The 57,671-nt window shown below is 54.6% G+C and carries 49 protein-coding genes, 1 pseudogene and 1 riboswitch (2 of these 51 cut by a window edge); of the genes and pseudogenes, 23 read left to right on the forward strand and 27 right to left on the reverse strand.

Features of this window, described 5'->3' with window-relative positions:
- Window positions 1-252, reverse strand: partial view of an L-lactate permease gene (locus B9L21_RS13770; protein WP_063166791.1) — the start only. The gene continues 1,425 nt to the left of window position 1, outside the view; only the first 252 of its 1,677 coding nucleotides appear in the window; its start codon is at window positions 250-252; its stop codon lies off the left edge, out of view.
- A 312-nt stretch (window positions 253-564) separates the two neighbouring features.
- Here B9L21_RS13770 and B9L21_RS13775 point away from each other — a divergent pair, with 312 nt between their 5' ends.
- The 4 genes and pseudogenes from B9L21_RS13775 to B9L21_RS13790 all read left to right on the forward strand — a co-directional run bounded on the left by B9L21_RS13775 (window position 565) and on the right by B9L21_RS13790 (window position 4,284).
- Window positions 565-1,290: a FadR/GntR family transcriptional regulator gene (locus B9L21_RS13775; RefSeq protein ID WP_063166792.1), complete on the forward strand. Its 726-nt coding sequence runs from the start codon at window positions 565-567 to the stop codon at window positions 1,288-1,290.
- Between the two features lie 108 nt (window positions 1,291-1,398).
- Window positions 1,399-2,112, forward strand: a pseudogene (locus tag B9L21_RS13780) ((Fe-S)-binding protein); the annotation flags it as partial.
- A gap of 22 nt (window positions 2,113-2,134) precedes the next feature.
- Window positions 2,135-3,565, forward strand: a complete 1,431-nt coding sequence (locus B9L21_RS13785) for a LutB/LldF family L-lactate oxidation iron-sulfur protein (protein ID WP_063166793.1) — start codon at window positions 2,135-2,137, stop codon at window positions 3,563-3,565.
- Window positions 3,562-4,284 carry a LutC/YkgG family protein gene (locus B9L21_RS13790; protein WP_063166794.1) on the forward strand — a complete coding sequence of 241 codons (723 nt, stop codon included), beginning with the start codon at window positions 3,562-3,564 and terminating at the stop codon, window positions 4,282-4,284. The genes B9L21_RS13785 and B9L21_RS13790 overlap by 4 nt, the downstream gene beginning before the upstream one ends.
- A 47-nt stretch (window positions 4,285-4,331) precedes the next feature.
- Here B9L21_RS13790 and B9L21_RS13795 read toward each other — a convergent pair whose 3' ends face one another.
- The 5 genes from B9L21_RS13795 to hutP all read right to left on the reverse strand — a co-directional run bounded on the left by B9L21_RS13795 (window position 4,332) and on the right by hutP (window position 9,713).
- Window positions 4,332-5,264 carry a D-2-hydroxyacid dehydrogenase gene (locus tag B9L21_RS13795; protein WP_063166795.1) on the reverse strand — a complete coding sequence of 311 codons (933 nt, stop codon included), beginning with the start codon at window positions 5,262-5,264 and terminating at the stop codon, window positions 4,332-4,334.
- A 23-nt stretch (window positions 5,265-5,287) separates the two neighbouring features.
- A complete protein-coding gene (locus B9L21_RS13800; RefSeq protein ID WP_172796438.1) occupies window positions 5,288-6,010 on the reverse strand; it encodes a TerC family protein in 723 nt (240 codons plus the stop codon).
- A gap of 251 nt (window positions 6,011-6,261) precedes the next feature.
- Window positions 6,262-7,524: a LysM peptidoglycan-binding domain-containing protein gene (locus tag B9L21_RS13805; RefSeq protein ID WP_063166796.1), complete on the reverse strand. Its 1,263-nt coding sequence runs from the start codon at window positions 7,522-7,524 to the stop codon at window positions 6,262-6,264.
- A gap of 95 nt (window positions 7,525-7,619) precedes the next feature.
- On the reverse strand, window positions 7,620-9,134 hold the full coding sequence (gene hutH / locus B9L21_RS13810) for a histidine ammonia-lyase (protein WP_063166797.1): 1,515 nt from the start codon (window positions 9,132-9,134) through the stop codon (window positions 7,620-7,622).
- A 129-nt stretch (window positions 9,135-9,263) separates the two neighbouring features.
- Window positions 9,264-9,713, reverse strand: a complete 450-nt coding sequence (hutP, locus tag B9L21_RS13815) for a hut operon transcriptional regulator HutP (protein ID WP_044743056.1) — start codon at window positions 9,711-9,713, stop codon at window positions 9,264-9,266.
- 297 nt (window positions 9,714-10,010) lie between these two features.
- Here hutP and B9L21_RS13820 point away from each other — a divergent pair, with 297 nt between their 5' ends.
- From B9L21_RS13820 to B9L21_RS13855, 8 genes are all read left to right on the forward strand, one after another.
- Window positions 10,011-10,856, forward strand: coding sequence for an SPFH domain-containing protein (locus tag B9L21_RS13820; RefSeq protein ID WP_044743057.1), 846 nt, complete (start codon window positions 10,011-10,013; stop codon window positions 10,854-10,856).
- Window positions 10,857-10,871: 15 nt separating this feature from the next.
- Entirely contained in the window at window positions 10,872-11,048 is a 177-nt protein-coding gene (locus B9L21_RS13825) for a hypothetical protein (RefSeq protein WP_033018480.1), read from the forward strand.
- 92 nt (window positions 11,049-11,140) lie between these two features.
- Complete coding sequence (locus B9L21_RS13830; protein ID WP_044743058.1) at window positions 11,141-11,365, forward strand: hypothetical protein; 225 nt, start codon at window positions 11,141-11,143, stop codon at window positions 11,363-11,365.
- Window positions 11,366-11,454: 89 nt separating this feature from the next.
- Window positions 11,455-12,483: an XdhC family protein gene (locus tag B9L21_RS13835; RefSeq protein ID WP_063166798.1), complete on the forward strand. Its 1,029-nt coding sequence runs from the start codon at window positions 11,455-11,457 to the stop codon at window positions 12,481-12,483.
- Window positions 12,480-13,118 (forward strand): NTP transferase domain-containing protein, encoded by a 639-nt coding sequence (locus tag B9L21_RS13840; protein ID WP_063166799.1) that lies wholly within the window; start codon window positions 12,480-12,482, stop codon window positions 13,116-13,118. Before B9L21_RS13835 ends, B9L21_RS13840 begins: the two co-directional genes overlap by 4 nt.
- Window positions 13,105-15,432: a xanthine dehydrogenase family protein molybdopterin-binding subunit gene (locus tag B9L21_RS13845; RefSeq protein ID WP_063166800.1), complete on the forward strand. Its 2,328-nt coding sequence runs from the start codon at window positions 13,105-13,107 to the stop codon at window positions 15,430-15,432. The genes B9L21_RS13840 and B9L21_RS13845 overlap by 14 nt, the downstream gene beginning before the upstream one ends.
- Complete coding sequence (locus B9L21_RS13850; protein WP_063166801.1) at window positions 15,419-16,255, forward strand: FAD binding domain-containing protein; 837 nt, start codon at window positions 15,419-15,421, stop codon at window positions 16,253-16,255. Before B9L21_RS13845 ends, B9L21_RS13850 begins: the two co-directional genes overlap by 14 nt.
- Window positions 16,256-16,276: 21 nt before the next feature.
- Entirely contained in the window at window positions 16,277-16,753 is a 477-nt protein-coding gene (locus B9L21_RS13855) for a (2Fe-2S)-binding protein (protein WP_063166802.1), read from the forward strand.
- Window positions 16,754-16,948: 195 nt separating this feature from the next.
- On the opposite strand, the gene B9L21_RS13860 is transcribed toward B9L21_RS13855, so the two are convergent.
- The 6 genes from B9L21_RS13860 to B9L21_RS13885 all read right to left on the reverse strand — a co-directional run bounded on the left by B9L21_RS13860 (window position 16,949) and on the right by B9L21_RS13885 (window position 26,326).
- A complete protein-coding gene (locus B9L21_RS13860) occupies window positions 16,949-18,103 on the reverse strand; it encodes a saccharopine dehydrogenase C-terminal domain-containing protein (protein ID WP_063166803.1) in 1,155 nt (384 codons plus the stop codon).
- A 136-nt stretch (window positions 18,104-18,239) separates the two neighbouring features.
- Window positions 18,240-19,721, reverse strand: a complete 1,482-nt coding sequence (locus tag B9L21_RS13865; protein WP_063166804.1) for an aldehyde dehydrogenase family protein — start codon at window positions 19,719-19,721, stop codon at window positions 18,240-18,242.
- 116 nt (window positions 19,722-19,837) lie between these two features.
- On the reverse strand, window positions 19,838-21,478 hold the full coding sequence (locus B9L21_RS13870) for a thiamine pyrophosphate-dependent enzyme (RefSeq protein WP_063166805.1): 1,641 nt from the start codon (window positions 21,476-21,478) through the stop codon (window positions 19,838-19,840).
- Window positions 21,475-22,650 (reverse strand): aminotransferase class I/II-fold pyridoxal phosphate-dependent enzyme, encoded by a 1,176-nt coding sequence (locus tag B9L21_RS13875; RefSeq protein ID WP_063166806.1) that lies wholly within the window; start codon window positions 22,648-22,650, stop codon window positions 21,475-21,477. The genes B9L21_RS13870 and B9L21_RS13875 overlap by 4 nt, the downstream gene beginning before the upstream one ends.
- A 358-nt stretch (window positions 22,651-23,008) precedes the next feature.
- On the reverse strand, window positions 23,009-24,700 hold the full coding sequence (gene thiC, locus B9L21_RS13880; RefSeq protein WP_063166807.1) for a phosphomethylpyrimidine synthase ThiC: 1,692 nt from the start codon (window positions 24,698-24,700) through the stop codon (window positions 23,009-23,011).
- 154 nt (window positions 24,701-24,854) lie between these two features.
- Window positions 24,855-24,968: riboswitch (TPP riboswitch) on the reverse strand.
- A 104-nt stretch (window positions 24,969-25,072) separates the two neighbouring features.
- Window positions 25,073-26,326, reverse strand: coding sequence for a methyl-accepting chemotaxis protein (locus tag B9L21_RS13885; RefSeq protein WP_063166808.1), 1,254 nt, complete (start codon window positions 26,324-26,326; stop codon window positions 25,073-25,075).
- 208 nt (window positions 26,327-26,534) lie between these two features.
- On the opposite strand from B9L21_RS13885, the gene B9L21_RS13890 reads away from it, so the two are divergent.
- From B9L21_RS13890 to B9L21_RS13910, 5 genes are all read left to right on the forward strand, one after another.
- The gene (locus B9L21_RS13890) at window positions 26,535-28,919 is read left to right on the forward strand and encodes a M14 family zinc carboxypeptidase (protein ID WP_063166809.1); all 2,385 of its coding nucleotides are present in this window, start codon (window positions 26,535-26,537) and stop codon (window positions 28,917-28,919) included.
- Between the two features lie 231 nt (window positions 28,920-29,150).
- Window positions 29,151-31,070: an IucA/IucC family protein gene (locus B9L21_RS13895; RefSeq protein ID WP_063166810.1), complete on the forward strand. Its 1,920-nt coding sequence runs from the start codon at window positions 29,151-29,153 to the stop codon at window positions 31,068-31,070.
- A 5-nt stretch (window positions 31,071-31,075) separates the two neighbouring features.
- On the forward strand, window positions 31,076-33,082 hold the full coding sequence (locus tag B9L21_RS13900) for an IucA/IucC family protein (RefSeq protein WP_168157892.1): 2,007 nt from the start codon (window positions 31,076-31,078) through the stop codon (window positions 33,080-33,082).
- 12 nt (window positions 33,083-33,094) lie between these two features.
- Window positions 33,095-34,333 (forward strand): MFS transporter, encoded by a 1,239-nt coding sequence (locus tag B9L21_RS13905; protein ID WP_063166812.1) that lies wholly within the window; start codon window positions 33,095-33,097, stop codon window positions 34,331-34,333.
- The gene (locus B9L21_RS13910) at window positions 34,321-35,526 is read left to right on the forward strand and encodes a type III PLP-dependent enzyme (protein ID WP_063166813.1); all 1,206 of its coding nucleotides are present in this window, start codon (window positions 34,321-34,323) and stop codon (window positions 35,524-35,526) included. Before B9L21_RS13905 ends, B9L21_RS13910 begins: the two co-directional genes overlap by 13 nt.
- Window positions 35,527-35,566: 40 nt before the next feature.
- Here B9L21_RS13910 and B9L21_RS13915 read toward each other — a convergent pair whose 3' ends face one another.
- Window positions 35,567-35,980, reverse strand: a complete 414-nt coding sequence (locus B9L21_RS13915) for an RDD family protein (RefSeq protein ID WP_063166814.1) — start codon at window positions 35,978-35,980, stop codon at window positions 35,567-35,569.
- Between the two features lie 286 nt (window positions 35,981-36,266).
- On the opposite strand from B9L21_RS13915, the gene B9L21_RS13920 reads away from it, so the two are divergent.
- On the forward strand, window positions 36,267-36,998 hold the full coding sequence (locus tag B9L21_RS13920) for a sulfite exporter TauE/SafE family protein (RefSeq protein WP_063166815.1): 732 nt from the start codon (window positions 36,267-36,269) through the stop codon (window positions 36,996-36,998).
- A 113-nt stretch (window positions 36,999-37,111) separates the two neighbouring features.
- Here B9L21_RS13920 and B9L21_RS13925 read toward each other — a convergent pair whose 3' ends face one another.
- From B9L21_RS13925 to B9L21_RS13960, 8 genes are all read right to left on the reverse strand, one after another.
- On the reverse strand, window positions 37,112-38,638 hold the full coding sequence (locus B9L21_RS13925) for a SpoIIE family protein phosphatase (protein ID WP_063166816.1): 1,527 nt from the start codon (window positions 38,636-38,638) through the stop codon (window positions 37,112-37,114).
- Window positions 38,639-38,644: 6 nt separating this feature from the next.
- Entirely contained in the window at window positions 38,645-38,977 is a 333-nt protein-coding gene (locus B9L21_RS13930) for an STAS domain-containing protein (RefSeq protein ID WP_063166817.1), read from the reverse strand.
- 17 nt (window positions 38,978-38,994) lie between these two features.
- The gene (locus B9L21_RS13935; RefSeq protein WP_063166818.1) at window positions 38,995-39,399 is read right to left on the reverse strand and encodes an ATP-binding protein; all 405 of its coding nucleotides are present in this window, start codon (window positions 39,397-39,399) and stop codon (window positions 38,995-38,997) included.
- Between the two features lie 299 nt (window positions 39,400-39,698).
- The gene (locus B9L21_RS18210; RefSeq protein WP_063166819.1) at window positions 39,699-41,351 is read right to left on the reverse strand and encodes a helix-turn-helix transcriptional regulator; all 1,653 of its coding nucleotides are present in this window, start codon (window positions 41,349-41,351) and stop codon (window positions 39,699-39,701) included.
- A gap of 208 nt (window positions 41,352-41,559) precedes the next feature.
- Window positions 41,560-42,969: a phosphomannomutase/phosphoglucomutase gene (locus B9L21_RS13945; RefSeq protein ID WP_063166820.1), complete on the reverse strand. Its 1,410-nt coding sequence runs from the start codon at window positions 42,967-42,969 to the stop codon at window positions 41,560-41,562.
- Complete coding sequence (locus B9L21_RS13950; protein ID WP_063166821.1) at window positions 42,920-44,035, reverse strand: hypothetical protein; 1,116 nt, start codon at window positions 44,033-44,035, stop codon at window positions 42,920-42,922. The genes B9L21_RS13945 and B9L21_RS13950 overlap by 50 nt, the downstream gene beginning before the upstream one ends.
- Window positions 44,016-45,206, reverse strand: a complete 1,191-nt coding sequence (locus tag B9L21_RS13955) for a glycosyltransferase family 4 protein (protein WP_063166822.1) — start codon at window positions 45,204-45,206, stop codon at window positions 44,016-44,018. The genes B9L21_RS13950 and B9L21_RS13955 overlap by 20 nt, the downstream gene beginning before the upstream one ends.
- Complete coding sequence (locus B9L21_RS13960; protein ID WP_063166823.1) at window positions 45,203-46,246, reverse strand: sugar phosphate nucleotidyltransferase; 1,044 nt, start codon at window positions 46,244-46,246, stop codon at window positions 45,203-45,205. Before B9L21_RS13960 ends, B9L21_RS13955 begins: the two co-directional genes overlap by 4 nt.
- 293 nt (window positions 46,247-46,539) lie before the next feature.
- On the opposite strand from B9L21_RS13960, the gene B9L21_RS13965 reads away from it, so the two are divergent.
- Window positions 46,540-47,709 (forward strand): Gfo/Idh/MocA family oxidoreductase, encoded by a 1,170-nt coding sequence (locus tag B9L21_RS13965; protein WP_063166824.1) that lies wholly within the window; start codon window positions 46,540-46,542, stop codon window positions 47,707-47,709.
- A gap of 314 nt (window positions 47,710-48,023) precedes the next feature.
- The gene (locus tag B9L21_RS13970) at window positions 48,024-48,611 is read left to right on the forward strand and encodes a methyl-accepting chemotaxis protein (protein WP_063166825.1); all 588 of its coding nucleotides are present in this window, start codon (window positions 48,024-48,026) and stop codon (window positions 48,609-48,611) included.
- A gap of 97 nt (window positions 48,612-48,708) precedes the next feature.
- Here the strand turns inward: B9L21_RS13970 and B9L21_RS13975 are convergent, their stop codons facing one another.
- Window positions 48,709-49,110, reverse strand: coding sequence for a (deoxy)nucleoside triphosphate pyrophosphohydrolase (locus B9L21_RS13975; RefSeq protein WP_063167419.1), 402 nt, complete (start codon window positions 49,108-49,110; stop codon window positions 48,709-48,711).
- A gap of 297 nt (window positions 49,111-49,407) precedes the next feature.
- Here B9L21_RS13975 and B9L21_RS13980 point away from each other — a divergent pair, with 297 nt between their 5' ends.
- Window positions 49,408-50,169, forward strand: coding sequence for a sporulation protein (locus tag B9L21_RS13980; RefSeq protein WP_063166826.1), 762 nt, complete (start codon window positions 49,408-49,410; stop codon window positions 50,167-50,169).
- Between the two features lie 378 nt (window positions 50,170-50,547).
- On the opposite strand, the gene B9L21_RS13985 is transcribed toward B9L21_RS13980, so the two are convergent.
- The 4 genes from B9L21_RS13985 to rlmD form a co-directional block, all read right to left on the reverse strand.
- The gene (locus B9L21_RS13985; RefSeq protein ID WP_063166827.1) at window positions 50,548-52,164 is read right to left on the reverse strand and encodes a carbon starvation protein A; all 1,617 of its coding nucleotides are present in this window, start codon (window positions 52,162-52,164) and stop codon (window positions 50,548-50,550) included.
- Entirely contained in the window at window positions 52,161-52,694 is a 534-nt protein-coding gene (locus tag B9L21_RS13990; protein ID WP_063166828.1) for a hypothetical protein, read from the reverse strand. The genes B9L21_RS13985 and B9L21_RS13990 overlap by 4 nt, the downstream gene beginning before the upstream one ends.
- 15 nt (window positions 52,695-52,709) lie before the next feature.
- Complete coding sequence (locus B9L21_RS13995; RefSeq protein ID WP_063166829.1) at window positions 52,710-53,000, reverse strand: CC/Se motif family (seleno)protein; 291 nt, start codon at window positions 52,998-53,000, stop codon at window positions 52,710-52,712.
- A 237-nt stretch (window positions 53,001-53,237) separates the two neighbouring features.
- Entirely contained in the window at window positions 53,238-54,626 is a 1,389-nt protein-coding gene (rlmD, locus tag B9L21_RS14000) for a 23S rRNA (uracil(1939)-C(5))-methyltransferase RlmD (protein ID WP_063166830.1), read from the reverse strand.
- Between the two features lie 235 nt (window positions 54,627-54,861).
- On the opposite strand from rlmD, the gene B9L21_RS14005 reads away from it, so the two are divergent.
- Both B9L21_RS14005 and B9L21_RS14010 read left to right on the forward strand, forming a co-directional pair.
- Window positions 54,862-55,278: an Rrf2 family transcriptional regulator gene (locus B9L21_RS14005; RefSeq protein ID WP_033011350.1), complete on the forward strand. Its 417-nt coding sequence runs from the start codon at window positions 54,862-54,864 to the stop codon at window positions 55,276-55,278.
- 83 nt (window positions 55,279-55,361) lie between these two features.
- The gene (locus B9L21_RS14010; RefSeq protein WP_033011346.1) at window positions 55,362-56,237 is read left to right on the forward strand and encodes an SDR family oxidoreductase; all 876 of its coding nucleotides are present in this window, start codon (window positions 55,362-55,364) and stop codon (window positions 56,235-56,237) included.
- Window positions 56,238-56,491: 254 nt separating this feature from the next.
- Here the strand turns inward: B9L21_RS14010 and B9L21_RS14015 are convergent, their stop codons facing one another.
- Window positions 56,492-57,671: the 3' portion of an alanine/glycine:cation symporter family protein gene (locus B9L21_RS14015; RefSeq protein WP_063166831.1), read on the reverse strand. 290 nt of this gene lie beyond the right edge of the window; only the last 1,180 of its 1,470 coding nucleotides appear in the window; its start codon lies beyond the right edge, outside the window; it ends in the stop codon at window positions 56,492-56,494.

The following is a 57,671-nucleotide window of genomic DNA, read 5'->3' on the forward strand; positions in this document are numbered from 1 at the left end:
GATGATCCAGCCGATCGGCAACAGCCCGTACACCGCGCCTTGCGTCACCGACATGACCGCCTTTCCGGCCGGCATTCTGTAAGCGATTACAGCCAGCACAACAGCAAGCAGCAACGTCGTCAGCCCCGCAACATGCCCTTTCATCCGTTTGACGGCCAACGCCCAAAAGAAATACAAAATCGGAATGAGTGCGACAATGGCCGATAACCACAACTGATCGGCAATTGGCGTAAAATCTTGCTTCCACTGCATGCGGTTTTCTCCTCCCCTTTATGCCCGACTTGGCGGCGTTTGCAACTGATCGCCCACTTATCTTTCTGTTTCACTCTTCCAGTCATCAGATGACCGGATAAGAAACGCCGTCTGTCTCAAATTATAAAAGCGTTTTCAGCAAAAGACAATAGGTGTTTTTTTATTTTTTTGAACTTTCCATTCACTGCATCCTCTCCCCAGCCACAAAAAGCGCTTGTCTCGGCCCATGATGCTGTATCATAATAGATAGTGCAGGAGATTTCCTTCCTCACAATCGGAAATCTACTTTAAATCGTATTTGAGGTGGATCCATTGGCGTTTAAACGGATTAAAACAAAAAAAATTTATGAAGAAGTGGCCGAAGCCATTTTTGATATGATTAAAAACGGGGAGCTAAAACCCGGTGATAAACTCGATTCCGTCCAACAGCTGGCCGAGCAGTTTCAAGTCGGACGGGCCGCCATTCGCGAGGCGCTCACTGCGTTGAAAGCGATGGGACTGATCGAGCTCAAACAAGGGGAAGGAACGTACGTGCGCGAGTTTGATCCGACGATGATGACATTTCCGCTGTCCATTGCTGTCTTAATGAACAAGGAAGATATTTGGCATTTGCTTGAAGTGCGCAAGCTGCTTGAGGCAGGTGCCGCCTCGCTCGCCGCCGCCAAGCGGACAGACCGCGACCTCGATGCGATGGCAGAAGCGCTTTGGCAAATGAAAGAAGGGATCGGCAGCGATGAGCTTGGCGAAAAAGCAGATTTGGCCTTCCATATGGCGATTGCGGCGGCGTCGCAAAATCCAATGCTTATGAGCATTATGAACAGCGTTTCCGGCATGATCGTCGAAACGATGCGGGAGACGCGCCGCATATGGCTGTTTTCGAAACAAACGACGACCGAAAAGTTGCTTGCCGAACACCAAGCCATTTTCGAAGCCGTTCGCGATCAAAATCCGGAAGCGGCTCGGGCGCGCATGCTGGAGCATTTGACCAATGTCGAAAACGTGCTGCGCCGCTATATTCGCACTCAGCAGCCAAACTGAGTGCGTCTTTTACAAAAAAGAACTACAAATCTGAAAAAATCGTTTATAATAGACATATAGTCATCAGATGACCCGCTCACCCAACTAGATAAACAGGAGGGAGAATACATGAAAGTATCATTATTCGTCACCTGCCTCATCGACCTCTTTTATACAGATGCTGGCAAGGCGACCGTCGAACTGCTCGAGCGGCTCGGCTGTGAGATTGATTTTCCCGAGGCGCAAACGTGTTGCGGACAGCCGGCGTATAACAGCGGCTATGTCCAAGAAGCGAAAGAGGCGATGAAACAAATGATGCGCGCGTTCGCCGATGCCGACTATGTCGTCACCCCATCCGGCTCATGCGCGGCCATGGTAAAAGAATACCCGCACCTCTTCCGCGGCGACCCCAAATGGGAAGACGAAGCGAAGCGCCTAGCGGCGAAAACGTACGAGCTGACCCAATTTCTCGTTGACGTGCTGAACGTCGAGGATGTCGGCGCCTCACTCCCCGGGCGGGCGACGTACCATACGTCCTGTCACATGACAAGGCTCCTTGGCGTCAAAGAAGCGCCGTTCCGCTTATTAGAACATGTCGAAGAACTCGAGCTTGTTCCGCTGCCGAACGCTCATCAATGCTGCGGGTTTGGCGGCACGTTTTCCGTCAAAATGGGTCCGATTTCCGAACAAATGGTAGATGAAAAAATCGCGCATATCGACGAAGCGGACGTCGACTACGTAATCGGCGCCGATTGCGGCTGTTTACTAAACATCGGCGGGCGTATCGAGCGGCTCGGCAAACCGATTCGCGTCATGCATATCGCCGAAGTGTTAAATCAACGCAACGAAAAGGAGGGAAACGACGATGCCGATGAAAATCGAAAACGGGCCGTTTTGGAAACGGGTCGAGGAAAACTTGCAAAATGATTTTATGCGCGGGGCGGTCGCCGGCATGCAAGACCGCGGCTATGTGCGGCGGCTTGGCGTCATTGAAGAGCTCGGCCATTGGGAGGAGTGGCGCTCGCTCGCTGAACAAATCCGAAAACATACGCTCGAAAACCTGGACTATTATTTAATGCAGCTTAGTGAAAACGTTGCCAACCGGGGCGGCCACGTCTTTTTCGCCCAGACGGCCGAAGAAGCGAACGACTACATCCGCCGCATCGCTTTGGAAAAACAAGCGAAAAAAATCGTCAAATCCAAATCAATGGTGACCGAGGAAATCAATTTAAACCCGGTGCTTGAGGCCATCGGCTGTGACGTTGTCGAAACCGACCTCGGTGAATACATTTTGCAGATTGACGACCATGACCCGCCGTCGCATATCGTCGGCCCGGCGCTCCATAAAAACAAAGAGCAAATTCGCGACGTCTTCCGCCGCAAGCTTGGCTATGATAAATCGTCGGATCCCGTTGAACTTGCGCGCCATGCCCGCGAAACGCTGCGGCGCGACTATTTGACGGCTGACATCGGCATCACCGGCTGCAACTTCGCCATCGCCGAATCAGGCTCGATCACGCTCGTTACAAACGAGGGCAACGCCGACTTAGTGACCGCGCTGCCGAAAACCCAAATTACGGTCATGGGCATGGAGCGAATCGTTCCGACATTTGAAGAAATGGAAGTGCTTGTGAGCATGTTGACACGCAGCGCCGTCGGGCAAAAATTGACGAGCTACATCACCGTCCTCACCGGCCCGCGCGACGAAGGGGACGCTGACGGACCGGAAGAGTTCCATCTCGTCATCGTCGACAACGGGCGCTCATCGATCTTAGGCACGGAGTTTCAGCCGGTGCTGCAATGCATCCGCTGCGCGGCCTGTGTCAACGTCTGCCCGGTATACCGCCATATCGGCGGCCATTCGTACGGCTCGATTTACTCCGGCCCGATCGGTGCGGTCTTGTCGCCGCTCTTAGGCGGCTATGACGACTACAAGGAGCTTCCGTACGCGTCCTCCCTTTGCGCGGCTTGTACGGAGGCATGTCCGGTGAAAATTCCGCTTCATGAATTGCTCATCAAACACCGCCAAATCATCGTCGAGCGGGAAGGAAAAGCGCCGGTCGCGGAAAAACTGGCGATGAAGGCGTTTCGTCTCGGGACCGCCTCACCGTCATTGTACCGGTTCGGCACGAAGTTGGCGCCAAGCGCTTTCGCCCCGTTTGCCGAAGACGGGCGCATCACAAAAGGCCCCGGCCCGCTGAAAGCGTGGACAGAAAGCCGCGAGTTTCCGGCGCCAAGCAAAGAGCGGTTCCGTGACTGGTTTCGCGATCGGCAAAAAGGAGGGAATCCATCATGACGCGTGGTACGATTCAAAACCGTGACGCGTTTTTACAAACGATCGCCGGGCGTCTCGGAAGAAGCCCCCGCCTGTCCGGCGTCTCCCGGCCGCAATGGGATTATGGGCCGCAATGGACGGTGTTTGCCGGCTATAGCCAGGACGACTTGCTGGCGGCGCTTCGCCAACAGTGCACACTCATTCATACGGACTACATCGAGACAACAAGCGCCGAACTGGCGGGCGTGCTGAAGCGACAAGTGTCGGCCTACGGCGGCGGACCGGTCATCGTGCCAAACGATCCGCGCTTTGCCGAGTATGGCCTGTCCCCCTTGCTTCAGGAGGAATGGCCGGCGGAACAAACGAGCGTTCACGTGTGGAACCCGGCGCTCGGCCGCCAAAACATTGACGCCGCCGAACAGGCGAACGTCGGCATCGCCTTTAGCGACATCACCCTCGCCGAATCGGGAACGGTCGTGCTGTTTTCCCGCAATGAGCAAGGACGGGCCATTCACTTTTTGCCGAAGACGTATATCGCCATCGTTCCGAAAAGTACTGTCGTGCCGCGCATGACGCAAGCGGCGGCGCTCATTCACGAGCAAATCGAACAAGGCGCCCTCGTTCCGTCATGCATCAACTTCATCACCGGCCCGAGCAACTCCGCCGACATTGAAATGAACTTGGTCGTCGGCGTCCACGGGCCAATGAAAGCGGCGTATATCATTGTCATCGACCGGTAAGCAACGCGAAACGGTGCCCCTTGTTCATCGGGCACCGTTTTTTTCGTTCAATATTGCCGGCTGACATCAACCGCATTGGCAAGCGGCTCCCCGGTTTCGATGCAGGCAAGCGTGTCCAATATAGAGCGGGCGGCGTCCTCGGCCGCAGTGAGCGCCGCGATATGCGGAGTGATGATGACATGCGGATGACCCCATAGCGGCGAGTGCGGCGGCAGCGGTTCTTCTTCGAACACATCGAGCACGGCGAGGCGCACGTTTCGGTTTTCCAGCGCCCCGACAAGCGCCGTCTCCTCGACCGTGGCGCCGCGGCCGACATTGATAAAGCCCGCATTGTGCAAGCAGGAAAAAAACGTCTCATCAAAGAGGTGATGCGTTTCCTCTGTCAGCGGAAGCGCGGCGATCACCCAATCGGCGCGAGCAAGCGCTTCCGCCGCCTCGTCATGGCGGTAAACAGCCGAAAACGGCGGCGTGTCTCGGCCGCTTCGCGAGACGCCGACGGGCGAAACCCCAAACAGACGAAGCGTTTCGGCAATGCGCCGGCCGATCTCGCCCGTCCCGTAAATGACCATCCGCTGTTCGCTAAGTCGCTTCGGAGCGACCGGCTTCCATTGCCGCTGTTCTTGATACCAAGCATACACGTCATGGCATTGGGCGTCGCGCAGCAAGTGGCTGAGGCAATATTCAGCGATCTGCTCGCCAAATGACCCGATCGTCCGCGTCAGCAGCACGTCCGGCTTCCATTTCCGCTTCCACAAAAACGCGTCGACCCCCGCGCCGAGCGAATGCACCCAGCGCAAATGGGCAAGCGAAAACGGCCCGGCCGGCCGAAAGCCGATGTACGCATCCGCCCAGGCAAAATCCGCCTCCTGCAATTCGTCTTCAGCGACAAAGCGAAACGCTTTATCGGGCCGCTTGTCCGGAAGAAGAGCGGCAAGCTCGGCATAAAGCCTTCCCGTCACGAGAATGCGTTGGACGTTCATGGACGCACACCACCTCCAGCCGCTCAAATCAACGTCCCTTCTTCACGCGCTGCTTTTTTATTCGCGATGTAACCGGCAGCCAAAACAAAAATCGTCACACCGGCCGCGACGGCATAGACGAACGGACCGTGCGAAAGATGAAGCAAATGGAGCACCCCTTCATCGCCAACGATCATCTTCCCGGCCGTCCACGCCAAAATGCCCGACCCAACATACGCGATCCATCGGTGTTTTTCCATCACCCGGACGATCGCTTTGGAGCCGAAAATCATAATCGGGATGCTGATGGCTACCCCGAGCGCCAGCATGCCAAGATGCCCTTCGGCCGCCCCGGCCACAGCAACAACGTTATCAAGGCTCATCACTGCATCAGCAATGATAATCGTCATAATCGCCTTCAGCAACCGGTCTGATGATTGTACGTTCGCTTCCTCTTCCCGCTCAACAAGCACTTTATAGGCGATCCATACGAGCAGCAATCCGCCAACGAAGTGAACGAACGGAATGTTCAGTAAAAAGACAATGATGGCTGCAAACAAGATGCGGAGCAACACCGCCCCGGCCGTCCCCCAAAAAATCGCCTTGTTTTGCTGGTGTTTCGGCAGCCGCCGCGTCGCCATCGCAATGACGACCGCATTATCCCCGGACAAAATGATATCAATCGCAATAATCTTCCATAAGGCCAACAACGCCGCGGCAGAAATTGTCAATGGTCTGTCCACCCTTCCCCTTTCTCTCTTTTTCATCTTACCGCAAATCAAGGAAAGGGACAACTGTACAATACGCCGCGAGAGGACAAGACTTTGCACGAGGTTTTTTCAGTTCGCCAACTTCGCGCAATAGGAAAGGATGAGTCTATACAAAAACGGCAACAGCTCTGAAATCAGCTGTTTATTGAGAAAAGGGAGCGAAAAAGCGCAAAGAAAGACGGCTATGCATCGCTAAGCCGCCGGCCTTTCTGGCACTTTGGCCGTTTTAGCGGTGCTAAGCCGTCACATCAAACTTTTCGGATCGTAAAAAACTTGCGCAGCAGCCATGGTCCTGGAGCAAATCCAAGCGTAAGCTGCCATGCTCCAACGCCGGCAAGTTGGAATTGCCGGGCTAACCTCATTTTCTGCCCCATGCTTCGGCTATCTTCAAACCATACTTCGTGAACGTTTCCGAGTTCATCAGTATACCGGAAAAACGGGGATTCGTCCGCCAATGAATACTGAACAGGAGATTGATAGCGCATAGCCGTACGCACCGCTTCCTGATTGGAACGTGCCGTGGCGATTGTTCCAGGTCGGTACGGGATGATCCAGTCATATCCGTACAGCGGGAGCCCTAGCAAGATTTTTTGCCGAGGTACGCGTTCAACCGCAAACTGCAACGCCGCCCTCACCCCGCCGATCGGCGCCACAGGGCCAGGCTCACTGGCCAAATGGTGCCAATCGTAAGCCATGATAAACATATAATCAACAACAGCGCCAATTCCTCCATAGTCGTATCCTTGCAGCCATGGAATATCTTCGCTCGTTTTCGCCGGAACCGCGATCGTCACGACGTATCCGGCCGGCTTGAGCCGATCGCGCAGCTGGCGCAGAAAACCCGTGAACAAATCGCGGTCCTCGCCACGGATTTGCTCAAAATCAATGTTGACCCCGCCATACCCCTTTCGCGATACTAAATAAAAAATGTTTTCAATGAGATTCGTCCTGGCCTCCGGGTTGTTCAATACTTGGCTCGCAAGTATCGGGCTGAATCCTTGTGGTGTTAAATTTGTAATGGCAACAAGCGGCGTCACCCGATTTCGCCATGCTTCCTCAACAGCAGCCGCATCATCCAGTTCATTCACCATATCGCCGTTCGGGGCAAAGTGATATTCGAAAAGGGTGATATACGACGAATACGGGGCAAAATCACGAATAATCGCCCGGTCGGCGCTCGGTTCGCGAACGACATAGTAGCCTAACGTTGTCGCCTGATACCATGAAATATTGGGAATTGTGATTTTCATTCCCGGGCGCAGGGCATTCGGCTGAAGATGGGGATTGGCCGCTCGCAATTGTTCAAGTGTGACGAACGCCCGCCGGGCAATGGCCGTCAATGTATCCCCTGGCTGCACCGTGTATGTGTAAAGCGGGATAAGCAGCGCCTGGCCGGGGACGATGTTTGACGCCGTCAACCCGTTGACAATGCGAAGATCTTCTACCGGATAATCGTACCGGCGGCCGATGGAAAACAGCGTATCACCCGGTTGGACTGTATGGGTAAACATTGGCACCGCCTCCGTGATGACTTGATGTGAAAAATGGGTGACGATATCTTCTAATATATGCGCTTAACCGGGTGTTGCATGTTGTCTATGATTTTTTAAACGCTCGCTCCACTGTTCGAACAGCTGCTGACCGCCCGCTGCTTCAACCAAGCATCCATTGCCTCAATATCGCGGGAAAACACGCGGTCTGCCACAATGGAAGGAACGATGCGGCGCGCCTCGTGGTAAAACTGCCTCGTTGACGCAGCCAGTCGCTCGATGCCGCGCGCTTCGACAGCCTGCAACGCGCAAATGAGCTCAATCGCCAGCACCTTTCTTGCGTTTTGCACGATCATGTACGCATGGCGGGCGGCGGTCGTCCCCATGCTGACATGATCTTCTTGGTTGGCCGATGACGGAATGGAATCGACGCTGGCTGGATGAGCGAGCGTCTTGTTTTCCGATACGAGCGAAGCCGCGACGTATTGCATAATCATCGCCCCCGACTGCAAACCGGGCTGCGGGCTTAAAAACGGCGGCAAGCCTTCATTAAGCTGCGGGTTGACGAGCCGCTCGATGCGGCGCTCGCTCATGTTGGCCAGCTCCGCCACCGCGATTTTCAACAGATCCATGGCGATCGCCACCGGCTGGCCGTGAAAGTTGCCGCCGGAAAGAACGTCCCCGTTCGCAAAGATCAGCGGATTGTCCGTGGCGGCATTCATTTCGATTTCGAGTGTTTCTTTCACATAGCGGAGCGCTCTGAGCGACGCCCCGTGCACTTGCGGGATGCAGCGGATCGAGTACGCATCTTGCACGCGCCGCTCCCCTTGCCTTGTGGTAAGCTGGCTTCCAGCGAGGTAACGGCGCATGCGTTCCGCCACCTCCGCTTGTTCCGGAAATCCGCGGGCTTCGTGGATGCGGGCGTCAAAGGCATCGGTCACACCATAAAGCGCCTCGATCGTCAATGCGGCGATCGGCTCGCTGTCGTAAGCGAGCTGTTCCGCCGCTAAGCAAGCTAAAATTCCGACGGCCGTCATCGCCTGCGTCCCGTTAATGAGCGCCAGCCCTTCCTTCTCTTTCAGAGAGAGCGGCGGAATTCCCGCTTGCGAAAGCGCTTGGACGGTAGGCATCCGCCGGCCTTGATACACCACTTCCCCTTCGCCGACAAGCGCCAGCGCCACGTGAGCCAGCGGCGCCAAATCGCCGCTCGCACCGAGGGAACCTTGCTGGGGTACGATCGGGTGAATGCCGGTGTTCAAAAACGTAAGCAGCTGCTCAATGACCGCCGGCCGCACGCCGGAATACCCTTTTAACAAAGCATTGGCCCGCAACAGAAGCAGCGCCCGCACCACTTCCTCGGCAAACGGTTCGCCGACAGCACAGGCGTGTGAGCGGAGAAGGTTGATTTGCAGCTGCTCAAGGCTGCTTCCTTCAATGCGCACATCAGCGAGTTTGCCAAAGCCCGTATTCACCCCATAGATCGTTCGTCCGCTCGCAATCGCCTGTTCCACAGCCGCCCGGCTTTTTCGAACCGCTTCCATGCTCTCTAAAGCGGCCGCCACTGGTTCTCTCCCATAAATGACGCGTCTTGCCTCGTCAAGCGTTAACGAATGTCCGTTCAACACAATCATCATTTCATCCCCTTTCGTTCATGTCCAAACACAAAAAGAGGCGCCCCTGCCGTTTCCGGCAAGATTCGCCTCCTCATGACTCATTGCTTTAGGCTGATCCGTCTCTATCGAATGGCCCGAGCCGCCGCGTTATATATGATTGATGCCGAGCCCAACCGCCTCGTGCTCGAGCCCGCGCACCGGAGCCCCGATCGTCCCGTACAAGGCGACGGCGATCCACTCTCCTTCTTTTGGCCCTTCATACGGTGTGCCGCGCACGACGGCGAAACGAAGGCCGGCAGTTCTTAACAAATCTCCTAGCTCCATCTGCCCCCTCGTCACACCGTGCACCGCCTCTAAAATCGCATGATACAAGGCGTGCATATCGCGGTACAAGCCGCCATCAACCACCTCATGCCGTTTCGCCGCCGTCTCGATCGCCGCGACGATTTTTTGCGGCTCCATCGCCCCGACGCGCCCTTGGCAATAGCGCCAAGCGAGCGACTCAAGCTGATGAAGGACCGGGCCTTCCTCTCCTTCGTCAAGCATCGCCAGCAAAAGCGCCTGCCGGCCAATGCGCACCGGTTTTTCTTTTCCCATGGTCGATACTCCTGTTTCCCTCTTTTTTTCTATTGTATGCCGGCGAGAAAAACAGAGTCAATTGTTTTTTCCATATTTTAACACGCTAACTTGTTATCGGAATAAAGGCCTATGGTCAGAAGGTATGACAAGTGAGGTTGTTTTCCAAACCCCGGTGCTTGATAAATGTTTCCCGACAGATCACACATGAGGGAAAGCAGCGAATGGCTAAAAACCACAATAATACTCGATTTACATTTTATTGAATGTATGATATCATAAAAATATCAAGTTAATATGAATTAGGGGGGGCAATTAATGAAAGAACAGAAAGCTTGGTATCTCGATGGATTCATCGGTATCGGCGGCATCGCTATGCTTCTCATCGCCGGGTTTCTCCTCCTCGTCCAGCAATTGTTTTTGCCCGCCATTTTGTTTTTCGTCATGGCTGTGCTGCTCGCGACCGGCATCACGATCGTCCAGCCGAATCAAGCAAAAGTGCTCACCTTTTTCGGCCGCTATTTCGGTACGATCCGCGACAGCGGGTTGTTTTTCACCGTGCCGCTCACGGTCCGCACGAAAGTGTCACTGCGCGTACGCAACTTCACGAGCAACAAACTAAAGGTTAATGACACTCAAGGCAACCCGATCGAAATCGCCGCCGTGGTTGTCTTCCGGGTGATTGACTCCGCGAAAGCGGTATTTGACGTCGATGATTACGAACAGTTTGTCGAGATTCAAAGTGAAGCGGCGATCCGCCATGTCGCGACCAAATATCCATACGACACGTTTGAAGACGACAATGAAATTACGTTGCGCGGCAATGCGGATATCATTTCCGATGTGCTTGCTGCGGAACTGCAAGAGCGGCTGCGCGTCGCCGGGGTCGAAGTGATCGAAGCGCGCCTCACCCACTTGGCGTACTCCCCGGAAATTGCGGGCGCCATGCTCCAACGCCAGCAAGCTGCCGCCATTTTGGCGGCGCGGAAAAAGATCGTCGAAGGAGCGGTTTCCATGGCGCAAATGGCAATCGAACAGCTTGACAAAGAAAACATTTTAGAGTTAGATGATGAACGAAAAGCGGCGATGGTCAACAACTTGATGGTGGCAATCGTCTCCGAACGAGCCACCCAGCCCGTGATCAACACGGGCAGTCTATATTAACGGTTGTGGAGTGCGATGACAAAGAAAAAACCATTCCCTTTGCGCATTGACTATGAGTTGTATGCCGTCTTGGAACAGTGGGCGCAAGAGGAATTCCGCAGCGTCAACAGCCATATCGAGTATTTGCTGCGGGAAGCCGCCAAGCGGGCCGGACGGCTCGGGAAAGGAAAAACGGATCAAAAAAGAAGCTAGCTGGCAACAGCTGGCTTCTTTGTTTTTCAGTCATGGGCATTTGTTACAGAAATATAATGATAGCAGAGCCTTTTTTAAAAGGGGGCGAACCGATGCCGCACCCGCTGCCGCCGCTTGCCTTTTGGCAGTTCATCACGCCGCCGTTTCGCGCTGAAACAGGCGTGCCGCCGTCACAGCTTCCCATCTACGCAGCAACGACGCCTATACCTCCCCCGTTTTTGCCGTACCGTTCTATCCACTACACATCTTCGTATCCATCGTACCAGCAGCTGCGAGCGATTATCACCGCCGATCATTTATCCTTCGTAAGGGGATGACATCATGGCTTGGGAGACGCCGCGCGACGATATGAGCGTATATACGCAAGGCGAAATGGGTGTATTCCACTTGCGGAAGGAGGATAAGCATGGAAAGCTACTATGCCGCGCTCGATGCCATGGCCGCCGCGCCGAACGATGGTGTATTCGCCATCACGATTGACGTGGAAGGCTCGGCCTACCAAAAGGAAGGAACATGGATGTGGATCGGAGCAGACGGAAAGACAACCGGCTTATTAAGCGGCGGATGCCTTGAAGAAGCGGTGGCTGCGCATGCGATCGAAGTGCTGTCAAGCCGGCAGGCGGCGGCCCTATCGTTTGACTTGCGCGCAGAAGATGACGGAGGGTGGGGGCAAGGAAGCGGATGCGACGGCGTCATCCATGTTTGGCTTGAGCCGGTCACAAACGAGACGAAACCGGATTGGCTTACGTTGAAACAGCGCCTTGACCGCGGCGAACATGTGCTGATGGCGCGAAGCATCGCTCATCCTAAGGAACCGCCGTTTTTCCAAAGCGAAACAGGGGAACGCTTCGGCGGCTATGTTTCACCGCCGAGGCCGGAATGGCTCAACGCGCTGCATGGCACCCCGTTTTTCCACGGCCGGAACCGGGTGCAGGAAACAGACAGCGGCGCGTTTTACATCCAACATTTTTGGCCGAAACCGCGCCTCGTCATTTTCGGCGCCGGCCCGGACGCCCCGCCGCTCGTTTCGGCGGCCAAAGCCGCCGGGTTTTCCGTCACTATCAGCGACTGGCGCCCGGCGTTTTGCCATCCGTCGCACATACCGGACGCGGACGCTTGGGTTGTCGGCTTTCCGCATGAAACGGTGCCGACGCTGCACCTTACTGAACGCGACTTTGTCATTATAATGACCCACCAGTTCGAGCGTGACCGAGAACTTGTCCAATGGTTAGCCGACATGCCGCTCGCTTACCTTGGCGTGCTCGGGCCGCGGCGGCGCACGGACCGCCTTTTTCCTTCCGGCTCGGCTCCGCCGTTTGTCCGTTCACCGGTTGGACTGCCAATCGGCGCACACAGCCCGCAGGAAATCGCCATTAGTATTCTTGCTGAGCTGATCAGCGTCCTTCGCGCACAGCCGATGGAGGCCGCCCGATGAGCAGGGGCGCAATCGCCGGCATTTATTTAGCCGCCGGGCAGAGCCGGCGGATGGGAACAGATAAGCGCGCCTTGCCTTGGGGAGATGGGACGCTCGGGGCAGCCGGACTCAAGGCAGCGCTTCGTTCCTGCCTTTCACCCGTCATCGTTGTTGTGCCGCCGGCCGATGCGCTCGTTTGGATCCCTGACGCGCTGCTGGGCCATGACAAATGCCGCCTTGTCCGCTGCACCGCCTGTCACCGCGGACAGGCGCATTCCCTTGCCTGCGGCTTGCAAGAGGCGATCGCACAAGGGGCGGACGCCGCCGCTATATTATTGGCGGATCAGCCGTTTGTCACGCCGGAAGCGATCGATGTTCTTGCCGTTTGTTATCGCCGGCACCGCCCTGATTACACCGCCTTTTCCCGCTCTGGCACACCGATGCCTCCGGTCATCTTTGGAAAACAGATGTTCTCTTCCCTGCTGATGCTTGAGGGGGATGCAGGCGGACGCCGGCTGTTTCGTGACCCTCAGTGGCGCGGCCTCTTATACGAAGGCGGTGAGCCGGTTGGCATGGACATCGATACAAAAGACGATTATGAGCGCGCTGTCATCTACCGGGAAAAAAAGGAGGGACATCCCCGTGGCCGTCGGTAAAAGCATCATCCGTAAAGAAGCATGGGATAAGGTGACCGGCCGGGCGAAGTATACGAACGATTTCAAAGAACAAGGAATGCTTCACGCCAAGCTTGTCACTAGTCCGTACGCCCATGCGCGCATCATCTCCATCGAAACAAGCGCAGCGCTTGCCGCCCCCGGCGTCCGCGCCGTCCTGACCGGCGAAGGACTGCCGCTCACAGGCGAAGACATGCGCGACCGCCCGCCGATCGCTGCTGATAAAGTGCGCTACTACGGCGAGGTCGTCGCCGTTGTCGTCGCCGATACATTGGCGCAAGCCGAACAGGCAGCCCGCCTCATCCGCATCGTCTATGAGCCGCTGCCAGCGGTCGGCTCGCCGCGCGAAGCGCTGAAAGAAGGCGCTCCCTTGCTTCACGAAGAGCTCGGCCGTTACGAAAAAAACAAAACGACCTACCCTGAGCCCGGGACAAATATCGCCCATCGGACCAAAATCCGCAAAGGAAACATTAACCAAGGGTTTGCAGAAAGCGACGTCATCATTGAAACGAGCGTCTCATTCACCCCGTCCGACCACGCCGCAATGGAAACGCGCTGCGCTACAGCAGAAATTCGGCCGGACGGCACGATCTATATCACTGCTTCGTCGCAGTCGCCGTTTATGATCAAGAAGCTCATTCATACGTACTTTGGCGAAGAAACCGGCAAAATCATCGTCCATACACCGCTTGTCGGCGGCGCTTACGGCGGCAAGGCGCCCGTGCAGCTTGAGCTGCTCGCCTACCTCGCCGCGAAGGCGGTCGGCGGGCGGAAAGTGAGCGTCTGGAACGACCGCGAATGTGACATGGTCACCTCGCCCGTCCATATCGGCTTAGAGGCAACGGTCAAAATCGGCGCGACAAAAGACGGCGTTTTCAAAGCGATGGAAATTCTCTTTTTGTTTGACGGCGGGGCTTATTCTGACAAAGCGATCGACGTCAGCCGCGCCGCAGCCGTCGATTGCACCGGTCCGTACCATGTCGAACACGTCTGGTGCGACTCGCTTTGCGTCTATACGAACCGTCCGTATGCGACACCGTTCCGCAGTTTTGGCCATTGCGAGCAGTCATTTGCCATTGAACGAGCCATCGACGAACTGGCGAAGGCGCTTCAGCTTGACCCGTGGGACGTGCGGCGCAAAAACGCCATCCTCCCAGGGCATACGACCCCGACGCAAGTGCGGCTCACGAAAAGCAATGTCGGGGATATGGCGGCCTGTCTCGACCGGTTGCGCGAACTGATGCGCTGGGACGAGTGGCAGCGCGTTGAGCTTGACGCCTATACCGTGCGGGCAAAAGGTATCAGCGGCGGTTGGAAAACGTCAACGATCGATCCCGACGCGAGCTCCGGCGTCATTTTAACGTTCAACTCTGACGGAAGCGTCAACGTCATCTCCGGTGTCGTCGAAATCGGCACAGGCACGAAAACGGTGCTCGCGCAAATGGTCGCCGAACGGCTGAAAATGAATGTGGACGATGTTCATGTCAAAATGGACATCGATACACAAACGACGCCGGAACATTGGAAAACGGTGGCGAGCCGCGGAACGTTTATGGCCGGGCGCGCGGCTTTGGCCGCCGCCGATGACGCCATCCGCCAGCTGAAAGAGATCGCCGCCTGTGTGCTGCGGGCTGCGCCCGCCGACTTGGAAGTCGGCTTCGGACGCGTCTTTTTGCGCGATGACCCGGCCATTTTCATCCCAGTAAAAGACATTGCCTACGGCTACAAATTTCCAAACGGCAACGCCATCGGCGGGCAAGTGATCGGGCGCGGCCATTACATTTTACGCCACTTGACTCCGCTTGACCCGGAAACCGGCGCCGGAAAACCGGGGCCTGAGTGGGGCGTATGCGCCGAAGGAGTCGAAGTGGAGTTCAACCGCCGCGACTACACGTACCGCATTGTGAAAGCATACGCGGTCATTGATGCCGGCAAAGTGCTCAACCCGAAAGCGGCGCTCGGCCAAGCGATGGGGGCGATGAACATGGGACTGAGTTTTGCCAGCCGTGAAGGATTTCTTTTTGATCAAGCACAACATGTCTTAAACCCGCAGCTGCGCACGTACCGGCCGATCCGCTTCGGCGAACATCCGGCATACATCGTTGAGTTTGTCGAAACCCCGCAAATCGACGCTCCGTACGGTGCGCGCGGCATCGGCGAACACGGCTTGATCGGCATGCCCGCCGCCTTAGCAAACGCCTTATCGCTCGCCGCTGGTGTGTCGCTTAACGAACTGCCGCTCGTTCCTGAACTCATTTGGCGGAAACAGAAAGGAGACGGCTATGGTTCCCTTTGACTTTGCCTACTATCGGCCGGAGTCGATCGCTGAAGCGGTGGCGTTGTTTACGGAAATGGAACAAAAAGGGAGACGGCCGCTGTATTATGGCGGGGGCACGGAGATCATCACCCTATCCCGCCTCGGCTTCGTTTCTACCGCCGCTGTCATTGACATCAAAGCCATTCCCGAATGCCGCGTGCTTGACGCCGACAGCGATCCTCTCGTGCTCGGGGCGGCGCTGTCGCTCACCGAGCTCGAGGAAGCAAATCCGTTCCCTTTGTTGACAAAGACGGCGAAAGAAGTTGCTGACCGGACGGCACGCAACCAAATTACGCTCGGCGGCAACCTATGCGGGCAAATTTTTTACCGCGAAACAGCGCTCGCGCTGCTCGTCGCGGAGGCGGACATCATCATCGCCGGTCCGGACGGCGTCCGTCAGTCCCGCATCAATGATTTGTTTCACCAGCAGCTGCAGCTCGGCCGCGGCGAGTTTGTCGTTCAAGTCAAAGTGCGCCGCTCCGATGCGGAACTTCCCCACTTTCACCACAAGCGCCGCAAGCAAGGTGAAATCGGCTATCCGCTTGTCACCATCGCGGCGCTAAAAAAAGACGAAGCCATTCACACCGCCTTTAGCGGCGTCTGCCCGTTCCCGTTCCGCTCGGCTGACGTCGAGGCGCACCTCAATGACCGAAGCCGCCCCGCAGCCGAACGGATCCGGGCGGCGGTTAGCGCCTTTCCGCGCCCGATTTTGCATGATATTGAAGGCTCGGCGGATTATCGGCTGTTTGTCGCTGCCCAACTGCTCGAGGATGCGCTTCGCGAGTTAGGGGAAACCATCTAGACGGGAGGTTCACATACGGACATGGAAGAAACAACAAAACGGGAGCTTGTGCTGCACATTAACGGAGAACAACGAACGGTCGCCGCCCGTCAAGCCGACACGCTGTTGTTTGTCTTGCGCGGCGGGCTCGGGCTGACCGGGGCCAAACCGGGCTGTTTAAACGGTGACTGCGGCGCCTGCACCGTCTTAGTCGACGGCACGCCGATCAAATCATGCATGATGCTGGCGATGGAGACCGTCGGCAAAGAAATTACCACGGTCGAAGGGCTTGGCGATGCCCCTATTCAACATGCCTTTGTCCGTCACTTCGCCTTTCAATGCGGCTATTGCACCCCCGGTTTTATTATGAACGCCCATGCGCTCATCGAGCGGCATCCGGGTGCGGATCAAGCGATGATTCAAGAATGGCTGGAGTCCAATATTTGCCGCTGCACGAGCTATCAGGAGATCGAGGCAGCGGTAAAAGAAGCGCTTGAAGCAAAAAAAGCGGACATATAGCCCTCACATAACCGGATATCCCGAGTCTAGCGGGGATATCCTTTTTTGTGCGACGTTTTTTTCCATCCCATCCCAAATGCCTATTGCAGGCCGCACGATCGTTGTAGACAAAAAAACACGTCCGTTTCCAGCCGCGAAACGGGCGTGTTTTCTACCGTGATCATTTGCCTCTTCCCATCACTCGCTGCTTTTTTATCAACGAACCGTTCTCTTCTCGCTAATCACTACTCCGCGCTTTTTCATTTCGTCGATGTACACATCTCCGGGAACGATTTGCTCGGGCGGATAGACGCCGCGCTTTGTGATTCCCCCGCGCCCGATGAGCTGGGCGACGACGGAAATCGTATAGGCGGTGGTGCGCGCCATCGCCGTCACCTTGTGCTCGCGGTCGTTGAACGTGACCGTTTCATATTCAAACACCGTTTCTTTTCCATCTTTCCGCCCGCCGACGATCACCCGAAGCAAGACGACATCCTCTTTTCCTTTTAAATCGAGGAGCGGAGTCAATACGGCAAGCAGCACATCACGCGGCTTGACTTTGTGGCCGTCCACTTCCACTTCGACATCGTTGCGCGTCAAATGCAAATCAACGAGGAGTTTAAACTTTTCCGCATGGCCGCGATAGCGGATCGTTTTATATTCAAGCCGCCTCAAGTTCGGAAACGAGCGTGACAGCGTCGACGTCCCTCCTGATGTATGGAAGGCTTCAAGCGGCCCGAACCGGTCGAAATAAATCGGCTCGACCTCAGAAAGGGACGGCACTTCTTGCCTTTGCCCATCACGAATAATGAAGGACGGATCGGTGTAATGATCAAGCAGCCCTTCCAATGAAAACACATGGTTATACTCGAGCGGCGGTTCAGGACGAACAGGAATGCCGCCGACGTACAGTTGAATCGATTCGACCTCATCAAGCTGGCTTGCGCCATACCCGGACAAAATGTTGATCATTCCCGGAGCGACGCCAAGGTCGGGGATGATCGTCACCCCGGCTTCCCGGGCTTGGTCATGGAGCTCAAGCACCCGGTCGGTAATATGGCCGATATGCCCCCCTAAATCAACCGAATGAACGCCCGCAGCGATCGCCGTTTTTGCCACTGTTTCGTTAAACCGGTAAAACAAGGCGTTGACAACTACGTCATGCCCTGTCATTAAGGCGGACAGCTGCCGCTGATCACCGGCATCCACCCGCACGGCGGCAAGCTTTTCGGACTGAAGCTGCCGCACCGCCTCCTCCGCTTTGGCCAATTCGACATCCGCGAGTGTCACCGCCTCAACGCCTTCGCTTTGCGCCAAATCGCGCGCCGCTTCTTTGCCCATCAACCCTGCGCCAAGCACGAGCACCTTCACCGCTCGCTCCCTCCTCTGTCACCGATTCTTTTTCACCCGTTCACATGGCGGCTGCTTTTTTGCCTGTTCGGCCACCGTGTTCATCCATCACGTATGTTCACTTCTCGTTCGTCAACCAGAGAGGCGACAGGCCGGTTCAATCACCCGTATCGATTTGTGCTCGTTGCAGCTTGCCGCTGAAGTCGACATAAATGCTTCGCCATTCGGTAAACACATCAAGCGCAGCGACGCCGGAATCGCGGTGGCCGTTGCCTGTTCCTTTCGTGCCGCCGAACGGCAAATGAATTTCTGCTCCCGTTGTCCCTGCGTTGACATACACAATGCCCGTATCCAAATCGCGCATCGCCCGAAACACGTTGTTGACGTCACGGGTGAAAATAGCGCTTGACAACCCGTAGTCGACACCGTTGTTCACGGCGATCGCTTCGTCCAAACTGCGGACGGAAATGATCGACACAACCGGACCGAAAATCTCTTCGCGGGCGATGCGCATATCGGGTGTGACATCGGTGAAAATCGTCGGCGCGTAATAAAAGCCGCGCGCGTAGTCTCCCTCGCGCAAGATGTGGCCGCCGACGAGCAGCTTCGCTCCTTCTTCCCGGCCGATGTGCACGTAGCGATCGATTTTTTGCAGCGCTTCTTCATGAATGACAGGGCCAACCTTGACCGTTTCATCCAGCCCGTCGCCGATTTTCAGCGTCTTCACCGCTTCAAGCAGGCGCCGCTCGAGCTCTTGTTTCACCCGCTCATGGACAATGACCCGGCTGCACGCCGTGCACCGCTGCCCCGATGTGCCGAACGCGCTCCAAACAATGCCGTCGACCGCCAATGTCAAATCGGCGTCATCCATGACGATCACCGCGTTTTTCCCTCCCATTTCAAGCGATACTTTTTTCAACAGGCGGCCGCATTTCTCAGCAATCTGGCGGCCGACGTCATTCGAGCCGGTAAACGAAATAACCGGCACGTCCGGATGCTCAACAAGCGCGTTTCCTGCCGTCGGACCATCGCCGTGAACGACGTTAAACACGCCATCCGGCAGACCGGCTTCAGCGAAAATCGCTGCCAGCTCGCGCGCCATAAACGGGGTTTCAAGCGCCGGCTTCCAGACGACGGCGTTGCCGGCGACAATGGCCGGAAATGACTTCCACGTCGCGATGGCAATCGGAAAATTCCATGGGGTGATGATGCCGACAACCCCGACCGGCACGCGGACGCTCATGGCAAACTTGTCTTTCAGCTCGGACGGAGTCGTATCACCGAACAACCGCCGCCCCTCACCCGCCATGTAAAACGCCATATCGATGCCTTCTTGCACTTCGCCGCGCGCCTCTTCGATCACTTTCCCCATTTCCATCGTCAGCAGCCGAGCCAACTGTTCTTTCCGCTCCTTTAGCAACATCCCGACTCTATATAAAACTTCCGCGCGTTTCGGCGCCGGCACGAGCGCCCATTTCTTTTGCGCCGCTTTCGCCGCTTGAACGGCGGCATCGACATCAGCCGCTGCAGATACCGCTGCCTCCCCGATCGTTTCCCCGTTTGCCGGATTCACCACCGGCGCCCATTGCCCGCTTAAAGCCGGTTGCCATTTTCCGTTAATAAAATTCAACGCTTTCATAACCATCCTCCTTTGCCTGTTGGTTCGCTGTACAGGTGCTTTGCCACATTCGTCCTTTTCATCACATTGTTCGTGATCTCAATCGGTCCCCATGCGAAAACTCTGCTCAACCGCTTTCATCTGCCCGGAAGTCTCATCGTAACGGACAATTGTTCCGGTTCTGTCATCACCTCAATCACAGTCGGTTTCGCCGCGACAAGCGCCTGCTTAAACGCAGCGGCAAACTCATCGACCGTCCCCACCGTAACGCCGTTGGCGCCTAACGCCATAGCCAATTTCGCAAATGATACTTCACCCAGTCCGCTGCCGACCACCCGTCCCGGAAACTGAAGCTCTTGATACATGCGAATCGTTCCGTACATCCGATTGTTAAAAACGAGGCTGATGACCGGGACGCCATAACGGGACGCGGTCTCCAGTTCGGCCGCTGTCATGAGAAACCCGCCATCGCCTGATAGCGAAACGACCGGCCGCTCTGGATGAACAAGCTTCGCACCGATGGCGGCCGGCAGCCCGTATCCCATCGCACCTGATGTCGGGCCGATATACAGCTGCCGTTCCTTGAACGAGAAAAACGTGTGCAGCCAGCCGGCAAAATTGCCGGCATCGTTCGTAATGACGCCGTCATCCGGCAGCCGCACTTGCAGCTCGGCGATGATGGCTTCTTGCACGTTTCGCGGCGGCTGCGGCCGTCTTGCTGTTTCCTCATAGGCGCGCCGGCGCGCCGAGACCCATTCGTTCCAGGACGGGACAATCTGCCGCCCTGACAGCGCCCACAATGCTTCACGGGCGTCGGCTGCGACAGCGATGTCCGCGGAAAACACTTTGCCGAGCGCCTCCTCGTCGATATCGATATGGATGAGCGTCTGGTGCGGCAGCGGCCATGTATAATCTTGCGTCGTCACTTCCGACAACCGCGTGCCGACCGCCAAAATCAGATCTGCCTGCTTGGCCGTCTCAACAACGGCCGCCGGTGCGCCAAGACCGAAGTGGCCGACATAAAGCGGGTGGTCATGCGGAAACACGTCATGGCGGCGAAACGCGGCAGCGACCGGAAGGGAATATTGTTCAGCGACGCGGCGCAGCGCCTGCTCAGCGCGCGCCCGCTTCACCCCGCCGCCAGCGACAATGAGCGGCCGGCGGGCAGCGGCGAGCGCCGCTTCGATCCGTTTCACCTCATCATCCGCCGGAGCGGGGCGCGGCGCATCCATCGCCAGCAACACTGCCTCAGCGACCGTTGCCGTAAACACATCTTCCGGAATCGAGACAACCACCGGCCCGGGCCGTCCCGTTTTCGCCACCCGAAACGCCCGTTGCACAAGTTCTGGAACGCGCTCAGGGTCGGTGATCTCGACCGCCCACTTCGCAAGCGGACGAAACCATTCGTCTAGTTCCACCTCTTGAAAGCCTTCACGGCCGCGAAATCGGCGGTGCACTTGTCCTAACAGGACGACAAGCGGCGTCGAATCTTGACGTGCCGTATGAACCCCGATCGCCAAATTGGCCGCGCCGACCCCACGCGTCGCCAGGACAACGCCCGGTTTGCCGGACGCTTTCGCATACGCCTCAGCCATAAACGCCGCCCCGCCTTCATGGCGGGTGGAAATGAACTGGAGCGTCGGTTCGTCGTACAACGCATCCAACAGCGGCAAATAACTTTCTCCCGGCACGCCGAACAAATGAGAAACACCCTCTTGTTTTACACATTCGACGATTGCCTGCGGGACGGAAAGACCGCGCATGATCCGCTTTTTCATGGCCGTCCCTCCCAGTCAATCGCCTTCCAGCGCCGCGCGGCGTCGAGCAGCCGTTCCGTCGGGGCAGCGAGCGATATGCGCACATACCCTTCCCCTGCCGAGCCAAACGCCGTTCCCGGTGTCACGATCACTCCGGCCTCATCAAGCAGCCGGGCGGCGAACTCAGCGGCGGAGTAACCAACCGCCGTCGGCACCCAAAGGAAAAACGTCGCCCGCGGCGGCCGGACGGGCACGCCCATTTGCCAAAGCGCAGCCGTCATGGCCTTCATCCTCTGTTCGTAGATGCGGCCGTTCTCCTTCGCGGCTTCGATTCCTCTCCGCAATGCAGCGGCTGCCGCCTTTTGCACCGCTAGAAACTGACACGTATCGATATTGCTTTTTAAGATCGAAAGCGCCCGAATGGCTTCTTGATTGCCGACGATGTAACCGATGCGGCAACCAGCCATGTTGTAGCTTTTCGACAAGGAACCAAATTCGACGGCAACTTCTTTGGCACCATCGACTTGCAGCACGCTCGGGGCAGAGGCGTCACCGAATGTCAACAATGAATAAGCTGAATCATGAGCGATGAGAAAACGGTGTTTTTTGGCCAGCGTGACCGCTTCGAGGAAAACATCGATGGCGGCTAGTGATGCTGTTGGATTGCTTGGGTAGTTTAACAGCATGATGTTGGCTCGGTCGTATGTGGACGGATCAAGAGCGGAAAATTGTGGTGCGTAGTCACAAGCGGCGTCGAGCGGCAAATCGATCGGCGTGCCGCGGGCAAGGTGAATAGCGGTGCGATACACCGGATAGCCCGGATTCGGAACGAGCACCGCATCCCCCGGATCGATCAGCGCCTGCAATAGATGGACAATACCTTCTTTTGAACCGATCAAAGCGAGCACTTCGGTATCTGGATCAAGCTTGACGCCATACTGCTGCTCGTAAAAGTCGGCGACGGCTTCGCGATATTCGCGGCAGCCGGCGTACGGAGAATACGTATAATTGCGCGGGTCATCAAGTTCGCGCTTCATCGCCTCAATAAGAAACGGCGGCGGCGGCAAATCTGGCGCGCCGATGCCTAAGTCGATGACATCAATGCCTTTTTGCGCCAGCTCGGCTTTTTTGCGCTCAAAGGCGGAAAACAAATACGGCGGCATTCCTCTCACTAAGTCGGAAGCCATCTTCATCGCAGCCTCTCCCCCCTTCGATTCGATGGTTTACGCGCGGGGCAGGCAAACGGCAGGGCGTCCGGTTCCGGTCGAAGCCGGATCATCGCCATCGTTCGAATACGTGCTTAGCGAGTGGCCTCTCTGAACGATGGAACCGTTGCTTTGTGGGCGCATACCATTTGTCTCATCTAGCTCTTCTCCTCTCGTAAATCATTTTATTATTCGTTTGAAACAATTAGAATATCGATCGCGGTGAATGATTCCTCTTTCGACGCGCTTTTCCTGCCTTTCTTTTCACGCTAACGCTGTACAGGCATAATATCCGAAAGAAAAACCGGGCGTCTAGTCACGCCCGGCACACATATACAGCCTCTTCTTACCGATAGAGCGACGAACCGCCGCGCACAAATTCGTCCGCCTTTTCTTTCATTCCTTCTTCTTTGATTTTCCGTTGCAGCTCGTGCGAGATGTTCATTGAACAAAATTTCGGTCCGCACATCGAACAAAAGTGGGCGGTTTTCGCCGCCTCAGCCGGCAATGTTTCATCATGGTATTCCCGGGCCCGCTCCGGATCGAGCGATAAGTGGAACTGATCGTTCCAGCGAAACTCAAAGCGCGCTTTTGAGAGCGCATCGTCGCGCTGCTGGGCAGCCGGATGCCCTTTCGCCAAGTCAGCGGCGTGGGCGGCAATTTTATACGTAACGACTCCGGCGCGCACGTCCTCTTTATTGGGCAACCCTAAATGTTCTTTCGGCGTCACATAGCAAAGCATGGCCGTCCCGTAGGCGCCGATGATCGCGGCGCCAATCGCTGATGTAATGTGGTCGTATCCCGGCGCGATGTCGGTGACAAGCGGCCCTAACGTGTAAAACGGCGCTCCATGGCAAAGCTCTTGTTCCCGCTCGACGTTTTCGCGGATTTTCTGCATCGGAATATGCCCCGGCCCTTCGATCATCACTTGCACGTCATGCTCCCAGGCGATGTTCGTCAGCTCGCCGAGCGTCTCAAGTTCGGCAAACTGCGCTTCGTCGTTTGCATCGGCAATGGAACCCGGACGCAGGCCGTCACCGAGCGAAATGGCAACATCGTATTGTTTTAAAATCTCGCATATTTCTTCAAAATGCGTATACAAGAAGTTTTCTTGATGGTGAGCCAAACACCATTGGGCGATGATCGAGCCGCCGCGCGAGACGATGCCAGTCGTCCGGTTGACGGTGAGCGGAATGTAATGCAGCCGCACGCCGGCATGGATCGTCATGTAGTCGACCCCTTGTTCAGCCTGCTCAATCAACGTCTCGCGATACACGTCCCATGTCAACTTCTCCGGCACGCCGCCCACTTTCTCAAGCGCTTGGTAAATCGGCACTGTTCCGATGGGAACCGGCGAATTGCGGAGAATATATTCACGCGTTTCGTGAATGTGTTTGCCGGTCGACAAATCCATCACTGTATCGGCGCCCCAGCGCACCGCCCAGAGCAGTTTTTCCACCTCATTCTCAATCGAGGAAGAAACGGCCGAGTTGCCGATATTGGCGTTAATTTTCACATGAAAACGGCGGCCAATAATCATCGGTTCGCTTTCTGGATGATTAATATTCACAGGAATGATCGCTCGGCCGGCAGCAACCTCCTGGCGAACGATTTCCGCATCAATTTGCTCGCGAATCGCGACAAATTCCATTTCCGGTGTAATGATTCCCTTTTTGGCGTAATGCATTTGCGTTACCACTTTTCCCGGCTTCGCCCGCAGCGGACGGCGCGCAAACGGAAGCGACAACGCACGGCTGCTGGTTGCCTGCGGCTCCGTTTCTTCGACATCGCCGCGCTCAACAATCCAGTTGCGGCGTAGAAGCGGCAATCCTTTTTCTACATTCGGTTCAAAATTAGGATCCGTGTACGGACCGGTTGTATCATAAACGCGCACCGGCTTGTTTTCCACCTCTCCTTGCGGCGTTTTCGTCGGCGACAACGCGATTTCCCTCATCGGCACGCGCACGTCCGGACGCGATCCTTCGATGTACACCTTTCGGCTGGCTGGAAACGACATAAACGAGCGGATGTTCTCCATGCGGCTTTCCTCCTTTGAAATGGTGGTTGAGACCTGCAGCCGCACCAGCAAAAGAGAGGCAAAAACGGGGGATATTTACGCAAAAACGGGTTCCGCAAAACGAACGGAACCCGATCAAGGCAAAAAGACCAAATGAACAACCCAAGCGTCCATCTGTTCCCGCTGCCTGCTTCCCTACGCTGGCATGACCCAGATCAGGTTCAAAGGGTCAAAGAACTTCATCGCGTTCTTTTCTCAGCCCGGCTCCCGGACTCCCCTAGCAGATGAGCGTATAACCATGATGACTGACTTTTTTTATTTTACTGCACAATAGGCCAATGCGCAAACCATTTTGTTCCATGCCACAGCTTTACAAACACACTTTTTCTCTACTCATACTGAAAATTGCTTTAGCATCACCCGCATCTCGTCCGCCATCTGGCCGAGCGATGTCGACGAAGAGGCGATTTCTTCGACCGAGGCCATTTGTTCTTGGGTTGCCGCCGATACATTGGCAGCGCTAGCAGCTGACTGTTCAACGATTTGGGTCATCTGTCGGAGCGCCTCATCCACCTGGCGGGCATGGCCCGTCATTTGTTCAATCGCGGACGATACTTGTCGAATTTGTTCGCTTACTTGACCGACCGCCTCGCGAATATCAGCAAACGACTGACCGGCGACAGCGACGACGTCCAACCCTTGCGTCACCTCAGCAACGACCCGCTCTGTGGAGGAAATCGCCAACTTCGTCTCTTCTTGAATGTAGCCAATGAGATCGGAAATTTGCTGCGCTGAACGTGCGGACTGTTCCGCCAATTTCCGCACCTCGTCCGCGACAACAGCAAACCCTTTCCCTTGCTCGCCGGCGCGCGCCGCTTCAATCGCCGCATTGAGCGCCAGCAAATTCGTCTGTGACGCAATGCCCGTGATCGCTTCCGTAATTTGCCCGATCTCATTCGAGCGCTCCCCGAGCCCTTTGACAACTTGGCCGAGCGCTTGAACGTGGTCGTAAATGAATTGCATTTGCTCAGCCATTTGCGTCACGGACTGCTTGCCGGCTTCCGCTTTCACCGCCGTTTCTTGGGCGCTGTGAGCCACTTCTTTCGTATGACGGGCAACGTCAACGAGCGTTTGGGAAATGTCATTGACCGATGCCGCTGTGCCACGGGCCGCATCCGCCTGCTCTTCCGCATGGGCAGCGAGCCTTTCCATCGTTGCCGCAATTTGTTCTGTCGCTCCCGTCGTCTGCTCGGCGACGGTGGCTAGCTGGCCGGAAAACTGCGACACTTCGTCAGCATGGTGTTGAATGCGGCCGATCACCTTTTGCCAAGCGTCCGCCATATCGTTCAATGATGCGGCAATCGGCCGCAGCTGCTGCACGCTGTCCAGCGGCACGCGCACCGTTAAGTCCCCGCCTGTCATCTTGTCTAAATATTTGTTAATGACGGCAATCGGAGCAACAAACCGTCGGTAATTGAGCGTTGCTGAAATGAAACCGACAATCGCGCCAAATAGCAATGTAGCGGCCAATGTCCACCAAAACGCCGCCCCGCGAATGCTGTTGGCCAGGCATATCGCAAGGCCGATCGCCGCCGTTCCCGGGATGACGACGAACATCGTGCGAATGATATAACTCATGAACGACAAACTGTTTTCCCCCTTTTCTATCGTCAAAAAACTTTTTACTATTCCTATCGCATGGACATATTCGCCAGCACACATGTATTTTCCTTCTTTAGTGCCCTCTCCGATAGCCTGAAATAAAATTTCTATTGCCAGCAAAAAGGAATTGCATTAAAATAACGATTGTCTTATAAATATTCATTTGCTAGATCAATAGAATGGAGGATCATTCATGGATAAAAAGAAAATGATCGGCGGCGCGCTTGCCGTTGGTTTGCTGGCCTTTTCCCCTTGGACAGCTGCGCAAGCCGGACCGGTCAAATGGACGAACGTCAATGCGTTTGAAGAACAAAACGGAAGCTTGTTTAACCAAGAAAACTATGACTTTGTCAAGTTTTCGCAAATCGGCGCCAAACTGAACGAAATTGAAAAGCGGTCGAACCGCGTCAAGGTGGAAGTGAGAGGAACATCAGTGAACGGTTATCCGCTTTATGTCGTCACGATTGCCGACCCGTCGACGCGCGGCAAATTCGGCAAAATTCAGGCGCTCCGGAAGCAAATGTTCAAAAATCCGGGCAAAGCGCAAGAATGGGTGGCGAACAACGAAGACTTCAAAGTGCCGATTATGATCAACGGTTCAATCCATGGAACTGAATTTGTCGGCACGGACGCCATTCTTCAACTGATTGAACGGTTCGCCACACAAAACGATCACGTGACGAAACAAATTTTAGCGAACACCGTCCTCATTTTTAACGTCGTGCAAAACCCGGATGGACGCGTGCAGGCGACGCGGTTTAACGGCGTGGGAATCGACTTGAACCGCGATTTTATCACCCAGTCGCAACCGGAAACACGGGAAACCGTAGAATTAATCAAAGAATGGAATCCCATGGTCTTCCTTGATACGCATGGGTATGTCAAAAACTATGGGCCGAACCTGCAAGGGCTGATCGAGCCTTGCACGCCGCCGCATAACCCGAACTATGAATATGATTTGTACATCAAATGGGCGCTCGAGCAGGCAAAAGCGATGGAAGCGGAAATTCTGGCCGACAAAGCCTCTTATCAAGGCGAACTGTACAAATCGATGGAAGGCGTCTATATTCCGTATCGAGACGACGCGGCCGGCTGGGATGACTATCCGCCGATTTTCACGCCTATGTACGCCATGTACCATGGCGCTTACGGTCACACGCTCGAAGCGCCAACTAACGATTGGGACGGCGTTCGTTGGCAATACAACGCGATTATGGGCGCGTTGAAATTCGCTGTTGAACATAAGCAAGAAATGATCGCCGACCAAATTGAAATGTTTAAACGTGGAATTACATTCAGCCATCCGCATCATCCGGAAGGCTTTTTCCCGAACGCCTATATTTTGCCGGTCGATGAAACTGATCCGACCGTCACCTTAAAAGCGGTGGAACATCTGCTCCGCAATGACATTGAAGTGAAACAGGCGGCGCAGCCGTTTACCGTAGGCGGGACAACGTATCCGAAAGGGACGTACATCGTTCCGATGGACCAGGCAAAAGCGGGCTTAGCCAACACAATGCTTTGGGATGGCGAAGACATTACGGACGATACGCCGGCGATGTATGACATCTCGGCATGGAGTTTGCCGGAATTATGGGGATTTGCGGCCATCCCTGTTAACGAGAAGGTGAACGTCCCAGCGACAAACGTAGGAAACGTCCAAGTGCAAGGGTCGTTAACCGGGAAAGGCCCGTACCTCATTCCGAACAGCTCGGTCAGCGCCGTCCGTCTCGTGAATACGCTGTTGCAACAAGGCATTGCCGTCAAACGCGATGAGCGCGGAAACTTCTATGTGGAAGCGCCGGCCAACCGCATCGCAGCAGCGGTGAAAGAATCGGGACTGCATATTTCTACCGCCGCTGTTCCGGCTGATGCCGAACCGATTACAAGCGTCCGCATCGCCCTATTGAAGGACGGCGGGATGAATAAACAGCAATCCCATTCCGGCACGAAGCTGGCGCTGCAGCGCCTCGGCTTCCAAGTGACTGAATTGACGCCTGTCGAAGTGGCCGCAAACGGTCTTGACGGATTTGACGTCTTTATTTACAGCGGCACGGAAAACTTGATTTCTTTCAAATTGAGTGCCGCCAATAAAGAGTTTGGCTTGCAAAGCGCAGAGCAGTACAACGCCTTCAAAGCCAACGTCACCGCATTTGTCCAACATGGCGGCAAATATATCGCTGTCGGCGCTGGGGCGTCAAGAGCGACCTACACGCTCGGCCTCACCGATGACACGGTTCATATCGGCGGCTCAAACAGCAACGGCATCGTCCGCGTCAACTACAGCGGCACAGGGACAACCGTCGGCTACGGCCAAGACGACATCGGCTTTGTGTACCGCCCGGTATGGTATACAAATACGGGCAATGATATCATCGAAGCGACATTTATGAACGATTCAGGCTTCTTCGTCGCCGGGCATTGGAAAAACCGCGATGCTGCCCAAGGGGCGGCTGTCATTGTCCGCGAACGAAACGCCGACGTCACGTTGATCGGGCTTGAAGCTGGATTCCGTGACCATACCGACTACCTGTTCCGCCTGCTGGCGAACGCCATCTGGGAAAACAAATCGCTATGATCAAAAACGGGGGCTTCGACAATGGGGCCCCCGTTTTCGCTTTTGTTTTGTCCTGCGGCAAAATCGCCTGATGATCGGCCATCCAATCGAACGAACTAGTCGGTTTTTCTTACTGTCCGCTTCCTCCCCTTGTACAGAAGGACCATTTTTTTGTTTCATGTTGAAAATGATAATCATTTGTATTATGATTTTTATCGAAATTGATAATCGTTATCAAATGGAGGGGTTCCCTTGCATTCGATCCACCTCTTTCTTGATGAGGAAGAGAAAACCTATCAGTCTTTACAAACGATTGATCCGTCGCTGGCTCGTTTGTTTTTGTCTATTTTGCCAAATAGCCGGCGGCGCATCGCCGGCCGGCTGCTGCAGGCGCTCATTCGCGAACGGCTCATTCCCCCTGACCGGGTCATCTGGAAGCGCGCCGGGGAAGAATGGGAACTTTTCATCCCCCTTTCCGGGACAAAACAGATCAACGCGGCAGTAGCCGAACGGTTCAGCCTCGGTCAATTTGTCACTGTGCATCTTTGGCTGCTCGACGGAAAGGAGCGAACCCCCCTCTCCTCTCCTTTGGAGCTGCTCGAGCTTCTTCGGAGCGAAGGGCTCATCGGTTCCGCGCCAAACTGGAGCGGATTTTGCGCCGAAATCGCCAACAGCGTTGTGAACGATGCGCTCGCCTTAGCCGCGGCCGAGCGGCGAAGAAGCCGGCGGCGCGACGCCTACGGGAAGTGCTCCTCTTCGCTCGAGTGGGTGCGCGCTCAGCGGCGCCCGTTCAGTCCGCTCGTCTTTTATGAACAGTCGGTCATTGACGGACATACGCTGCATCCGTGCGCCAAAACAAGGCTTGGCTTCAGCGTCCAAGATATGATTGAGTATTCGCCGGAATGGGAAGCCACTGTCTCTCTCCCCTTGCTGGCGGTGCATCGCAGCCATTGCCGCTTTGTTTCCTTTTCCTACGGACGGATGGCAGATTGGGTTTACGAACAAGATGAAACGTTGCAGTCCGTTGTACAAAACACGTTGCGGGCATACGGCCTGTCTGAATGCGAATACGACGTCATCCCTGTTCATCCATGGCAATGGAAACACGTCATCCAACAGCGCTTCCAACAAGAGCTGGCCGCACAAACCATCGTTCCGATCGATGGCGGCATACTGCCTGCTTATCCGCTCGTTTCCGTGCGGACGTTTATGATCCCCAGCGCTTCCGGCGATCATTTGAAAACGCCGGTCAACGTGCAAATGACAAGCGCCATCCGCACCGTATCCCCGGCGGCGGCAGCCAATGGGCCGCGATTATCGGCATGGCTGGCCGATGTACTCACAAACGAACGGCTCGCCCCCCGCTTTCGGATCGTCAGTGAAAAGGCAGGCATCTGCTTCTTGCCTCGCGGCCGAACGGACGAGGAGACGGCGGCCCTTGGCAAACAGCTCTCGGCCATCGTCCGGGACAATCCGGAACGCGGACTGGCTGAAGGGGAGATCGCGCTGCCGGCCGTGGCGCTTCTTTCCCCGTCTTTCCTAAGCAACAAACCCGTGGCGGCCGAACTTGTCGAGGAATATGCGGAAGATCAAGCGGCAAGCTCCATGCATGAAGCGGCTTTGTCATTTTTTCGTCAATATGCGGAAACGCTCATTCCGCCGCTGCTCGTTCTTTTATGCAAGTACGGAATCAGTCTCGAAGCCCACTTGCAAAACAGCGTCCCTGTCTTTCGCCGCGGTGTGCCTCAGGCGATGCATATTCGCGATTTAGGGGGCATTCGCCTTCATTCCGGCCGCTTCGGACGTCATTGCTATCCGCTCGATGAGCTCGCACCGTCAAGCATTGTGACAGCGGATATCGCCGAGCTGCAGCACACATTCACCCATGCTGTCATTCACAACCATCTTGGCGAGCTGATCGCCTGCCTGTCTCGCGTATTCTCTGTGGAAGAGCCACTCTTTTGGCAGACGCTGGCCGACGTGATCGAAGAGGCGTTCGCTTTGCTTGCCCGCGACAGCGAAATCAAAGAACAGATCAAACAAGATCGCGAAGCGCTATTTTCCCCGATGCTGCCGATGAAAGCGCTCGTCGCTATGCGCTTAACGGACGATCTTCGCAATCATTTCATTGAAACGGCCAATCCGCTGGCCAAATGGAAAAGGGAGGAATGAAAACGATGAGCACCCGTTTATTCGCCCCGACGGCTCCTATGACGCTCTATCCGCACGAGCAGGAATGTGCACAATTCATCCGGAAACGGTTCCCTGACCGGCTTCCTGCTTACTTCCGCCATGTCGAGCGGGCGCGAACAACGATGTTGCAGCGCACTGTCGCCGCGTTGCTGCGGGAGGACGTATTCGGTCTACACTCCCGTTCCTACAACTTGCAAGTAATCGGCTCAGTGTATATCACGAACTGGCACGGGCTGACGCCAGAATGGGAACCGGCTGTCCGCCAGCTGCCGGCCGCCCACTTGCAAGAAGGGATCATGTATAAATTGTTCCCCGTTGCTCCCGGCCAATGTTTGCTGATCCCGATCCGCGGCGAGTCCGCCTTCCGCCAATGCGACGTCGGCGAAGAGGTCGTTTGGATCGGCGAAGGCATCCAAACGGTGCGGGACGCCCTTTCCTTCCTTTCGTTGCTAACGCCGCTCATCAAAGCGGCCGGCGAGGAACAAGCATGGGCACAGCTGGCAAAAGAGTTGGAAAACGGTACCGCCAATTTGGCGCTTGCCTATTGGCACTTTGAGGAAACTTGCCGGATGATGCGGACGGAAGCTGACGACTTGTTTGCCTACATTGAACAGCGGCAGAGCGACCCGTCATTTTGCCCGACACTGTTTTTCGAACAGCTTTGCATTGAAGGACATCCTCTCCATCCGGGCGCCAAAACGAAACTGCCGATGTCTGCGGAGGATGTGTTTGCCTACTCGGCGGAGTTTGGCGGCGCACCGCAGCTGCCGATCGTCGCCGTCCGACGCAATTTGTGCGATTTTCGTTTTGATGGATACGAGGACCCGAACGCCTTCTTGCTCGACCGTTTCCCGTCGTTGCGCCGCCCGGTTGCGGAACGCTTTCGGCAAGCGAACAAGCAGCTGGAAGACTATGTGCTCGTACCTGTCCACCCTTGGCAATACGGGCATATCATTCCTGACGTCTACCGTGAGGAGCTGCGCGACGGCCGCCTTTGGCTGATCGAAGGGGTGACGATCCCGGCGCAGGCGACCGCCTCGTTCCGGACCGTTTTGGCGAAAGAAGCACCGTTGTATATCAAAACCGCCGTCCATAGCCAAATGACCTCGACGGTCAGGTCCATTTCCCCCCAGTCGGCCAACAACGGCGCGGCATACAGCCGGCTGTTTCGCACGATTATGGAAAGGGAAAACATATTGTCCGGCATCTTTCTTCCCGTTTGTGAAATCGGTGGCTGCTCGTTCCGCTCGGAAGACCCAAAAAAGGCACGGAACTTATCGGTCATTTATCGCGAAGGACTGGGCCGTTTCATCGGCGAAGGGGAAGTCGCCATTGCCGGCACCGCCTTATATGCCCCATCTCCATTTAGCGGCCAGACGATCATCGTGGAGATCATCGAAGCGTACGCCAGCGGGTGCGGCCGGCCATCGTCCCACGAAACGGCGCTTTCCTTTCTTCACGAGTACGCCGCCATCGCCGTCCGTGGCTTTTTGACGCTGCTTGTCAAATACGGCATCGGACTGGAAGGACATTTACAAAATACGGTTCCTGTCTTTCGACAAGGAAAACCGGTCAAATTGCTGTTTCGTGACTGGGGCGGCATCCGTCTGTACCGGCCGCGCCTCACGCGCCAAGGGCTCGAGATCGACGTCCGGCCGGACTCGATCACCGTCACCGACGATTTGCGTGAAGTGCAAAACAAAGTGTTTTATACGGTCTTTCAAAATCAGCTTGGGGAAATCATCCGGCATATCAGCCGCCGATGGGGCATCGCCGAGGAACAAGGCTGGGCGTGCGTCCGCCGCCAATGTGATGCGGTGTTTGCCGAATTGGCGAAAGACCCGAGCCTAACGTTCGCGGTAGACGAAGACCGCCAAGCTTTATACCGGCCGCTCGTCGACCATAAGGCGCTGACAAAAATGCGGCTGCAGCCAGAGGCGAAAACATATTGTTTCGTTTCCGTGCCGAATCCGCTAGCAACAAACCGATAAGGGGAAATCGATATGCTTCTGACATCAAAAAAACCGTCCCCTTCCTTCGCATTATTTTGGCGTCCGTTCCGGATTTATTGGGGCGGAACGCTGCCGGCGCGCATCGGGGAGTGGGCTGATTTCATCGTTTTAAACTGGGCCGTGCTGCAGCTTTCCCGCTCGCCGCTCGACCTCGGCGTTCTCAACGTTTGCCGGCTGCTGCCGATCTTTCTATTCAGTTGGCTCGGCGGAGTGCTCGCTGACCGCCTTCCGCGGCGCCAAGTGCTGGCCGCCTCCTTGCTTGGCATGGCAGGATCTACTTTGGCGATCGCCTGGCTGTTGCATGAGCCGTCCTCCCTCATTTGGCTGTTTGCCGCTGTCTTCGTCCGTTCGGTTTTTATGGCCATTGAGACGGCGGTGCGCAATGCGTATATCGCTGATCTTGTTCCAGGCGCGGCACTCTCGAGCGCCATTTCACTGCATACCGCCGCGCTTCATATCGGAAAAATGTTCGGGCCGGCGGCGGCCGGATGGTGGCTCGCTTCGATGGATGGCGCCCCGCTGCTTGTCGTCTACAGCGCGCTGCTTATTGCCGCCGCTCTTGCGGTATCGTCTTTAGAGGACGGCCGTCCCCGCCGCCCAGCTGTGCGTCCGGCGGAAGGCGACAAAGGAGAAGCCATCCGTTATATCAGGGATACCCCGCTCATCCGGGCGCTGCTCGCCCTTTCGCTCATCCCGATGACGTTCGGCTTTGCCTATTCGGCGGTCACCCCGCTTCTTGTTGACGCGTTGGCCAAAGGCGATGCCGGGGATTTCGCCTTGCTTCTTTCCGTCTCATCCGCCGGGGCATTGCTTGGTACGGCTTGGCTTTCCTTCCGGCCGGTCGAGGCGGTCGGCAAATGGCTGATCGTTTCATTGCTCGCCTTTTCTTTATCGTTGCTTCTATGGATCGTCTCGTTTGAACATCAGCTGCTTTGCCTTGCCGCCATGGCGTTGGCCGGGCTGACCGGGCAGCTGTATCGGACGCTATGCCGCCTGGCCGTCCAACTGACCGTTCCGGATCAGCTGCGCGGGCGGATCATGAGCATCGCCTTAATGGACCGCGGCTTCATCCCGCTCGGCACGCTTTTGCTTACCGCCATCGCCGAGTACGCGGGGGCAAAAACCGCCGGCTATGCGATGGGATGGCTTTGCCTTCTTTGCGTCCTTGCCTTTTGGCGGCGAAAAGAACTATGGAACATCTCCACAGGAGGACGAACATGGAACGATTGAATACTGTCATTCAAACGATCGCAAGCCGCAAGACCAAACAGCGGTCTCCGCTTTGCGCCTATGTATATGACTTGGAAGGCCTGCGCGCCCACACAGCAAGCTTATCTGCCCCGCTTCCCCCTTCCGTGCAGCTCTTTTACGCCGTGAAGGCGAACGCGGATGAGCACATCTTGAAAACGGTCGCGCCACATGTCACGGGTTTTGAAGTCGCCTCGGGCGGCGAGCTGCAAAAAGTCCGCCGCCTGTTTTCTGATGCGCCGGTCATTTTCGGTGGGCCGGGAAAAACGGATGAGGAACTTATCGCAGCGCTCGAGGCGCGCGTCGCTCTCATTCATATCGAAAGCCTTTGGGAACTGCAGCGGCTCAGCTGGATCGCCGCCGAACGGCAAACGACCGCGCGCGTGCTCTTGCGGGTCAATTTGCGGCAAGCTGCCTCAGGCGCGACACTGCATATGGCTGGAAAACCGACCCAATTTGGCATCGACGAACGGCATATCGCCGAAGCCATCTATATAGCGCTGGCGCTTCCATCTGTGGATCTGCAAGGATTTCATTTTCATTCGATGTCCAATCATACCGACGAGCAGGCCCATCTTTCTTTTATCGAAACGTGCCTGTCGTTCGTCGCGCAAGCGGAAAAAACATACAGGCGTCCGTTTTCGGTCGTTAACGTCGGAGGCGGAGTCGGCATCCATTACAGCGATCCGGATCGGCCGTTTCACTGGGATTGGTTTGCCAAAGAACTGAACCTTCTGCTGCGCCGCCACGCTTCCCGGCATTGGACCGTCATTTTTGAGCTTGGCCGTTTGATCACCGCTCATAGCGGATATTACGCTGCAGAAGTGCTCGATCTGAAAAACAATTACGGAACGTATTTTGCGATTCTCCGCGGCGGCACCCATCATCTCCGGCTGCCGGCGGCTTGGAAAATGAACCATCCGTTTCTCATTATTCCGGTCAACGAATGGCCTTACCCGTTCGACCGCCCGTCTTTGTTCAATGAACGGGTGACGTTAGCCGGCGAGTTGTGCACGCCAAACGACGTATTGGCCCGGGATGTGCCTTGCGCCCGTCTGCGCGTCGGTGACATCGTGCTGTTCCGCTGTGCCGGCGCCTACGGCTGGGACATTTCCCACCATGACTTTCTAAGCCACCCGCACCCGGAATTTATTTACCTTGAGCCATCGACATAACAAAGCGGGCCTCCATTTGGAAGCCCGCTCGTTTCCTTGTTTACGCCGTCGGCTTTTCTGTTGTCACATACGTGCCGGCGATAAAATCGTGAATCGATCGTTTGTCTTCCCTTGCAGCTACCATAATCGCACTGATGATCAGACCGATGCCAAACGTAATAAAATAAACGATTCCGCCGACGAACGAGCGCAAAAACATCGTGCCGATGCCGACTTTGCCGCCGTTTACTTTTGCAATCCGGATGCCAATCATCCGTTTGCCGACCGTATAGCCATACCAGACCGCCGGAACAACTAAAGCGTAAAGCAAGTTGGCCAATGTCGTAAACCAGTTCGTTTCCATACTACCCGTAATCAAATAGCCGATGACCGAAATCGGAATGCCGATCACAATAGCGTCCAACAAGTTAGCCAACAGCCGCTTCCAAAATCCAGCCGGGTTCGTCACCGCCATATGCCTTCCCCCCTCCTGCCTTTTTTATATTGTATTCGCTATGAACAGTACAATTGTCATTTTAACCTAAATTCAGGCAAGAAATCCATACGTCAAGGGCGGTCAAGACTTTCCGGCCCAGAGTTCTGAGCCATCTTCGGATCGGCGAAGATGAAAAGTTTCCCTAAAAGGGTGGTATTTATGAAAAATACGTATATAGTAGACTAAGAAGCGTTCCTTTTGCGTGATGAGCTCAGCAGCTGGCATGGGCAGGCGGCGACATTTTTCATGAAAGGCATGACAACATATGTGGGAGCTTATTTTCGTATTTGCCATTCTGTTTGTCGGCAGTTTCATTCAAGGGGCGAGCGGGTTTGGCTTCGGCTTGTTTTCTATGGGACTTTTGCCGATTTTATTAACGTTTAAGGACAGCACATTATTAGTGCTCGCTTTGACCATCCTTATATCGCTCCACGTGGCGGTCAAATTCAGAAAATCCATTCGCGGTAAAGACCTTCTTTTGATTTTGAGTTTCGCCTTAGCGGGGCGCGTGTTGTCGTTCTTTATCCTGAACTTCTACGGCGAGACAGAGGCCATGCAAAAACTGTTGGGCCTTGTGCTCATGGGGATGGTTATTTATCTTTATATGAGCGAAAAAAACGGTTATGCCCGATCATTTGAAAAGCCCGTCTTTCCTATGTTGATCGGTTTGATCGGCGGAATGATCGGGGGAATCTTCGCCGTAGGCGGTCCTTTTTTCGTCTTTTACTTTCTGATGCGCTATAAAGAAAAAGAAAGCTATCATGCCAATCTCCAAGCGTCCTTTGTCATCATGAATAGTTTTACGATCCTTTTGCATGGCATTCATGGAGACTTTACCGATTCGTTCGTTCTTTACTTTTTGCTTGGGGCCGTTGCTGTATTAGCAGGTGTACACGCAGGGCTGAAATGGTTTGAACGCCTGCCGCATACACGGATTAAAAATGTGGCTTCTTTCATTGTGTTTGCAGCGGGAATGAATTTGTTGATCTTTTCGTAGCATGTGAAAAAGGATGCCCGAAAAAGCGGGACATCCTTTCCATTTGCACAATGGGGAAACCGACCATGATCGCCATATCAAACTGGCCGACATGGACAGCTTTTCTCCCCTCTTTACCCCAGCTTAGCGACCACCGCCGAGAAATCGTCCGAAAGCGGCCCTTTTTGGGCAAAATGGCGGCGCAGGCGGGCTAACAGCGCACGCTCGTCGAGCGAAACATACGGCGCCAACGCATCGCGGAACGCCTCGATATTTTTCCGGACCGAACCCACCTCCCCTTCGATGGCTCCATCGGAATACAATACAAGCGTCGCTCCCGGTTCATAGCGCAGCTGACCGCTCTCGATGAAAAGGCGCGGGAGCAGCCCGATCGGCGCACAACCGCGATCCAATTCGGCCACCGTGCCGTCCGGCTGGAACAAAAACCCTGGCGGATGGCCGGCCGATGCATACTCGATCACCCGTTCCTCCACATCAACAAGGACATACACGGCGGTGAAATAATACGTCATCCGTCCGTTTTCATGGTACAGCTGGCGCATATGCCTATTCAGCTCGCGGAACACTTCTTTCGGAACGATCCCTTTGCGGATGATGCCGTTAAGAAGCGAACGGACCGACATGCAAATCAGCGAAGCCGCTGCTCCGTGACCCATCACGTCCATTAAAAAAATACCGTACCGCTGTTTGTCGATCGGATACCATGCATACATGTCGCCGCCCAGCTCCTGCGACGGGATGTATGTTCCAGCGATGCCGATCCCGTTGGCTGACAACGGCTTGCTTAATACGCGCTTCTGCACTTCGCGGGCCAGCGTTAAATCATCCTTCATCGCCTCAACGTAAGGCGACTCGCGGAACGGGCCGGAAAACAAAAACAAGTAAAAGGAAATGCCCCCTTCTTGGCTATAAACGGCTCGCACCGTCGTTCGCCTAACAGACACGGAGCCGTTTTTCTGCCGCCAGCGCACCCGTCCTTGCCATTCCCCGCCTTCGTCAATTCCGGTTTTGATCACTTCGTAAAACCAGGAATCATAATAGCCGGCATAAAGCGTATGCAGCGGCTGGCCGATGACTTCTGCACTGTAGCCGGTGATTTTCGTAAACGCCGGGTTGATGAACCGAACGGCGAACTCACCGTCGGTTACGAGCATCGCCTGTTCGATGGCGGCGTACACTTGCTCAGCGAGCCGAAGCTCATCTCCGTTCCGTTTCGCCTCCGTAATGTCCGTGACAAAGCCGCTGATCAATTTTCCTTCCTCCGGTTCGCCAAGCACGGGAACCGTCCGCTCAAGCACCCAGCGTACAGACCCGTCCCGCTGGTTAACAATGCGATATGTTTGCACATTCGCTTCAACTTCCCGAGGGAACGCCCACTTTTCCTCCGCCTTAGCGCGGTCATCGGGGTATAATAGTTTGATCCATACATCTGTATCATGATAAAAAGCGGCCGGAGGCAGACCGTATAGCTGCTCACATGACGAAGAAATAAACAATATTTTCCTTTGATCCGGCGCCGCCAACCAGTATACATCATCACGCGGTGCGAACAGCACGTTCATTTTTTCGAGGCTGTCGAGCAGTTCCCGCCATGCGAAGTCTTTGTAGTGTCGAAGATATTCCAAAAACCCGTTGATCATGAAACGTCATTCTCCGCTGAAATAATCGATGGCGTCCTTTTCTGTGGCGAATAATTTAATAAACGAAGAAAATTTGACAATATGGAAAATTTCCGCGAGTGACCCTGTCACTCCGGCAACGACCAGTTCTTTTTGCTGGGCTCTGGCGGCCATCACGCTGTCGGCGATCATGCCGAGCCCGGCGCTGTTGATGTAGTTGACCGCTTCCATGTTAACGATCAACTGGTCAGCCTGTTCGGCTAACAGCCGTTCAAGCGCTTGGCGAAACGATTCCACATTATTTAATGTGATATCTTCCGTCCATGTCAGTGTGCAAATTGCCCCTTGTTTCGTCTCCATCCTGCTTCCTCCAATGGTTACTCATTTTTTTTGCATTTGCACATGCAAAGCAAAACGTTATTTCCCGTTCGCTTCACGTATACATCGTCGACAATATGGGCGATTAGCTGCAGCCCCCTGCCGCGCGGCCCGGTGTTCACGCCGTCGGTTTTGGCGACGGAAAAGCACCCCCCTCGCTGCTTCACAATAATCGTGAACTGGGTTGTGTCCATTTTCCAAAATATTCTAAACGGTAGTCTTCCTGTTTTTTGACAATATTCATACGCGTTCGTACACGCTTCCTCCGTCGCCAAGCGAAGAAAAAGGCAGTCGCGCGGCAAAAATCCCACTTCGTTTGCCAGCTGCTCGGTAATGTCCATCGCTTTTAAGATGTCTGCCGTTTTCATGATCGTCATCGTTCGGATCATGATGACATGCTTCATCGGCATTCCCCTATCTTTCTTTGCTTGCACGCGCAGTCAAACGCAACATGGCAGCTTTTTCACTATAACACGCTCGGATGCTGGGAAAAACGGATTGGAATGCTATCTTTTCTTCCTTATTGTTCCACCCCTACAGGAAAAATAGTGCTTATTTACTATATTATCATTATAATACAAAATGGATTCCATTCCAATTTCCTACACTTTTTGTCCCCAGCGTTCGCTTTCGAATACAACACTTCCTTAGCTTGCATGATAAAAAAGGAACATCATGGCTCCTATCGTCCGATGATGCTCCCCTAATGACGCTGCCGGCGGTGACTTAGCTGATACACAAGGGCAATCAGCTGCGACCGGTCATTGACACCTATCTTTTGAAAAATATTCGTGATGTGATTTTTCACTGTATGGACACTGATGAACAGCCGTTCTGAAATTTCGCGGTTGCTGCAGCCTTGGACAAGCAGTTCAAGCACATCCATTTCCCGAGCCGTCAGTTGTTCAGACAACATTTGAACATTGACCGCCTGCCCGCCCCCTCCTTGAGCGGCGCCATTCATCATCATCACTCCGACGGACACTAGCGCTGTCATATACACTTCAGCCTCTTTCGCTTCGTCCGTTTCCTTTAAATGGACGGCAAGAACGCCATAATGACCGTCGCGGACAAAAAACGGCACCTCCATTACTGTTTTGTCCCCCACTTGGCGCAAAGCCGGGACTTGGTTTTTCGCCACCTGTTCAATGCCGCGGCCATAACGGCGGAGCACATCATCCCGGTAACAGGACGCCATCTCGTCGGAAATCGCCCCTTCATGAACGGTGACTGCCTTGCCGCCGCACAATATCGCGCAAACGAAATCGCCATAAGCAAGCTCGATCGCGAACTCGGCCATCATGCGGACGATTTCTTCCTCCTGTTGTACAACGCGCATCGCTCGGCCGATTTCGATTAACATTGATAAGCGCATGAAATGACGGTCCATTTTTGCATCAGCGGCCGCACATCGCGCAAGCAAATGCCCGTATTGAACGAGCGCGGCGCCAAGCGGCTGCATTGCCTCCGGCAGCGAGGAGGCAGTCTCGCTGCCAACAACGACCCACCCTTCCGCTTTTCGCCCATATACCGCCGGATATACGATCATCGCTTTCGGACGGATGCCATGGCGGACAAAAAATGAAAAGCGCGGATCTAACGCCGCATCTTGAAAATAAGCAGGATAGAGCGGTGGTTCGAGGAAAGAGAGCGGCGGAAACAATTCATCAACCATCTTGCCATATAGCTGCCCGGCTTTCCCGCCGCTCGTTGCCGCCACCACCCATCCTTGCTGGCACTTTTCAATATACAGCGCCATATCAAGGCGCTCGTCCATCTTGCGCAGCTGGTGAAGCAGCTTATCCGCACCATTTAGGGCAGCGCGATCGGTTACCGCCGTTTTCAGCAGCTGTCCGTATTCATTGTACCTCTGTTTGCGGCGCTCGCCGCCGATCAACTCTCCACAAATAGCCGCCATCTTTTCGATCTCGTTCAGCTTTGCTTCGATCGCCCGGGCCGGCAGCGCGTCTGCCTGTTCGAGGGCGGCCGTCCACTCCCGGGCATCGGAAACTGGCTGTTCGCAAATGAGCCATTTCGTTTCTTCTTCTATAAACACGCCAGCCCAAATCCAATATTCTGCCCTCCCGTCGACAAACACAGGAGCCATGATGCTTTTCATCCCTAAATGCCCGGCTGGTACAACGGCCGGCCGACGCCACCCGTCAACCGCCAACTCCTCGGGGCAAAAAAATGATGAGGCCCTCTTTTTCGCAACAAATAAAACGAGCTCCGCCAGCTCGGTCATATTCGATACTTTCGTTACTGGATTGCCGCTGCTATCCACAATCATGATGCTTAACTCCGTTAATGACGCATACGCATCTTGGACATATTGCAACAAATCATTGATCGCCAATTCGCCCTCAACTCTCCTAAATCATGTTTTTTATCCTCATCTATTATGAACAAACGAACTGCAAGAAATCAAGTTTCCGCCCCGGCCGAAAGCAAAAACAATCCGGCGCGGCGCCCGCATGAAACAGGCGGCCGACGCCGGGGAAAATCGGTGCCGTCTAGGCTGGTGAACAAGCGGACGGCATGAGCCCCTCCCGCCAGAAACCAAGTTACCAATTGACATGCAGCTCAAGCGCACGCAAACTATCAGCCAGCTGCCGTTTAATTTCTGCTAACGCTTGTTCGGTCTTCGCCTCAGCGCGCAAGACAAGAATCGGCTGCGTGTTCGACGGCCGCACCAATCCCCAGCCCTCATCAAATTGAATGCGGGCGCCATCGACATCGATGATTGGATAACGTCCGGCAAATCGATCTTTCACCGCGGCGATGGCCAACGGTTTTTTCTCCTCTGGGCAAGCGACACGCGTTTCCGGCGTCGCCACATAGTGCGGCACATCGGCAAACCATTCAGAGAGCGGACGCTTGTCGTGCGATAAGAGACAAAGCAGCCGGCCCGCGGCGTACAAGGCGTCATCGTAACCATAAAATTCGTCATTGAAGAAGAGATGGCCAGACATCTCACCGGCAAACGGAATGGACGGGCGGCGCCGCAGCGTCGCTTTTACGTGCGAATGGCCGGTGCGATGGAAAAATGGTTTTCCGCCAAGACGCTTAATTTCTTCCACAAGCGCTTGCGAACATTTTACCTCAACCGGCGCCTCAGCTCCCGGATGGCGCTTAAGAATGTCGCGCCAAAACAATACCATCAGCTGGTCGCCCCAGCGGATTGTGCCCGTTTCATCCACCACCCCGATCCGGTCGCCGTCACCGTCAAATGCGATACCTACATCCGCCTGCTCCTTGCGCACCGTTTGGATCAAATCGGCTAAGTTTTCCGGCACGACCGGGTCAGGATGATGGTTCGGGAACGTCGGATCGGATTCGCAATAGAGCGGAATGACATCGCAGCCCCACTCTTTCAGCACTTTTGGCGCAACGATCGACGGAGTGCCGTTGCCGCAGTCGACGACGACTTTCAGCTTGCGCGACCCGAGCTGGATTTTCTCCTTCAACATCTTGATATATGCCGAGGCAAAGTCAAGCGTTTCCTCGCGCCCGCGCGCCGTTTCCGGAGGCGCCTGTTTTTGGCTCAGCCGCTCCATCGCCCGCCGCAACGCTTGAATGCGTTCACCATAAATCGTTGTTTTCCCCATGGCGATTTTAAATCCGTTCTCATCGCCCGGGTTGTGGCTTGCCGTGACGATCATGCCGCATGCAATGTCTGTGTTGTATAGGCTGTAGTAAAACATCGGTGTCGTCGAAAGCCCGATATTAACGACATCGCAGCCGCCATCGAGCAACCCGTTTTTCAGCGCCCGATGCAATGCCGGCGACGACAGGCGGTTGTCATGGGCGACGACCGCCTTCCGTTCGCCTTCATTTTGCATCATTTCGGCAAAGGCCCGTCCGAGCCAATAAGCAAACGACTCATCGAGCTCCTCGCCGGCACGCCCGCGAATGTCATACTCTTTAAATACGTGTGCCGGCCATGCGAACGGTTTCGTGATCGATGTCTTCATCGAAAACCACCTCCACCGAAATCGATTGAGCGATTGCTGCTGTCAACAAGTATGATAGTGTTGATTCCGCCCCCCGATTCGGGTTCGGGCCGTTCGGACCAAGTCCATCGCAACAGCTGCCGTCGCTTCGATCGGCTAACGGAACGTTGCCATCGTTTTTTCCGTAAAACCAAGCGAGACAGCGGCGGACAACCTCGCGGTACCGCCCGTCCTCCGTCGCCCAATACGCTTCGCGCGCCGCCAAGGCGAGCTTCATCACGTCAAGCGGCTGCTGATCCCAATCGGCGCGGTAGCGGCGGCTGCACCAGCCGCGGTTGCCGACCGGGCGGATCGTTCCCTCCGGTCCGCTCATCATTTGTATTAAAAAGGCGAGACTTTCTTCCGCTACCTCCCTCACCTCTTGCCTTGGCGCACGCCGGTATGCCGTCCAAAGCGCCCACGGCAGCACGCCGTTCCCATAAGTCAGCTCCGGTTCGTACCAACGCCAGCCATCATCCGCATTCGTCCAATACGCCGCAAGCAACCGCCGCTCAAAGCGCCCGGCCAACGTCGCTAATTCCTCCTGATCGACACCGGGGGGGCTTGCCTTCTCAAGCAAGACGCCGCAAGCTGCCAAGCCCCAAGCGATGCCGCGCAGCGAGCGAAGCTCCCACGCCGCCGGCATCCCCCGGCGCAGCACATCCGCAGCCGCCTCGCGCCGCGCCGGATCATTCAGCTGGGTGTACGCTGTCGCCGCCGCCCAAAACGACCGCCCGAAGCAGTCTTCTGACGGCGTTTCCGCTTCTTTCGTCCGGTCGAAGAAAAAATTGTTATGAAATGTTCCATCGTCGTTTTGTGCCCAAAGCAGAAAGGCCAAATACCGGTCAAGCAGGCGGTACAGCCGTTCCGCCATCTCTTGATCCTTAAGCAGGACAAGCCACTCTAAGCACGCCCATATGGCACGGGCGTTGTCATCAGTCGAATAGCCTTCGCGCCGGCGCGGAATGCGGCCGAGGCTATGCTCGAGCAGCCCGGTGTCGTCAGTCATGCGCTCGAGATGGTCGAACTTAATGACTGACAAAGTCAACCGCCTTCACCTCCCTGCTGTTAACGGCAGCGCATACGCGCGCAAATAAGGTGACATGCTGTTCGCCGACGCGCGGCCAATGCGTGTTTGCCCCCATTTGGCGCACGATCCCCTCCCATCGCTTCAGCGCCGCCTCGTCGGCCAACAGCTGCCCGAGCCGTTCTTCCCAGGCGGCCGTATCACCATACGGCAACAACAGCTCTTCACAACCTTGCAACAAATCGCGCGCATGCTCATACGGCGTCGAAACGACCGGACGGCCGACGCCGACCGCATAGGCAAGCGTGCCGCTTGTGATTTGCTGCATGCCCGGGTACGGGGTGACGTATAGATCGCACGCCGTCAAATAATCGATCAATTCCTCTTCGCTGAAATACCGATCTTCCATGTGGACATGGCGCTCAAGCCCTAAACGGTGAATGAGCGATTTCAACTCCTCGCGATATGCTTCTCCTTCCCTCTTTTTCACTTCTGGGTGCGTCTGTCCGGCAATGACATACAGCGCTTCCGGCACCTTGCGCACAACGCCCGGCAATGCGGCCAAGACCGATTCAATCCCTTTGCCGCGGCTGAGCAGCCCAAACGTCAACATCACTTTACGGCCGCTGAATCCGAGGCGTCGGCGAAGCGAATCGCGATTTTCGCTGCTTGGGCCTGGAGCACCGTGCGGAATGTAGACAATTTTTTCTTCCGGCAGGCCAAACGCTTTGACCAAATACGGAATCGCCTGCCGGTTCATGACGATGATCGCATCGCTTGCCGCCGCGATTTTCTCTTGAATCGGGCGATACGGCGGCTCAGGCTCGGCAAATACCGTATGGAACGTCGTCACAAGCGGTTTTTCTAGCACGGCGATGAAATCAAGAATGTATTCGCCCGCCTCGCCGCCGAAAATGCCGAACTCATGCTGCAATAAAACGACATCGATGTCGCTTTCATTCACCCGTTTGGCCATCTCGGCATACGCCGCGCGGTTTTGCGCCGGAAGCGGCCAATACGCCGGGTTGTGGCGGTAGGCGTCATCGCCGTCGCTTTCGTTATAAAGAACAATCACCCGGTCGCCCGCTGACGGCCCGCGGACGCTGTCAATGCTTTGACGAAGATGTTCAGTAAACGTGGCTAATCCGCACTTGCGCGGCGGATATGTACTGACGTACGCAATTCGGGTCATGCTTGCACCGCCTCCTTGAACTGATTAATAATCGAATCTTCGAACACTTCTCCCGCCGGCGTCACCGTCCGATAGCCGAAAATGCTGTTTTGCAAACGGCTGCGGTCACGAATAAGGGAGCGATCCCAGACAATCGTATGCGCGCAATGAACGCGAGCGCCGATTTGACAATGGTCACCGATGACGGCATATGGACCGACGACCGCTTGATGGCCGATTTTTACATTATTGCCAATTAGCACAGGAGGTACAAACAGTACACCCGAACTAATCTTGACATTTTCTCCAACAAACACGCCCGGCTGAATCTCGCGCCCTTTGATCGGCAACGGAAACTCCCGGTTCAAGGCATCCCAATGCACTTGACGGTAACGGGCCGGAGTTCCCATATCGCGCCAATATCCACTGCTGACAATGCCGTAAACGCCGGTGTTTTCTTCGATCAAGCGCGGGAACGTTTCGCGTTCGATCGACACTTCCTGCTCAGCCGGAATGTAGCGCATCACGTCCGGCTCCAAAATATACATGCCGGCGTTGATCCGGTTGGATGGCGCTTCCTCACGGCGCGGCTTCTCGATAAAGCGCAAAATTTGTCCGCGGTCGTTTTGTTCAACTACTCCATAGGAGGACGGATCGTCGACTTCCGTTAAGACAATCGTCGCGATGCCGCCGTGTTGCCGGTGAAAATCAAGCAGAGGAACCAATTGCGGCAAATGCACGATATCAGCGTTAAACACGAGGAATCGTTCGTCAAGCCAACGTTCGGCATTTTTAATCGCCCCGGCCGTTCCAAGCGGGAACGGTTCAAGCGCGTATGTAATTTTGACGTTCAAACCCTTCCCGTCGCCGAAATAACGGCGGATCACTTCTGAACAATGATGCGCAGCGATGACAAATTCATTGACTCCTTGATCGCGAAGATGAAGAATGAGGTGTTCAAGCCATGGCCGATTCGCAATCGGGGCCATCGGTTTGGGGATGTTTTCGGTCAATGGGCGAAGACGCGTACCTAATCCTCCTGCCAGCAACAATGCTTTCATTTCGTCATCCCTCCATATGATTTTTTTCGCAAAAAACAGACACACATTTTGACGGATGAACGAGCGAATGAAAGTGATTCATAAATTGCTAGCACTCATCTATAACGGTTGCTAATAATAATATACATAATATTCCTTCTCTTACGCAAGCAAAATGATTGTCGGGTGGTGTCGATGAATAATTATTCATTGTTTGCAAGTTTAGAAGCTTGGATTCTCTCCCCCCTCCTTTCTTTGCGGTATAATGAATGCCGGTAATGCTATATATATGTGAGGGAGGAGGAGAATACGCCATGATTTCTTCATCTTTCTGTTACCGTGTCGGTATTGCCGGTGCCGGTGCGTTCGCTGAATTTCTCGCCGGCGCGCTCGCACCGCTTCCTTCCTTTCATCTCGCCGCTGTCGCCGGGCGGACGGACGCCAAGCGCCAACGCGTCATCGACGCGTATCTTCGCCGAAAGCCGCAGGCAGGCGATGTGTGCGAATACCACCAAGCAGAAGAACTGATCGCTGATCCGCATGTAGACATCGTCATTCTGACCACCCCACCGCACTTGCACACCCCGCTCGCCAGGCAGGCGCTGGAGGAAGGAAAACATGTGCTGCTCGAGAAGCCTGGCGCCCTTGCAGCCAGGGAGCTTCAAGCCAACCTCGAGCTTGCCGACCGCCAAAATCGGGCGCTGGCCGTCAATCTCGTCTTGCGTTACCATCCGCTTGCGGAGGCCGTTAAACAGCTCGTCCGCCATGCCTTTATGGGGGCTGTCGATTATGCGAGCTTGCACAATGCGGCCCACCGCGTCGCAAAAGGCCACTGGTTTTGGGAGGAACAGCAAAGCGGCGGCATTTTCATCGAGCATGGCGTCCACTTTTTCGAAGTCGGACGCGACTGGTTCGGCGAGGCGGCCGAAGCGCAGGGGTTCGCCTTAACCGATCCGGACGGCACACGGCCGCGCGTCGGGGCCACTGTCATCCATGAACAGGGCGGCCGCCGCATTCCGGTACATTATTACCACGGCTTTACGATGAACCCAGCCGCTCCGGAGTCGACGCATTGGGACGTTCATACGACGCGCGGACGCATCACGCTTGACGGTTGGATTCCGATGCAGCTGTCCGTCTCCGGCCTCGTCTCAACCGATGAGGCGGCGTCTATGGACGCTTTGCTTGATGCCATTCCGAAACAACCGTCCGCTCACGCCATCGAACAAGTCAGGCAAGCGGCCGACCGCCTGTTGCCGTCGGTTCCGCCGTCAGACGCCCCGCGCATCCCGTACGAGCGCACGGTTACGCTTTCGGACCGCCACGGCTGGTACGAGGCGATCGCTCAAGCGCGCTTTCTTGACTTTTGCCGCTTGATCGAAAATCCGAATGAACGCGGTCTTGTCACGCTGCAAGACGCCATCGCCGACCTCGCTTTGGCCGAAGCGTGCACCGCCGCAGAAACATCATCGTCTGCCCGCTAGGCAGCGAAAAAACAAGCCTGTTGGGGCTGCTGTAAAGGCAGCTGTCAACAGGCTTGTTCGCGTTGATTTTCCCGCAATCACGTGTTTTCAATTGACGCCAACCGACATGCGCTTCCCGCTGACTGCGCGTCTTTGCCTTTCACGCGTTTGAAGCGGGAGTCTTCTTTCAGAACTATGGCAAAGAAGAGACAAATAGTAAAAAAGTGCTATGTGTTTTATAAAAAAAGAAAAATAGTAATTTAAATTACCCAAAAAAAAACATGTTACCATATATTTGCAATATCAACCAGGATGCGCCATTAATTCATAAAAGAGTGAAATCATTAGAAAAACGTTCTGAAGAAATTGAGAAAATCCTTGATGTAATCAGCACCATCGCCGACCAAACAAACTTGCTGGCACTAAACGCAGCCATTGAAGCCGCTCGAGCCGGCGAGCATGGAAAAGGATTTGCCGTTGTCGCCGATGAAGTGAGAAAACTTGCCGAGCAGTCGCAATCATCCACGAAACAAATCGAGGAATTGATTGGGAAAATCCAACAAAGCACAACAGAAGTGGTCCGATATATGTCCCGTGTGACCGAAAATGTTGAAGGTGGCCTTCACATTTCTACGCAAACAGCCCAACGCTTTTTACAAATCGTCCAAAATATGAAAGAAGTAGCCCCGCAAATCGAGGAAATCTCCGCGATTGCTGAGCAAATCTCAGCCGGCACCCAGCAAGTCACCGCATCCGCCCATCAGTTAGCGGGTATCGCGCGGGAAAATGCCGCCACATCCGAAGAAGTTGCAGCATCTGCTGAAGAACAGCTCGCTTCTATGGAAGAGATCACATCATCTTCGCAAATGCTCGCTAAAATGGCCGAAGATTTGCGGACATCCGTTCAAAGGTTCACATTGTAGACCATAGCGCGAATCAAAAACGGTTCTTCCTCCGGGAAAAACCGTTTTTCTTTCAATAGAGTCGACGCCCCATTCCCCGAACCGACATCTTTCTCGGCTATGAGCGACTCTTCGCCAACAGCGCCTCAACGGTAGGGAGATCGGCCGGCGCCCATCTAAGGTCACGAAGCTGGGAGAGCGGCACCCACCGAAGCTCGGCATGCTCCCGCGCCCGCGGCTCCCCATCAGTAAGGCGAGCTTCGTACGTCCGCAAATGAACGATGGCGTGTTCATACTCATGAAACACATCAACCAGCAGCTTGCCGACCGAAACGGTGCAGCCAAGTTCCTCACGAACTTCCCGAACTAAAGCCGCTTCTGGGCTTTCCCCTTCTTCCACTTTGCCTCCAGGGAACTCCCAAACGTTCGGCAGCGACATATTTGACCCTCGCAATGCGCATAAAACATCTCCCTGTTCATTGCAGATGACTGCCCCAACGACGTGGATAACCCGTTTCATTGCTGATCCGCCTTTCTCATCCATATGCGCTATTTTAGCAAAAACCGTCTTGTTTTCCAAAATAGTGGAACTCCCTTAGGCATTATGTTACCCTTAACAATGGATAAACAGAAGAAGGAAGGGATAGCGGATGATGAATTGATCAGCCTTGGTGTCGTGGGCGGCCACATATCAGAAAACTTAATCGACAGCGGTTATGTTCTCATCGTCTATAACCGGATAAAAAATGGAACCTTTTTACTAGACGCTGCGTATTCCCGGATGAGGAAGAAACTAATCAACAAGGGGGAGAATCGATTGTTTAAAAAACTGCTAAGCTCTATCGGCATCGGATCCGCTACGGTCGATACGAAACTTTCCAAAGCGCAATACACCCAAGGGGAAACAGTCGAAGGAGTCGTCGAGGTTCGCGGCGGCAGCGTTGAACAGCGCATTGATGAAATTTATCTAGCCTTAGTAACAACGTATATTCGCGAAATCGATGATAAGAAAGTCGAAGAAAAAGCCGTGCTCGCCCGATACAAAGTGTCTGACTCGATGACAATCGGGCCGAATGAAACAAAAACGATCCCGTTCCAATTCGCCTTGCCATACGACGTACCGGTCACGCTCGGCTCTTCCAAAGTGTGGCTGCAAACCGGCCTTGACATTAAAATGGCGCTTGATCCGCAAGACCGGGACTACCTCACCATCGAACCGCATCCGCTCGTCACAGCGTTTCTCGAGGCAGCCCGCCAGCTGGGATTCCGCCTCCGTGATGTGCAATGCGAACAAGCACCGCGCTATTGGCAACGGCGGCTGCCGTTTGTCCAAGAGTTCGAATTTCGCCCGACAGGGGGAGCCTTTCGAGGCCGCCTTGATGAATTGGAGGCCATCTTCTTTGTGTCCGAACATGGAGTGGAAGCCATTTTGGAAATCGACCGTAAAGCGCGCGGATTCGCTGGATTGCTCGCCGAGGCGCTTGACATGGACGAAACACTCGTCCGTTTCACCTATGGGCCGAACGATATCGCATCGTTGCCGCAATTGCTGGCCAATGCCATTCGTCGACATAGCTGAACCAAAAAAGCAAAAGGGGCCATCGGCCTCTTTTGTCCCATAATGAAACAGGTCAACCACTTGACTCTCTCGCGAGTTTTACGCCATTACTGTTTTGACGAACATAGAGCTTTTTTGAGCGAGGAAAGCAGGGGGAACTTACACCGTCCATTTGACCATGAACAGTCCCAACTAACCGCCATGTGTCGCCATCTTGTTCAAAGACAAGGCACAAGCTCTGCCAATAATACTGACGTCTTCTTCACCGTTACAGAAAACTTATAAAACTTTTATAAAGCTCCTAGCCCCCTCCTCTCCCCCTCTAGAACAAATCCCCCTTCAATAGACAACCGTCTACCGAAAGGGGATGTTCAGCAACTCCAGCATCACCTTACTCTATTACGCTTTGACCGTCGTATCTTTATCTTTCGGTTTCGTAAAGGAGCGATACGCTTCAATGACGAGGAAGATACACAAGACAAACAAGATAAACCCACAAACCACAAGGAAAATATTCCCGTTTAAGAAATTCGTTCTCATGAAGACGAGCAATGCAGAAAGCGTCACAATAAACATAAAGATCATCGGGATGATCGTAAACCACGACTTCGTCCCTTTTTTTACAAGCCAGACGCTGACGGCCAGCAACGCCAACGCACCAAGCATTTGGTTAGCAGAACCGAACAGCGGCCATAAATCGCTCCACGTTCCCGAGAGCGCCAGCGCCGCCGCACCGACGACGATCACTCCTGTTGCTATATGAGGGTTGGCAAACGTCTTGGATCTTCCTTCCGCAAACTCTTGCACACCGTATCTCCCAAGCCGTGTCGCTGAATCTAACGTTGTCATGAGAAAAGCTGAAGCCGCCAGAGCGACAAAGGTCGTACCTGCCGCTTCTGGGATTCCGAAATGGCTCATAAAATACCCAAGACCGGCAGAGAAAGCCGGAATCGGCCCACCCAGCTCAACGAGTCGCTGTGTGAACTGCTCCGTCGTCAAATACGCTACCGAGCAGACAACAATCACCGCCAAAAATCCTTCAATCAACATCCCACCGTAGGCGATAAAACGGCCGCTTCGTTCGTTGTCGAGCTGCTTAGCTGTCGTGCCGCTCGCCACCAAGGAGTGGAAACCAGAAATCGCGCCGCAGGCAATCGTAATAAAGAGAATCGGGAACAATGGACCCAACTTCTCATTGTAAAAACCGGTAAACCCGGCAAGCTGAAGTGTCGGATTCGCGAAAAGAACACCGATAAACCCGCCGAGCATCATGCCGTACAACAAATACGAATTTAAATAATCCCGCGGCTGCAACAACAGCCAAACCGGCAACACGGATGCTATATAAGAATAAGCGATCAAGAAAAACACCCAAAACGCAGCGCTCATTTTAATAGGGAAAATCATGCCGGCCCACACGCAGACAAACATGACAATGACGCCAATGACGCTCGCCAACACGAAATTAACGCGCATTTGGTTAACGAAAAAGCCGAACAACATCGCAACGAAAATAAAAAGGACAGAAGCAGTCGCCGCCTCTGGGACGTTCGCAAACGTATCGGCAACCAGCACGATAAACACACCGACAATCAAAATAATGGTCGCCGTGGAGAATGATAAAAACAATGTTTGGCCGCGCTTGCCGATATACCCTTTAATTACTGCCCCGATCGACTGCGCTTTATGGCGGATCGATGCTTGCAATGAGGCGTAGTCGTGCACCCCGCCAAAGAAAATACTTCCCAGCACAATCCATAGCACCGCCGGAATCCAACCGAATACCGCTGCAGAAATCGGACCGACAATCGGGCCGCCGCCTGCAATCGTGGCGAAATGATGACCAAGCAAAACCGGCCGGTTGGTGGAAACATAGTCCTTTCCATCCGCCATCTCCACCGCCGGCGTCGGCCGGTTTGGATCGACCCCGAGCTTCCGGTCCAGATACTTGCCATACGTAAAATAAGCAACGATAAAGGCAATGGCCGAAATCAGCAATAACGTCACCGCGCTCATAGGCTGATTTTATCCTCCCTCATTAAAGTTTCGATCGACTTAACGAACGACCTTCCTTTCGGGTGGATATGCACGGTTTTTTGATCGGGATGGAGGATGGCTACATATGTTTCAACCCACCCATGCCAGCCGAATTTTAAAAATTTTACTTTTCGAAACTTCCTCACCTCCTTCAAAACCGCTTTATCGAGCGCGCCCTCCGCAACAATAAGACCGAGCACAATCGTAGACATATGTTCCGCATCTTCTTGAATAAACCGATGTTTATGTTGATCGATGACATCTTGAAATCGTCTGACAAACTCCAGCGAGACGGGCTCATTTGCGACAGCGGCAAACACAAGCTGTTGGTTTTCTACGCCGTACACTTTAATCTTTTTCATCACCATATACCGTTCGTCTCTTCGTTTGTAATGGGCAATAAACGAAAGGGGGAAATCGCTTGGTTGTTCGTCGCGGTATACATCAAAATATAAGGTGAATTTGTTAGCCAACTCACGGGCAAAACGAGTCAACCGATCTCCCACCATCCATCTTTCCCTTCTTTAAAAATATTTGAACCCTTCCACCCGAATCGTGTTAAAAAAAGGAGAGAGGGCCATCTTTATCTGCAGATGGTTTTGTTTACACTCTAACCCTTTTTCTATAAAACACGTAATCCCCTCTTGCACAATCTTTTCGTAAAGGCTTTCATTTTCAGGCTTTCGAAATTCAATCCAAAGTTCCGATCCCGGGACACAACAATGGGCCGCTTGAAACTTTGAAATGGTCAGTACACCGCCTTTTCTCTTCAACCATTCCCTCGCCTTGTCGTCGATGGAAACGGAGTAATCCACCGCTCATCCCGCCTTATTAAGAATTGATTATTTTTTCTGTATATTCAGCACATTATATTATACATTCGTACAGTCGAAAAATATAACCTTTTTCTTCCGCTTCCGATCGAAACAATCGCGAATATGGGCCGTTTTTTGCTATTATCCCCTTATGCCACGCCGGGAGGTGAAAGACTTTCCAATCGACAATCATAAAGCCCGTTTCCCCCTCACTTAGGGGAACGGGCTTTTCCTGATTTATGATGATTTGACAAGCAACGCACAGCACTCGACGTGCGCTGTATGGGGAAACATATCGACCGGTTGAACGGTTTTCAATGTATAGCCGAACGGAACGAATTCCGCAATATCGGCCGCAAACGTCTCCGGATTGCACGAGACGTACACGACCCGCTCCGGCTGGGCCCGGCCGATTTTTCGCATCACTTTTCCGCCCGCGCCGGAACGCGGAGGATCCAAAAGCAACAGCTCCGGCCGCCCGAACTGCTCCAACACTTCATCAATCCCGCGCCGCGCATCCCGCGCCAAAAAGTACGTATTGTCAATGCCGTTGTCTTTCGCGTTTCGTTTCGCCGACTCGATCGACGTTTCCACAATTTCAATGCCCGCCAACGCCTTCACCCGCTTGGCGAACGGCAAGGAAAACGTGCCGACTCCGCAGAAGAGATCGATCATTTTCTCATGGGGCTTGGGCTCGCCCATCTCCAACGCCAGTTCAACCAATTTGGCCGCCTGCACCGGGTTCGTTTGGAAAAACGTATCAAACCAAAGACGGTAGCGGAACCCGCACAATTCATCGTAAATGAAATCCCGTCCGGCCAGCACGTGCGTTCGTTCCGCCTGGGTGCGGTCGGCCCACGCCCGATTCTCCAGCCAAAGCAAACTTTTCACGTCCGGGAGCGCCTTCGTGATCCGCTCCGTCAAATCAGCCGCCGCTTCTTTCAACTCCCCTTCCGGCGCCTCGGTCGCAAAGAGCGCCACCATCACCTCTCCTGTCGCAAACGACTCGCGCACCATGACGTGGCGAAGCAGCCCTTCATGGGTGTCTTTGTGATACCCAGGCAGCTGATGATCGCGCGCCCAACGCGCCACCTCCATAGCGGCTTTGACGATCTTCTCGCCGGCAATGAGACATGTCTCCAACGAAATCACTTGCCGGAAATTCCCTTGCTCGTGCAGTCCAAGCAACCCTTCCGGAGAAAACGTAAACTCCATTTTATTGCGGTAATGCCACGGATGTTCCATGCCAATCGTATCGCGGACAACGCCAGGGTCAAATCCGTGCTCTTTCAAGAGCGTCTTGACATGCTCCGTTTTATGGCGCAGCTGCCCTTCATAGCGCCAGTGCTGCCAGACACAGCCGCCGCAGCGGTCAAAGTGCGGACACGGCGGATCGAGCCGCTCTGGATGCCGCTCGATCACTTCTTCCACTCGGGCATGGGCCCTCCGGCGTTTCGGCCAATCGATCAAAACCCGCACCTTTTCACCAGGAAGCGTGGACGGAACAGTGAGTTTGAGCTTTTTTCTCCTCCCTTCTTCTTCCTGCCAAACGACCGCTTGTCCCGCTCCTTTTTTATCCAACTGATGAATGTCCGTAATGAACGATTGTTTTCCGCTGTCTGTCAATGGCTTTCCTCCTTCCGAGATGAACGATGTTGTCACCCTTTATGTATTGTACACGATCAGTGGACGAATCCAAAGCACCTTTCCGTCACGGCGTCAACCCCTCTTCTCTCCGGCGCGGCCTTTGGCGGGGATTTATCCCTTTCCGACCGGAAGCACGATTGATCCAAAACGGCCAGCACCAAAGTTGACTTTTCCTGAAGATATAACTATAATGGTTACAACGGTGGTGTTTTACGTGAAACAAATTAGCACACGATTTTCGATGGCCGTGCACATCCTTTGCTTGCTTGCGACCAGCCCGGCCGATTGCACCGGAGATTTCATCGCGCAGAGCGTCAATACAAACCCTGTCATCATCCGTCGAATTATGGGCATGTTAAAAAAAGCGGGGTTGGTTGACGTCCGCCCCGGAGTCGGCGGCGCTTCGCTACGCAAACCTCCCGACCAAATCACGCTGTTAGACGTGTATCGGGCCGTCCGTGTCGTGGAAACGGATCAACTGTTTCGCATCCATGAACATCCGAACATTCAGTGCCCGGTCGGGCGGAATATCGAGGCGGTTCTGCAAGCCGAACTGAAAGCGGCGCAGGCGGCCATGGAAGAGCGGCTTTCGCAAACGACGATCAGCCGGCTGATCGCTCAATTTCAATAATAAAAGCTCTTAACAGGGCTTTTATTTATACATCGGTTGTAACCAAACTGGTTATAACAAAACAAATGAGGAGGTCTAGGCGTATGAACATATTAGTCACCGGGGCAACCGGAAAATTAGGAACGAAAGTCGTCGAAACGCTGTTGAAATCCGTGCCGGCTCACCAGCTGGCCGTCAGCGTCCGCCAGCCGGAAAAAGCCGAACATCTTCGGGCCCGCGGAGTCGACGTTCGCCATGGCGATTTTGACCGCCCCGAAACGTTGGAGACAGCCTTTCAAGGGATTGACCGGCTGTTGATCATCTCCACCGACGGAGACAACGAAACAAGAATCCGCCAGCACACAAATGCCGTCAACGCCGCCCAACGCGCCCAAGTCGGATTCATTGCGTACACAAGCCTGGCGAATGCGAATGAAAGCCGGCTCGCCTTGGCCGAAGTGCATCGGGTGACGGAAGAAGCCATCGCAAACACCGGCATTCCGTACTCCTTTTTGCGCAACAACTGGTATTTGGAAAACGAAATCGGAACCGTTCAAGCCGTCCTCGCCGGGGCGCCTTGGGTGACATCAGCCGGGACAGGCAAAGTCGGCTGGGCCCTTCGCCAAGACTACGCCGAAGCCGCCGCTGCCGTCCTCGCCGGAGATGGCCATGAAAACACAATTTACGAACTTTCCGGCCCCCTCATGACCCAAGAAGAACTCGCCGCCGCCCTCGGCGCCGTCTTAGGCAAAGACGTGCCGGTGCAACAAGTCGACGATGCTGCCTATGCTGATATCATGAAAAAGGCTGGTTTGCCCGATCCGCTCGTGTCGTTTCTCGTGGACATTCAACGCGGCATCCGCGAAGGCTCCTTAGAAATCGAAAGCAACGACTTTGAAAAACTGCTCGGCAGACCGGTGACGCCGATTCACGACGCGCTGGCCCAACTTGTTCGTGACCTAAAGGGAACAACCCATTAATTTCCACAAAAACCGGCCCTGCGGCCGGTTTTTTTACGAAACAAACTTCCTCCCCCTCTCCCCTTTTCCATCTTCCCGACCGCCATCCCCGTCAGCTCATCAACCGTTTCGTCATCATCTCCTGTTTCCAACCTTTTTTTCAATATCTGCTTTGCCTAACAGGATTCCAAAGCGGCCATTCCCAGGATGCCGGACGCACAAAAACGGTGTCCCGAACGCAGCGGGACACCTCCAACTCTACAACGTATGATGGCTTATAACGCTTGTTCCTTCTTTTCGTCCACTCTCGTATACCCATTTTCCCAAAATGTCGCGTTCTTGATCCCGTATTTTGACGCATTGAATTCCGGATCCTTGCCTTGCTTCAGCTGCTCCTCATAATCTTTTAGCGCAATATAGGCCGGTTTAAACAACAACAAGATCGCGATCAAGTTGAGCCAAACCATGATTCCAAGCCCGATGTCGCCCATCGCCCACGCCGTCGTCGCCGTTTTGACCGTTCCGTAGAAAGTGGCGGCCAAAAAGATGACTTTGAGGGCAAAGAAGGCCATCCCCCTCTTTTCACTGCGCACCAGATAAGCGAGGTTCGTCTCGGCAATATAGTAATAGGCGTACATCGTCGTAAACGCAAAGAAGAAAAGGGCAATCGCAATAAACGCCGAGCCAAATCCCGGGAAGAGGGTGTCCACCGCCGCTTGCGTATACCCTGCACCCGGTTCTACCCCTTCAAGGTTGACGACAATCGGCTCCCTGGTTTTTTCATTAATGACATTATACTGGTTAGTAAATAAAATCATCAGTGCAGTCGCTGTCACGACTAAGAACACATCCAAATAGATTGAAAACGCTTGCACAAGCCCCTGCTTGGCCGGGTGGGATACTTCCGCCGCCGCCGCCGGATGAGCGCCTGTCCCTTGACCAGCTTCATTGGCGTAAAGGCCGCGTTTGACGCCCCACATCACGGCCGATCCAAGAATTCCGCCAAACACTTGATCAGCGCCGAACGCGCTTTTGAAAATCAGGCCAAAAACATCGGGGACTTTTTCAATATTCACCGCAATGATCGCAATCGCGACCAACAAATAGCCAACTGCCATAAACGGAACGACAATTTCCGCCGTTCTGGCGATCCGCTTCACCCCTCCAAAAATCGTAAAACCAAGAATCGAAATGACAATAATTCCTGTAATCAGCTTCGGAATGCCAAACGCATTCGAAAAGCTGTCGGCAATCGAGTTTGCTTGAATTCCCGGCATCAGCACCGCCATCGAGAGAATGATCGCCGCGGCAATCACAACCGCAAACCATTTCCAGCCAAGGCCCTTTTCAATATAGAAAGCTGGCCCGCCCCGGTACTGCCCGTCTCGTTCCTCTTTATAAATTTGCGCCAGCGTCGACTCGACATACGCCGTCGCCGCACCGATAAACGTAATG

The organism is Geobacillus uzenensis, from assembly GCF_002217665.1.
Lineage (GTDB): Bacteria > Bacillota > Bacilli > Bacillales > Anoxybacillaceae > Geobacillus > Geobacillus subterraneus.

Bases quoted from the DNA above. Each gene is read 5' to 3' on its own strand.
- B9L21_RS13960 (WP_063166823.1), bottom strand. From the start codon at position 46,246: ATGAAAGCATTGTTGCTGGCAGGAGGATTAGGTACGCGTCTTCGCCCA.
- B9L21_RS13840 (WP_063166799.1), top strand. From the start codon at position 12,480: ATGAGCAGGGGCGCAATCGCCGGCATTTATTTAGCCGCCGGGCAGAGC.
- B9L21_RS13890 (WP_063166809.1), top strand. From the start codon at position 26,535: ATGGATAAAAAGAAAATGATCGGCGGCGCGCTTGCCGTTGGTTTGCTG.
- B9L21_RS13990 (WP_063166828.1), bottom strand. From the start codon at position 52,694: ATGGTGGGAGATCGGTTGACTCGTTTTGCCCGTGAGTTGGCTAACAAA.
- B9L21_RS13915 (WP_063166814.1), bottom strand. From the start codon at position 35,980: ATGGCGGTGACGAACCCGGCTGGATTTTGGAAGCGGCTGTTGGCTAAC.
- B9L21_RS13855 (WP_063166802.1), top strand. From the start codon at position 16,277: ATGGAAGAAACAACAAAACGGGAGCTTGTGCTGCACATTAACGGAGAA.
- B9L21_RS13850 (WP_063166801.1), top strand. From the start codon at position 15,419: ATGGTTCCCTTTGACTTTGCCTACTATCGGCCGGAGTCGATCGCTGAA.
- B9L21_RS13900 (WP_168157892.1), top strand. From the start codon at position 31,076: ATGAGCACCCGTTTATTCGCCCCGACGGCTCCTATGACGCTCTATCCG.
- B9L21_RS13920 (WP_063166815.1), top strand. From the start codon at position 36,267: ATGTGGGAGCTTATTTTCGTATTTGCCATTCTGTTTGTCGGCAGTTTC.
- B9L21_RS13870 (WP_063166805.1), bottom strand. From the start codon at position 21,478: ATGAAAAAGCGGATCATGCGCGGTCTTTCCGTCCCGCAGGCAATCGTC.
- B9L21_RS13955 (WP_063166822.1), bottom strand. From the start codon at position 45,206: ATGACCCGAATTGCGTACGTCAGTACATATCCGCCGCGCAAGTGCGGA.
- B9L21_RS13935 (WP_063166818.1), bottom strand. From the start codon at position 39,399: ATGAAGCATGTCATCATGATCCGAACGATGACGATCATGAAAACGGCA.
- B9L21_RS13820 (WP_044743057.1), top strand. From the start codon at position 10,011: ATGAAAGAACAGAAAGCTTGGTATCTCGATGGATTCATCGGTATCGGC.
- B9L21_RS13830 (WP_044743058.1), top strand. From the start codon at position 11,141: ATGCCGCACCCGCTGCCGCCGCTTGCCTTTTGGCAGTTCATCACGCCG.
- B9L21_RS13835 (WP_063166798.1), top strand. From the start codon at position 11,455: ATGGAAAGCTACTATGCCGCGCTCGATGCCATGGCCGCCGCGCCGAAC.
- B9L21_RS13795 (WP_063166795.1), bottom strand. From the start codon at position 5,264: ATGAACGTCCAACGCATTCTCGTGACGGGAAGGCTTTATGCCGAGCTT.
- B9L21_RS13805 (WP_063166796.1), bottom strand. From the start codon at position 7,524: ATGTTTACCCATACAGTCCAACCGGGTGATACGCTGTTTTCCATCGGC.
- B9L21_RS13865 (WP_063166804.1), bottom strand. From the start codon at position 19,721: ATGAAAGCGTTGAATTTTATTAACGGAAAATGGCAACCGGCTTTAAGC.
- B9L21_RS13925 (WP_063166816.1), bottom strand. From the start codon at position 38,638: ATGATCAACGGGTTTTTGGAATATCTTCGACACTACAAAGACTTCGCA.
- B9L21_RS13945 (WP_063166820.1), bottom strand. From the start codon at position 42,969: ATGAAGACATCGATCACGAAACCGTTCGCATGGCCGGCACACGTATTT.
- B9L21_RS13785 (WP_063166793.1), top strand. From the start codon at position 2,135: ATGCCGATGAAAATCGAAAACGGGCCGTTTTGGAAACGGGTCGAGGAA.
- thiC (WP_063166807.1), bottom strand. From the start codon at position 24,700: ATGGAGAACATCCGCTCGTTTATGTCGTTTCCAGCCAGCCGAAAGGTG.
- B9L21_RS13985 (WP_063166827.1), bottom strand. From the start codon at position 52,164: ATGAGCGCGGTGACGTTATTGCTGATTTCGGCCATTGCCTTTATCGTT.
- hutP (WP_044743056.1), bottom strand. From the start codon at position 9,713: ATGGGAAAAGAAAAACCGGTGCGCATTGGCCGGCAGGCGCTTTTGCTG.
- hutH (WP_063166797.1), bottom strand. From the start codon at position 9,134: ATGATTGTGTTGAACGGACATTCGTTAACGCTTGACGAGGCAAGACGC.
- B9L21_RS13965 (WP_063166824.1), top strand. From the start codon at position 46,540: ATGATTTCTTCATCTTTCTGTTACCGTGTCGGTATTGCCGGTGCCGGT.
- B9L21_RS13930 (WP_063166817.1), bottom strand. From the start codon at position 38,977: ATGGAGACGAAACAAGGGGCAATTTGCACACTGACATGGACGGAAGAT.
- B9L21_RS14010 (WP_033011346.1), top strand. From the start codon at position 55,362: ATGAACATATTAGTCACCGGGGCAACCGGAAAATTAGGAACGAAAGTC.
- B9L21_RS13975 (WP_063167419.1), bottom strand. From the start codon at position 49,110: ATGAAACGGGTTATCCACGTCGTTGGGGCAGTCATCTGCAATGAACAG.
- B9L21_RS13800 (WP_172796438.1), bottom strand. From the start codon at position 6,010: ATGAAAAAGAGAGAAAGGGGAAGGGTGGACAGACCATTGACAATTTCT.
- B9L21_RS13910 (WP_063166813.1), top strand. From the start codon at position 34,321: ATGGAACGATTGAATACTGTCATTCAAACGATCGCAAGCCGCAAGACC.
- B9L21_RS13825 (WP_033018480.1), top strand. From the start codon at position 10,872: ATGACAAAGAAAAAACCATTCCCTTTGCGCATTGACTATGAGTTGTAT.
- B9L21_RS13790 (WP_063166794.1), top strand. From the start codon at position 3,562: ATGACGCGTGGTACGATTCAAAACCGTGACGCGTTTTTACAAACGATC.
- B9L21_RS13905 (WP_063166812.1), top strand. From the start codon at position 33,095: ATGCTTCTGACATCAAAAAAACCGTCCCCTTCCTTCGCATTATTTTGG.
- B9L21_RS13875 (WP_063166806.1), bottom strand. From the start codon at position 22,650: ATGAAGATGGCTTCCGACTTAGTGAGAGGAATGCCGCCGTATTTGTTT.